The organism is Providencia sp. PROV032, assembly GCF_028484875.1.
GTDB lineage: Bacteria > Pseudomonadota > Gammaproteobacteria > Enterobacterales > Enterobacteriaceae > Providencia > Providencia rettgeri_E.
In genome coordinates this window covers 57672-113903 of the sequence record NZ_JAMPSX010000020.1, presented here as the reverse complement: position 1 = coordinate 113903, position 56232 = coordinate 57672, and the positions used below count along the sequence as shown (strand labels likewise).

At 40.8% G+C, this 56232-nt stretch carries 51 protein-coding genes and 1 pseudogene; 19 read left to right on the top strand and 33 right to left on the bottom strand.

Annotated features, from left to right (window positions below; translation table 11 throughout):
- Window positions 1–360 precede the first annotated feature (360 nt).
- The 11 genes from pstS to hemN all read left to right on the top strand — a co-directional run bounded on the left by pstS (window position 361) and on the right by hemN (window position 11819).
- Complete coding sequence (gene pstS / locus PSF42_RS14465; RefSeq protein WP_125891755.1) at window positions 361–1404, top strand: phosphate ABC transporter substrate-binding protein PstS; 1044 nt, start codon at window positions 361–363, stop codon at window positions 1402–1404.
- 131 nt (window positions 1405–1535) lie between these two features.
- Window positions 1536–2492: a phosphate ABC transporter permease PstC gene (gene pstC / locus PSF42_RS14460; protein ID WP_004262847.1), complete on the top strand. Its 957-nt coding sequence runs from the start codon at window positions 1536–1538 to the stop codon at window positions 2490–2492.
- 1 nt (window position 2493) lies between these two features.
- A complete protein-coding gene (gene pstA / locus PSF42_RS14455) occupies window positions 2494–3375 on the top strand; it encodes a phosphate ABC transporter permease PstA (protein ID WP_125891754.1) in 882 nt (293 codons plus the stop codon).
- Between the two features lie 38 nt (window positions 3376–3413).
- Entirely contained in the window at window positions 3414–4190 is a 777-nt protein-coding gene (pstB, locus tag PSF42_RS14450) for a phosphate ABC transporter ATP-binding protein PstB (protein WP_004262838.1), read from the top strand.
- A gap of 13 nt (window positions 4191–4203) precedes the next feature.
- Complete coding sequence (gene phoU / locus PSF42_RS14445) at window positions 4204–4917, top strand: phosphate signaling complex protein PhoU (protein ID WP_036958602.1); 714 nt, start codon at window positions 4204–4206, stop codon at window positions 4915–4917.
- 482 nt (window positions 4918–5399) lie between these two features.
- Window positions 5400–6239: an ABC transporter substrate-binding protein gene (locus tag PSF42_RS14440; protein WP_125891753.1), complete on the top strand. Its 840-nt coding sequence runs from the start codon at window positions 5400–5402 to the stop codon at window positions 6237–6239.
- Window positions 6240–6349: 110 nt separating this feature from the next.
- A complete protein-coding gene (locus PSF42_RS14435; RefSeq protein ID WP_125891752.1) occupies window positions 6350–7102 on the top strand; it encodes an amino acid ABC transporter permease in 753 nt (250 codons plus the stop codon).
- A 1-nt stretch (window position 7103) separates the two neighbouring features.
- Window positions 7104–7856, top strand: a complete 753-nt coding sequence (locus PSF42_RS14430) for an amino acid ABC transporter permease (protein ID WP_125891751.1) — start codon at window positions 7104–7106, stop codon at window positions 7854–7856.
- 185 nt (window positions 7857–8041) lie between these two features.
- Window positions 8042–9376 (top strand): NCS2 family permease, encoded by a 1335-nt coding sequence (locus PSF42_RS14425; RefSeq protein ID WP_125891750.1) that lies wholly within the window; start codon window positions 8042–8044, stop codon window positions 9374–9376.
- A gap of 347 nt (window positions 9377–9723) precedes the next feature.
- Window positions 9724–10239, top strand: coding sequence for a Der GTPase-activating protein YihI (gene yihI, locus PSF42_RS14420; RefSeq protein ID WP_125891749.1), 516 nt, complete (start codon window positions 9724–9726; stop codon window positions 10237–10239).
- A 206-nt stretch (window positions 10240–10445) separates the two neighbouring features.
- Window positions 10446–11819, top strand: a complete 1374-nt coding sequence (hemN, locus tag PSF42_RS14415; protein WP_125891748.1) for an oxygen-independent coproporphyrinogen III oxidase — start codon at window positions 10446–10448, stop codon at window positions 11817–11819.
- 213 nt (window positions 11820–12032) lie between these two features.
- On the opposite strand, the gene ampC is transcribed toward hemN, so the two are convergent.
- Window positions 12033–13175, bottom strand: coding sequence for a class C beta-lactamase (gene ampC / locus PSF42_RS14410; RefSeq protein ID WP_125891747.1), 1143 nt, complete (start codon window positions 13173–13175; stop codon window positions 12033–12035).
- 183 nt (window positions 13176–13358) lie between these two features.
- Between ampC and PSF42_RS14405 the strand changes: the two genes are divergently transcribed.
- The gene (locus PSF42_RS14405; RefSeq protein ID WP_125891746.1) at window positions 13359–14243 is read left to right on the top strand and encodes a LysR family transcriptional regulator; all 885 of its coding nucleotides are present in this window, start codon (window positions 13359–13361) and stop codon (window positions 14241–14243) included.
- A gap of 75 nt (window positions 14244–14318) precedes the next feature.
- On the opposite strand, the gene PSF42_RS14400 is transcribed toward PSF42_RS14405, so the two are convergent.
- The 22 genes and pseudogenes from PSF42_RS14400 to PSF42_RS14295 form a co-directional block, all read right to left on the bottom strand.
- Window positions 14319–14606, bottom strand: a complete 288-nt coding sequence (locus PSF42_RS14400) for a helix-turn-helix domain-containing protein (protein WP_125891745.1) — start codon at window positions 14604–14606, stop codon at window positions 14319–14321.
- 100 nt (window positions 14607–14706) lie between these two features.
- Window positions 14707–14928 carry a helix-turn-helix domain-containing protein gene (locus PSF42_RS14395; protein WP_125891744.1) on the bottom strand — a complete coding sequence of 74 codons (222 nt, stop codon included), beginning with the start codon at window positions 14926–14928 and terminating at the stop codon, window positions 14707–14709.
- A gap of 190 nt (window positions 14929–15118) precedes the next feature.
- Window positions 15119–16105 carry a fimbrial protein gene (locus tag PSF42_RS14390; protein WP_272680264.1) on the bottom strand — a complete coding sequence of 329 codons (987 nt, stop codon included), beginning with the start codon at window positions 16103–16105 and terminating at the stop codon, window positions 15119–15121.
- A complete protein-coding gene (locus PSF42_RS14385) occupies window positions 16102–16398 on the bottom strand; it encodes a helix-turn-helix domain-containing protein (RefSeq protein ID WP_125891742.1) in 297 nt (98 codons plus the stop codon). Before PSF42_RS14385 ends, PSF42_RS14390 begins: the two co-directional genes overlap by 4 nt.
- Window positions 16399–16438: 40 nt before the next feature.
- A complete protein-coding gene (locus tag PSF42_RS14380) occupies window positions 16439–16936 on the bottom strand; it encodes a fimbrial protein (protein ID WP_272680263.1) in 498 nt (165 codons plus the stop codon).
- 13 nt (window positions 16937–16949) lie between these two features.
- The gene (locus tag PSF42_RS14375; protein ID WP_125891741.1) at window positions 16950–17465 is read right to left on the bottom strand and encodes a fimbrial protein; all 516 of its coding nucleotides are present in this window, start codon (window positions 17463–17465) and stop codon (window positions 16950–16952) included.
- Between the two features lie 9 nt (window positions 17466–17474).
- Entirely contained in the window at window positions 17475–18356 is an 882-nt protein-coding gene (locus PSF42_RS14370) for a fimbrial protein (protein ID WP_272680262.1), read from the bottom strand.
- 91 nt (window positions 18357–18447) lie between these two features.
- Window positions 18448–20958 carry a fimbria/pilus outer membrane usher protein gene (locus PSF42_RS14365; protein WP_272680261.1) on the bottom strand — a complete coding sequence of 837 codons (2511 nt, stop codon included), beginning with the start codon at window positions 20956–20958 and terminating at the stop codon, window positions 18448–18450.
- A gap of 26 nt (window positions 20959–20984) precedes the next feature.
- Window positions 20985–21652: pseudogene (locus PSF42_RS14360) on the bottom strand (fimbrial biogenesis chaperone).
- Window positions 21653–21711: 59 nt separating this feature from the next.
- Entirely contained in the window at window positions 21712–22236 is a 525-nt protein-coding gene (locus tag PSF42_RS14355; protein ID WP_125891737.1) for a fimbrial protein, read from the bottom strand.
- 556 nt (window positions 22237–22792) lie between these two features.
- Window positions 22793–23128, bottom strand: a complete 336-nt coding sequence (locus PSF42_RS14350; protein ID WP_248467408.1) for a helix-turn-helix domain-containing protein — start codon at window positions 23126–23128, stop codon at window positions 22793–22795.
- Between the two features lie 31 nt (window positions 23129–23159).
- On the bottom strand, window positions 23160–23438 hold the full coding sequence (locus PSF42_RS14345; RefSeq protein WP_213913541.1) for a helix-turn-helix domain-containing protein: 279 nt from the start codon (window positions 23436–23438) through the stop codon (window positions 23160–23162).
- 161 nt (window positions 23439–23599) lie between these two features.
- Complete coding sequence (locus tag PSF42_RS14340; RefSeq protein WP_272680260.1) at window positions 23600–24097, bottom strand: fimbrial protein; 498 nt, start codon at window positions 24095–24097, stop codon at window positions 23600–23602.
- Window positions 24098–24112: 15 nt separating this feature from the next.
- The gene (locus PSF42_RS14335; RefSeq protein WP_272680259.1) at window positions 24113–24628 is read right to left on the bottom strand and encodes a fimbrial protein; all 516 of its coding nucleotides are present in this window, start codon (window positions 24626–24628) and stop codon (window positions 24113–24115) included.
- A 9-nt stretch (window positions 24629–24637) separates the two neighbouring features.
- Entirely contained in the window at window positions 24638–25624 is a 987-nt protein-coding gene (locus PSF42_RS14330; RefSeq protein ID WP_272680258.1) for a fimbrial protein, read from the bottom strand.
- Window positions 25624–28161: a fimbria/pilus outer membrane usher protein gene (locus PSF42_RS14325; protein ID WP_272680257.1), complete on the bottom strand. Its 2538-nt coding sequence runs from the start codon at window positions 28159–28161 to the stop codon at window positions 25624–25626. The genes PSF42_RS14330 and PSF42_RS14325 overlap by 1 nt, the downstream gene beginning before the upstream one ends.
- 25 nt (window positions 28162–28186) lie before the next feature.
- Complete coding sequence (locus tag PSF42_RS14320) at window positions 28187–28855, bottom strand: fimbrial biogenesis chaperone (RefSeq protein ID WP_272680256.1); 669 nt, start codon at window positions 28853–28855, stop codon at window positions 28187–28189.
- A 57-nt stretch (window positions 28856–28912) separates the two neighbouring features.
- On the bottom strand, window positions 28913–29437 hold the full coding sequence (locus PSF42_RS14315; protein WP_125891730.1) for a fimbrial protein: 525 nt from the start codon (window positions 29435–29437) through the stop codon (window positions 28913–28915).
- A gap of 552 nt (window positions 29438–29989) precedes the next feature.
- Window positions 29990–31462 carry a nitrogen regulation protein NR(I) gene (glnG, locus tag PSF42_RS14310; protein ID WP_272680255.1) on the bottom strand — a complete coding sequence of 491 codons (1473 nt, stop codon included), beginning with the start codon at window positions 31460–31462 and terminating at the stop codon, window positions 29990–29992.
- Between the two features lie 9 nt (window positions 31463–31471).
- On the bottom strand, window positions 31472–32521 hold the full coding sequence (glnL, locus tag PSF42_RS14305) for a nitrogen regulation protein NR(II) (protein ID WP_213913546.1): 1050 nt from the start codon (window positions 32519–32521) through the stop codon (window positions 31472–31474).
- A gap of 156 nt (window positions 32522–32677) precedes the next feature.
- The gene (gene glnA / locus PSF42_RS14300) at window positions 32678–34087 is read right to left on the bottom strand and encodes a glutamate--ammonia ligase (protein WP_125891728.1); all 1410 of its coding nucleotides are present in this window, start codon (window positions 34085–34087) and stop codon (window positions 32678–32680) included.
- A 378-nt stretch (window positions 34088–34465) separates the two neighbouring features.
- Entirely contained in the window at window positions 34466–35290 is an 825-nt protein-coding gene (locus tag PSF42_RS14295) for a PadR family transcriptional regulator (RefSeq protein ID WP_272680254.1), read from the bottom strand.
- Between the two features lie 433 nt (window positions 35291–35723).
- On the opposite strand from PSF42_RS14295, the gene typA reads away from it, so the two are divergent.
- The gene (gene typA, locus PSF42_RS14290) at window positions 35724–37547 is read left to right on the top strand and encodes a ribosome-dependent GTPase TypA (protein ID WP_125891727.1); all 1824 of its coding nucleotides are present in this window, start codon (window positions 35724–35726) and stop codon (window positions 37545–37547) included.
- A gap of 82 nt (window positions 37548–37629) precedes the next feature.
- Here typA and PSF42_RS14285 read toward each other — a convergent pair whose 3' ends face one another.
- Window positions 37630–38232, bottom strand: a complete 603-nt coding sequence (locus PSF42_RS14285; RefSeq protein ID WP_272680253.1) for a hypothetical protein — start codon at window positions 38230–38232, stop codon at window positions 37630–37632.
- A 350-nt stretch (window positions 38233–38582) separates the two neighbouring features.
- On the opposite strand from PSF42_RS14285, the gene yihX reads away from it, so the two are divergent.
- The 3 genes from yihX (at window position 38583) to fabY (ending at window position 40634) form a co-directional block, all read left to right on the top strand.
- Entirely contained in the window at window positions 38583–39197 is a 615-nt protein-coding gene (gene yihX, locus PSF42_RS14280; RefSeq protein WP_125891725.1) for a glucose-1-phosphatase, read from the top strand.
- A gap of 61 nt (window positions 39198–39258) precedes the next feature.
- Window positions 39259–39696, top strand: a complete 438-nt coding sequence (gene dtd, locus PSF42_RS14275) for a D-aminoacyl-tRNA deacylase (RefSeq protein WP_125891724.1) — start codon at window positions 39259–39261, stop codon at window positions 39694–39696.
- A 23-nt stretch (window positions 39697–39719) separates the two neighbouring features.
- Window positions 39720–40634: a fatty acid biosynthesis protein FabY gene (gene fabY, locus PSF42_RS14270; protein ID WP_125891723.1), complete on the top strand. Its 915-nt coding sequence runs from the start codon at window positions 39720–39722 to the stop codon at window positions 40632–40634.
- Window positions 40635–40710: 76 nt separating this feature from the next.
- Here the strand turns inward: fabY and PSF42_RS14265 are convergent, their stop codons facing one another.
- Window positions 40711–42468 carry an AsmA family protein gene (locus PSF42_RS14265; protein ID WP_272680252.1) on the bottom strand — a complete coding sequence of 586 codons (1758 nt, stop codon included), beginning with the start codon at window positions 42466–42468 and terminating at the stop codon, window positions 40711–40713.
- Window positions 42469–42592: 124 nt separating this feature from the next.
- The gene (locus PSF42_RS14260) at window positions 42593–43981 is read right to left on the bottom strand and encodes a uracil-xanthine permease family protein (RefSeq protein ID WP_096863580.1); all 1389 of its coding nucleotides are present in this window, start codon (window positions 43979–43981) and stop codon (window positions 42593–42595) included.
- 235 nt (window positions 43982–44216) lie between these two features.
- On the opposite strand from PSF42_RS14260, the gene gltS reads away from it, so the two are divergent.
- A complete protein-coding gene (gene gltS, locus PSF42_RS14255) occupies window positions 44217–45431 on the top strand; it encodes a sodium/glutamate symporter (protein ID WP_125891721.1) in 1215 nt (404 codons plus the stop codon).
- 97 nt (window positions 45432–45528) lie between these two features.
- Here the strand turns inward: gltS and recG are convergent, their stop codons facing one another.
- Genes recG through gmk form a run of 5 tightly spaced genes read right to left on the bottom strand, consistent with a single transcriptional unit; the run spans window position 45529 to window position 51454 of the window.
- The gene (gene recG / locus PSF42_RS14250) at window positions 45529–47610 is read right to left on the bottom strand and encodes an ATP-dependent DNA helicase RecG (protein WP_125891720.1); all 2082 of its coding nucleotides are present in this window, start codon (window positions 47608–47610) and stop codon (window positions 45529–45531) included.
- A 15-nt stretch (window positions 47611–47625) separates the two neighbouring features.
- Window positions 47626–48339, bottom strand: coding sequence for a tRNA (guanosine(18)-2'-O)-methyltransferase TrmH (gene trmH, locus PSF42_RS14245; RefSeq protein ID WP_272680251.1), 714 nt, complete (start codon window positions 48337–48339; stop codon window positions 47626–47628).
- Window positions 48340–48361: 22 nt separating this feature from the next.
- Window positions 48362–50479 (bottom strand): bifunctional GTP diphosphokinase/guanosine-3',5'-bis pyrophosphate 3'-pyrophosphohydrolase, encoded by a 2118-nt coding sequence (gene spoT / locus PSF42_RS14240; RefSeq protein ID WP_125891718.1) that lies wholly within the window; start codon window positions 50477–50479, stop codon window positions 48362–48364.
- 19 nt (window positions 50480–50498) lie between these two features.
- Window positions 50499–50774, bottom strand: coding sequence for a DNA-directed RNA polymerase subunit omega (rpoZ, locus tag PSF42_RS14235; RefSeq protein WP_004262665.1), 276 nt, complete (start codon window positions 50772–50774; stop codon window positions 50499–50501).
- 56 nt (window positions 50775–50830) lie between these two features.
- Window positions 50831–51454 carry a guanylate kinase gene (gene gmk / locus PSF42_RS14230; protein ID WP_125891717.1) on the bottom strand — a complete coding sequence of 208 codons (624 nt, stop codon included), beginning with the start codon at window positions 51452–51454 and terminating at the stop codon, window positions 50831–50833.
- Between the two features lie 317 nt (window positions 51455–51771).
- Here gmk and ligB point away from each other — a divergent pair, with 317 nt between their 5' ends.
- A complete protein-coding gene (gene ligB / locus PSF42_RS14225; RefSeq protein WP_272680250.1) occupies window positions 51772–53496 on the top strand; it encodes an NAD-dependent DNA ligase LigB in 1725 nt (574 codons plus the stop codon).
- Window positions 53497–53523: 27 nt separating this feature from the next.
- On the opposite strand, the gene PSF42_RS14220 is transcribed toward ligB, so the two are convergent.
- On the bottom strand, window positions 53524–54138 hold the full coding sequence (locus PSF42_RS14220; protein WP_102138856.1) for a trimeric intracellular cation channel family protein: 615 nt from the start codon (window positions 54136–54138) through the stop codon (window positions 53524–53526).
- Window positions 54139–54260: 122 nt separating this feature from the next.
- On the opposite strand from PSF42_RS14220, the gene PSF42_RS14215 reads away from it, so the two are divergent.
- A complete protein-coding gene (locus PSF42_RS14215) occupies window positions 54261–55598 on the top strand; it encodes a DUF3748 domain-containing protein (RefSeq protein ID WP_125891715.1) in 1338 nt (445 codons plus the stop codon).
- A gap of 299 nt (window positions 55599–55897) precedes the next feature.
- On the opposite strand, the gene PSF42_RS14210 is transcribed toward PSF42_RS14215, so the two are convergent.
- Complete coding sequence (locus tag PSF42_RS14210) at window positions 55898–56212, bottom strand: YceK/YidQ family lipoprotein (protein ID WP_125891714.1); 315 nt, start codon at window positions 56210–56212, stop codon at window positions 55898–55900.
- Window positions 56213–56232: the final 20 nt, after the last annotated feature.

Below are 56232 nucleotides of genomic sequence, written 5' to 3'. Positions count from 1 at the left end.
AGGTCATATACTTGTGTATGCTCCCCGAGCTATCCTCTCTGGCCGCCTAGCTGCGACACAAATTGTTTTGAGTATTGTTTTAGGGTTGCAGGATAAAAATATTTTTCGCTTTTATGACAGTCTGTCATTTTTCTTTTTGACATCAACTTTGAAATAATAATTTTTTAACCATTTGAATTGTATAGCATAAAATCTAATCCATCTTCGTTTTTGTTTCCTCGCCAGTGAAAAAATCAGCAATTGTCATAAAACTGTCATAAAAACGACATGTTGTCGTAACGAAATTGTCCTATTTTTCCTACCGTGACATACACCCAACAATTTTATACTTGATTGTTTCTATACATCCCCGGAGGGATTATGAAAATGACGCGTACCACCTTAGCAAGCGTAATGGCAGCAACTTTATCTCTGACTGCAATGTCTTCTTTTGCTGCTACCAGCCTGACCGGAGCTGGCGCGACCTTTCCTGCTCCTGTTTATGCGAAGTGGGCAGACTCTTATCAGAAAGAAACAGGTAATAAAGTAAACTATCAGGGGATTGGTTCTTCTGGTGGTGTCAAACAAATTAATGCAAAAACAGTTGATTTCGGTGCATCTGATGCCCCATTGACTGATGAAAAACTCAAAGAAGATGGCTTATTCCAGTTCCCAACCGTGATTGGTGGTGTTGTACTGGCAGTGAACGTGAAAGGCATCGAATCTGGCCAGTTAACGTTAGATGGCAACACGTTAGGTGACATCTATTTAGGCAAAATCACTAAATGGAATGACCCAGCAATCGCTAAATTAAACCCAAATGTTAACCTACCAGACCAAACAATTGCAGTTGTAAGACGTTCTGACGGTTCTGGAACTACATTCGTATTTACTAGCTACTTAGCAAAAGTCAGTGCAAGCTGGAAATCAGACGTTGGTGCGGGTTCAACCGTTAATTGGCCGAAAAATAGCGTAGGCGGTAAAGGAAATGATGGCGTTGCTGCTTTCGTACAGCGTTTACCGGGTTCTATCGGTTATGTTGAATATGCTTACGCAAAACAGAACAACCTTGCGTATACTAAATTAATCTCTGCCGATGGCGAAGCGGTTTCACCAACAGGTGAAAGTTTCAGCGCAGCAGCGAAGAAAGTTGACTGGTCTAAATCTTTTGCTCAAGATTTAACAAACCGTGATGGTGCGAATGCGTGGCCGATTACTTCAACCACATTCATCTTAGTTCACAAGCAGCAAGCGAATGCGGAAAAAGGCAAAGCGGTTCTCGATTTCTTCAACTGGGCTTATGACAAAGGTGGTAAACAAGCGGAAGCATTAGATTACGCAATTCTACCTCAAGAAGTCGTGGCTGCAGTACGTACTGCATGGAAAACAGAAGTTAAAGATAGCCAAGGTAAAGCATTATTCTAGGTGAACTTAGCTTTTTTAAGTGCACTTAGGGTTGGAAATGGCGGGTAAGTGCTGAGGAACAGGACTTACCCGTTCATCGTTGTAACGCAATCCTGTAGATAAAGAACAGGAATGAAATGAGAACAAAGCGCATGGCCGAGAAAACAACGGCATTTAGAGCTCCCAGCAAATCAGGTGATGTGATTTTTAGTGCACTGGTAAAGATTGCCGCGCTCATCACTTTGTTAATGCTCGGAGGCATTATTATTTCCCTTATTTTTGCATCTTGGCCAAGTATGCAAAAGTTTGGGTTTTCGTTTTTATGGACTAAAGAATGGGATGCTCCGGCGGAAGAATTCGGTGCCCTTGTGCCTATTTATGGCACTATCGTTACATCGTTAATTGCTCTGATTATCGCTGTTCCTGTTAGTTTTGGTATAGCGCTATTCCTAACAGAACTGGCTCCCAATTGGCTAAAACGTCCGCTTGGTATCGCGATTGAACTCCTTGCTGCTATCCCTAGTATCGTTTATGGGATGTGGGGGTTATTTGTCTTTGCACCCCTGTTTGCAGAATATTTCCAAGAACCAGTTGGTAATGTAATGTCGAGTGTACCGATTGTCGGTGAACTATTTTCAGGGCCTGCATTCGGGATCGGTATTTTAGCTGCGGGGATTATCCTCGCGATTATGATTATTCCCTACATTGCGTCCGTGATGCGCGATGTATTTGAACAAACGCCTGTGATGATGAAAGAGTCAGCTTACGGCATTGGTTGTACGACATGGGAAGTGATTTGGAATATCGTGCTGCCGTATACCCGCAATGGGGTTATTGGTGGTGTGATGTTAGGCCTTGGCCGTGCGCTGGGTGAAACCATGGCGGTGACTTTCGTGATTGGTAATACTTACCAACTTGATAGCGCATCACTGTTTATGCCTGGAAACAGTATCACCTCGGCACTGGCAAATGAGTTTGCGGAAGCAGAGAGTGGCTTGCATACCTCGGCCTTGATGGAACTTGGACTTATCCTGTTTGTTATCACTTTCATTGTGTTAGCAATTTCCAAGTTGATGGTCATGCGTCTTGCGAAGAATGAGGGCCGTTAATATGTCGATATCTCAACCTATTGCAGTGAATGAAAAAGAGCGAGCACGCCGTCAAGCGTGGCGTCGTCAAGTTAACAGAATGGCGCTATTTGTCTCAATGTTAACCATGGCTTTCGGTTTGTTCTGGTTAGTGTGGATTTTATTTTCTACAGTCACTAAAGGGATTGATGGCATGTCTCTCAATCTATTTACTGAAATGACTCCACCACCGAATACGGAAGGTGGTGGGTTGGCAAATGCCATCGTAGGAAGTGGTTTATTAATCTTATGGGCGACGGTTATTGGTACGCCTTTAGGGATTTTAGCGGGAATTTATTTAGCAGAGTATGGCCGTAAGTCATGGTTAGCTTCAGTTACCCGATTTATTAATGACGTTTTATTATCAGCTCCATCAATCGTTGTAGGGTTGTTTGTGTACACCATTGTGGTTGCACAAATGCAGCACTTCTCGGGTTGGGCTGGGGTCGTGGCGCTTGCATTGCTGCAAATTCCAATTGTTATCCGAACTACTGAAAACATGTTGAAATTAGTTCCAGATAGCTTGCGTGAAGCTGCTTATGCACTTGGCACACCAAAATGGAAAATGATTTTATCTATTACGCTAAAAGCGTCTGTGTCAGGAATTATCACTGGGATCTTGCTAGCGATTGCGCGTATAGCGGGGGAAACCGCACCGCTGCTGTTTACTTCACTGTCGAATCAGTTCTGGAGTACAGACATGAGCGAACCCATTGCTAACTTACCGGTGACAATCTTCAAATTTGCAATGAGCCCATTCTCTGAATGGCAAGAGCTTGCATGGGCAGGGGTTCTTTTAATTACCCTATGTGTCCTGCTCATTAACATCATTGCACGTGTTGTTTTCGCACAGAAAAAACACTAAGCGCCAGATAAATAAAGATTTAGAGAGAAAAGCAAACCATGATTAATGCAAACGATATTGCAAATAGTAAAATTAAAGTCCGTGACCTCAACTTCTATTATGGCAAGTTTCACGCACTGAAAAATATCTCTTTAGACATTGAAAAAAATAAAGTAACTGCATTTATCGGCCCATCAGGCTGTGGTAAATCGACGTTATTACGCACCTTCAATAAAATGTATGAATTGTATGGCGAGCAGCGCGCAGAAGGTGAAATTTTACTGGATGGCCAAAACATCCTGACTGATAAACAAGATATCGCACTGCTACGTGCAAAAGTCGGCATGGTATTCCAGAAACCAACCCCATTCCCGATGTCAATCTACGATAATATTGCATTTGGTGTGCGTTTATTTGAAAAGTTATCTCGTGTGGAAATGGATGAACGCGTGCAGTGGGCGCTAACAAAGGCTGCGTTATGGAATGAAACCAAAGATAAGTTACACCAAAGTGGTTATAGCTTGTCGGGTGGACAGCAGCAGCGTCTTTGTATTGCTCGTGGTATTGCTATTCGCCCAGAGGTTCTATTATTGGATGAACCTTGTTCTGCTCTTGACCCTATTTCAACGGGTCGAATTGAAGAACTGATTAGTGAATTAAAATCAGAATACACCGTGGTGATTGTTACCCACAATATGCAACAAGCTGCACGCTGTTCTGACTATACGGCTTTCATGTATCTAGGGGAGTTAGTTGAGTTTAACCATACTGACAAAATGTTTACTACCCCAGAGATGAAGCAAACTGAAGATTATATTACTGGCCGCTACGGTTGATATGGAGCCGACGATGGATACGCTGAATCACAACAAACATATATCGGGGCAGTTCAATGCTGAACTGGAACATATCCATACTGAATTAATGACAATGGGAGGGCTGGTCGAAGAACAGCTCACCAAAGCCATTACGGCCATGCATAATCAGGATGAAGCTCTGGCGCGTGAAGTTATCGAAAATGACCATAAAGTCAATATGATGGAAGTGGCCATTGATGAAGAATGCGTTAAGATCATTGCGAAGCGCCAACCAACAGCGAGTGACTTGCGTCTGATTATGGCGATTTCGAAAACCATTGCTGAGCTAGAAAGAATCGGTGATGTTGCGGACAAAATTTGCCAAACTGCATTGGAGAAATTCTCTCATCAACATCAGCCCCTGTTAGTGAGCTTAGAATCATTAGGCCGCCACACAGTACAAATGCTACATGATGTATTAGATGCATTCGCACGAATGGATCTCGAGGAAGCTATTCGTATCTACCGTGAAGATGAGAAAGTTGACCAAGAGTATGAAGGTATCGTGCGCCAATTGATGACTTATATGATGGAAGACCCGAGAACGATCCCGAGCGTATTAACAGCACTATTCTGCGCTCGTTCAATTGAACGTATCGGTGACCGTTGCCAAAATATCTGTGAGTTTATTTTCTACTATGTGAAGGGGCAGGATTTCCGTCATGTGGGGGGAGATAGTCTTGAAAAGATGCTAACGAACAAATAAATGCTCGTCATATTTCGTACTGTGGCGGTGTTGGCTTCGCTCGGCTACTCGGGTCACATACTGGTGTATGCTCCCCGAGATATCCTTGCTTGCCGCCTAGCCACAATACGAACTATTTAGAGCATAAACGCTGGTCATATTTCGTGCTGTGGCGGTGTTGGCTTCGCTCGGTGATTCGGGGCACATACTGATGTATGCTCCCCGAAATATCCTAGCTTGGTGCCTAGCCGCAACACGAACATGGGGTTACTTCAAATTGTGGTGGTACTGCACCACAAACTACCGACTTTCTTCTTGCTCAATAAGAGTCTATTGATGGTTTAACCATGTTTGGGGCGCTTTGTTATCAAGGCGGCCCTTTTTTGTTTATTTGTATATGTCATTTTGGCATAAATATATTATTTAATATTATTTCAAGTGCTAAGCAATAATTGATAGCGTGTGATGGTCGATTTACAAAAATTTACCGTCAGGGGTATTCAATGAAAGCTCGTATTCTAACAACTGTTTTACTTACAGGTTTAGCGCTGACAGCGAATGTCGCTAGCGCAGATAAATTGGATGATATCAAACAAGCGGGTGTGATCCGTATTTCGGTATTTGATAGCAACCCACCATTTGGTTTTATTGATCCAAAAACTAAAAAGTTAGCGGGTTATGATGTTGATATAGCACAAGAAATAGCAGATAGTCTAGGGGTTAAGCTTGAGCTTCGTCCTACTAACCCAGCAAACCGTATTCCACTCCTGACTTCAGGTAAAGTTGACCTAATCGGTGCCAACTTTACCATTACAGATGAACGCGCAAAACAGGTTGATTTTTCTATCCCTGATTTTGCGACAGGCCAAAAATTTATTGCTCGCAAAGGTGTATTAAAAACACCTGACGACATCAAACCACTACGCATTGGTGCAGATAAAGGCACCGTGCAGGAAGTCACTTTACGTGAACGTTTCCCTGACACAAAAGTGATTTCTTATGACGATACCCCGCAAGCGTTCGCGGCACTGCGCAATGGTAACGTCCAAGCTATCACTCAAGATGATGCAAAACTGGTGGGCTTATTAGGTAATTTACCTGAAAAAGTGAAGGCAGATTTTGAAATTTCTCCATTTAGCCTAACGAAAGAGTACCAAGCATTGGCAGCAAGCAAAGGCGAAACGCGTTTGGTTGAAAACGTCAACGAAACACTGTTGAAACTGGAAAAAGAGGGTAAAGCTGAGGTGATCTATAACCGTTGGTTTGGGCCAGATACCAAAGCCGCACAGCCACGCGGAGACTTTAAATTCGCACCTCTGAGTGAGCAACAGCCACAGTCTTAATGGGGAACGGTAAGTACTCAGTGATTTCAAGCCCCGCACTCTGTGTGGGGTTCTTGGTTATAAGGGATGAGTTTTTAATCACAAGCTGTGAAAGCAATAGGTCGTGAGCCATGTTTGAAAAATTTTTAAATGGTGATTTTTGGTCTGCTCATTTATTGGCACCGCAATATCTAGAGTGGTTTGGCTACGGCTTTTTGATCACCGTTTGGATCTCGATTTGTACTATTATTGCAGCGACGGCATTGGGCTTTATCGTTGCATCAGCAAAGGATAGCCAAATTGCACCTGTACGTTGGGCCGTGAATATCTATATCTCTATTTTCAGAAATACGCCTTTGTTGGTGCAGCTATTTTTTTGGTATTTCGCTTCCGGTGAAATTTTACCGTCTGTTGTGATGGAGTGGCTTAATACCCCCCATGAGATCCATTTACTTGGAATAACTGTGGGTTGGCCGTCATTTGAATTTTTAGCGGGTTTTATTGGTTTGACCCTGTATACCGTGCCGTTTATAGCTGAAGAAATTCGTGCTGGGATCCGCGGCGTTCGTCAGGGGCAAAAATATGCGGCATTTGCTTTAGGACTAACTTCATGGCAAGCGATGAGGTTAGTAGTGCTTCCTCAAGCAGTAAAAATCGCCATGCCTCCGCTATTGGGCCAATATATGAATGTGGTGAAAAACTCATCATTAACAATGGCGATAGGTGTTGCTGAATTGTCTTATGTTTCTCGCCAAGTAGATAGCCAAACATTACAAACTTTCGCAGCCTTTGGCGTGGCAACCGTTTTGTATATCGCCATTATTGCAGTGATGGAAGGTTGGGGCCAGTGGCGTCAGCAGCGTAATTTGGCTCAGGGGGTATAAGATGGATTTTTCGATTATTGAGCAGAACTGGCAATATTTGTTATTTGGCACTTTCCCGGATGGCCCATTAGAAGGCGCAGCACTGACGTTAGTTATTAGCTTGCTTGCAGGTGCAGCTTCTATTGTATTAGGCACATTGGGTGGGATTGCATTAGCTATGCTGAGTGGTTTCTGGGTTAACCTATTCGCTGCAGTATTAGGTTTCTTTCGTGCAATTCCCGTCATTATGCTGATTTTTTGGACCTATTTCTTGTTGCCGATGTTATTGGGCACGGAAATTCCTGGGATAGCGACAGTGGTATGTGCATTGGCATTGATTACCTCTGCATATTTGGCTCATGCCGTGAAAGCGGGTATTTTAGCGATAGGTAAAGGGCAGTGGCAAGCAGGGATGTCCTTGGGGTTCAGCCGCTGGCAGGTATTGTGGAATATCGTATTACCACAGGCTTTACGTATGATGGTGCCATCATTTATTAACCAGTGGGTGGCATTAATTAAAGATACCTCATTGGCTTATATTGTTGGGGTCGCTGAACTGTCCTTTTTGGCGACACAAGTGAATAACCGTGAAATGGTTTATCCTCTTGAAGTTTTCTTATTCGTCGCATTTATTTATTTTGTGATGTGTTTTGCGGTAGAAATTATTGCAAATAGGGTAGCGAAAAAGCTGAGTGCACAACATCAACCTCAGAAACTGGCGGCAAAACATCGCTTATTATTTTGGCGTCGACAAAAGCTATTAGCACTTTCTTAAATTAAAAATGGCGGTTAAATAGCCGCCACTTCTTCTATTCGTTACCATCAATTCTTTTATTATTTCACCCTAGTGTATCAGTTAGTTAGGACGTTTTTACCCATAACAGCTTACGCAATCGTTTTCTTTTGTGATTTTTAATTGTAGTATAGGGCGAAAAAAACTTTTTTTGGGCGCGATATCTAATGAGTAATCAATCTTCTAGCTCGGCACAACCGCAGGGCTTGTTTCAGCGTGTTTTTAAATTACAAGAACATGGCACCACAGCACGGACAGAAGTTGTTGCAGGCTTCACCACCTTCCTGACGATGGTATATATCGTTTTTGTTAACCCTCAAATTCTCTCAGTTGCAGGCATGGATATCAAAGCGGTGTTTGTCACCACCTGTTTGATTGCCGCTATTGGTAGTATTTTGATGGGGCTGTTGGCAAATTTACCGATAGCAGTAGCACCTGCTATGGGGCTGAATGCTTTTTTTGCTTTCGTTGTAGTTGGCGCGATGGGCTATTCATGGCAAGTTGCAATGGGGGCCGTATTTTGGGGAGCAGTCGGGTTATTTATTCTGACACTATTTCGTATCCGTTATTGGATTATTGCCAATATCCCGCTTAGTCTTCGCGTCGGGATCACGAGTGGTATCGGCTTATTTATTGCGATGATGGGGCTGAAAAACTCCGGCATTATTGTTGCGAACCCGGACACGTTAGTCTCTATCGGCAATTTGACTCACCATAATGTTTGGCTGGGAGCCCTAGGTTTCTTTATTATCGCTATTCTTGCTGCACGCAATATTCATGCCGCTGTATTAGTGTCTATTGCAGTGACAACACTGATTGGTCTTGCTCTGGGGGATGTGAAATATTCTGGGATCTTCTCAATGCCGCCAAGTATTACAAGTGTGGTGGGTCAGGTTGATTTTTCTGGCTCTTTAGATTTAGCGTTATCTGGGGTGATTTTTGCCTTTATGTTAGTCAATCTGTTTGACTCATCAGGTACCATGATTGGTGTGACTGACAAAGCGGGTATTACGAATGAACGCGGGACTTTCCCTCGAATGAAACAAGCGTTATATGTGGACAGCTTGAGCTCTGTCGCAGGTTCAGCAATGGGGACATCTTCTGTCACTGCATATATCGAAAGTTCTTCTGGTGTTTCTGTTGGGGGGCGTACAGGTTTAACTGCGATTGTCGTTGGTATTTTATTCCTATTGACCATGTTTATCTCTCCTCTTGCAGGTATGGTTCCAGCTTATGCCACTGCGGGTGCCTTGATTTACGTGGGCGTGCTGATGACTTCAAGCTTAACTCGCGTGAAATGGGATGACTTAACGGAGTCTGTACCCGCTTTTATTACGGCAGTGATGATGCCATTTAGTTTCTCAATCACAGAAGGTATTGCACTAGGCTTTATTGCGTATTGTGCAATGAAAATTGGTACCGGACGTTGGCGTGATCTGGGGCTATGCGTGATTTTAGTTGCGGCGATGTTCCTACTAAAAATGGTGCTCGTCGACGCCTAATATTCGTCATACTTCAAGCTGTGGCGTCGTTGTCTTTACTCGGCTACTCGGTTTACATACTTATGTATGCTCCCCGAGATAACCTCGATTGACGCCTAGCCACAACTTGAATTATTTAGAATATTGCTCAAAACGTAAATCTCTATTCTTAGTACAAGCCTCTTCAACCAGCTTCCCTTTTTGTTGCTTGCATGCAACTCCAATTATTTAAGGTATAATCAATAAAGTACTATTGCGAAGGCAGGGTGGGATAAAAAATCCACTGAAATTGCAAACTAGTGCTTTCCCCCTTTATGGGATCCTGCTAGATTTCGCAGCAGAAACTGACTTTATCAAGGTATCAGACCATGAATGCACCAAAAAAACCGGCTGCTAAGCCAAAGAAAAAATACCGTAAAACGAAAGAAGAGATAAATGCGGAAGGCCGTGAGCGTAAGCGCGAGAAAAAACATCGTGGTCATAAATCCGGTAGCCGTAACCAAGAATCTGTGTCTAACAGTGTGAAAGGTGGGGAGTCTACCACTAAGGATCCACGCATTGGTAGCAAAAAACCGATCCCATTAGTTGTGGAAGATAACAAACCGACAGCACGTCCAGTGGTGAAAGAAAAGCCAGCCACTAAAGAAAAACTGACACCAGAAAAAGAGCTGGAAATGCTAGAAAGCGACGATCGTTTAGATAGCATTTTGGCGCGTCTGGAAGATGGCGAAACTATCACAGCACAAGAACAACAGTATGTTGATACGTGTTTAGATCGTATTGATGAATTGATGAATATTCTCGGTATTGAGTTTAGTGAAGAAGAAGAGGAAGAAGACGAAGAAAAACTTGATGACATTATGCGCATCTTAAAAAGTAAATAATTTCGTTTAAAAGATCCCTCGTGCTAGCGGGGGATTTAGCTATTTTTTCTGCTAACTCACTTTTCTTTGATGTTATATCAAATCTCTTTTCGCTAACATACTTTATAATATTATTTAAGTTGTGAAACTTTCACACTCACCAAATAACAATTAAATAAGGTGCAATCCATTGTATGGTTTGAGCTTTTGGTCAATTGAGGAATGTTATGTCAGAGCAAAATATTGTTTGGGATCTTTCTCTCATTCAAAAATACAATTATTCAGGTCCACGGTATACCTCATATCCCACTGCCTTGGAGTTTAACCAAGAGTACGATGAGAATGCGTTTGTTCAAGCAACACAGCGTTATCCTGACCGGCCTTTATCGCTCTATGTTCATATCCCTTTTTGCCATAAGCTTTGTTATTTCTGTGGCTGTAATAAATTAGTGACGCGGCAAAAACATAAAGCCGATGAATATCTTCAAGTAATTGAAAAAGAAATTATTCAACGAGCTTCGTTATTAAAAGGTCGTTTGGTAAGCCAGATGCACTGGGGTGGGGGCACTCCAACTTATCTCGATAAAACTCAAGTCAGCCATTTGGTTGGTTTATTGAAAACACACTTTAATTTTGCGGATGATGTGGAGATGTCGATTGAAATCGACCCGCGTGAAATTGAATTGGATATGATAGACCATCTGCGCCATGAAGGGTTTAACCGTTTAAGCATGGGAGTACAGGATTTTAATAAAGAAGTTCAGGTGTTGGTTAACCGTGAACAGGACGAAGAATTTATTTTTTCCCTAATTAAACGTGCCAAAGAAACGGGTTTTACCTCAACGAGTATTGATTTGATTTATGGTTTACCTAAGCAAACCCCTGAAAGCTTTGCGTTTACCCTAAAAAAAGTAGCTGAGTTATCACCAGATCGCTTAAGTGTGTTCAATTACGCGCATTTACCTAATTTATTTGCGGCACAGCGTAAAATTAAAGATGCAGATTTACCGAGTGCAGAACAAAAACTCGATATTCTGCAAGATACCATCGCGACTCTCACCAGAGATGGCTATCAATTTATAGGCATGGATCATTTTGCTCGTCCTGAAGATGAACTTGCCGTGGCACAACGGGAAGGGGTTTTACACCGTAACTTCCAAGGATATACGACTCAAGGCGATTGTGATTTACTGGGGCTAGGCGTTTCTGCGATCAGTATGTTAGGCGACAACTACGCACAAAATCAGAAAGATTTGAAAACCTATTATGCACAAGTTGAAGAGCAGGGCCATGCGCTGTGGCGCGGCCTCGTTTTAACTGATGATGATTGCCTGCGTCGTGATGTGATTAAAATCTTAATCTGTAATTTTCAATTGGATTTCGCACAAATCGAAGAACTATATCCTATTGATTTTAAATCTTATTTTAAGGAAGATTTAGAGTTACTGAAACCGATGGTTGAAGATGGGCTGGTTGAAATGAGTGAAATGGGGATTAAAGTGACGCCTCAGGGACGTTTACTTATTCGGAATATTTGCATGTGTTTTGATGTTTATTTGAGAAATCAGATGAGGCAGCGGCAGTTTTCCCGTGTCATCTAAATACTCTTCATAATTCGTGCTGTCGCGTTGTTGTCTTTAATACTCTTCATATTTCGCGCAATAGCTGCGTTGGCCTTATTCGGCTACTCGGGTCATATACTTTTGTATACTCCCCGAGATAGCCGAATTTTGCCGCCTTGCTCTAGCACGAACTATTTTGAGTATTACTGGTTCGTTATCTGATTATTTAGAACATTGGATGTTCTGCGGGGGCTAGTATTTCGCTTTTTCGATTAGCTGATAAGCCGCATTGATGCGATCAGGGATGGGATACCATTTGTTGGACAAAATCACAACCGCAATTCGGTCTTCAGGAATAAATGCCGCATAGGTTGCAAAACCATTGGTTGAGCCGGTTTTGTTGTAGAAAGCTTGTGTTTCTGGCGGTAGTGCTGGTGTAATCGCTTCGACCTTTTGTGGCTGTAATGCCATTTCATCTCGGTTACCTTGCTGTAATTGAGAAATGGATACAGGCCATGAATAACTTTCCCACATCATATCTTGCACAAATGAATCGGTCATATAGAACCCAGCATGCGTGTTCTCTATGGCTTCCTGCCACGGTTTAGCGACTTTCTTTGTTTGCATATTAATATCTAAGAAGCGAATTAGATCTCTCGCATTAGATTTCAAACCATAAGATTCAGCATCTAAAATTTGTGGTGTTACACGAACGGGTTGGTTGTTCTTATTGTAACCTTGAGCATAATTTTTCTGTTGATTTTTAGGGATATGAATATAGGTATGTTTTAGCCCTAGCGCAGGCAGCATCAGTTTTTCCATCGCTTGTTCAAATGGCATTTTGAGTTGTTTAGCCGTAACGATACCGAGTAGTCCCACGCCAAGATTTGAATAAGAGCGATACTGTCCAATGGCTTTGGTAGGTTTCCACTGCTGATAATAATGGATTAACTCCGCTGAATTTGTAATGTTATCAGGCACAAATAACGATAAACCCGAAGTGTGAGTTGCCAAGTTCATGATTGTCACTTGGTCAAAAACAGACCCTTTTAATTCAGGAAGATAGTGGCTTACCTTTTGCGAGAAATCGAGTTTTCCTTGGTTTTGTGCGTAGGCTGCGAGTGTGGCAGTGAACGTTTTAGATAAAGACCCAATCTCAAATAAAGTCTTATCACTGACAGGGACTAAGTCTTGTTTAGATTGCACACCATAGTGATAAATATAGTGCTTTCCATCAACGGAAATTGCGACAGACATCCCTGGGATCTGTTTTTGTTCCATTAGAGGTTTAATTATATTATCGACATCCGTTTGCGTGAGAGCATGGGTGGATAGCGTTGTTAACGCCAAGCTGAGCGCGATAAAAATTCGCCCCTGACGAAAAAAAGTTTTCATAGAGTTATTCCAATAAATACAAGTTTAAGTTATTGCTAACAGGAACAGGAAAGCATTTCATTGTGAATTAAAAGTGCTTTAATATACGATTTTCAGCGGATAATCCGTGTTTGAAAAATAGTATGCATGCTCTCAAACATTATTTAAAACGATATAAAATTCGATGAGGTAAAAGAAAATCTTATGGCAGAAAATTATCGTCATCGGCTTCCTCTCAATGCGCTTAGGGCTTTTGAAGCTTCAGCACGGCATTTAAGTTTTACACGAGCAGGAATTGAATTGAATGTGACTCAGGCCGCTGTCAGCCAACAAGTTAGGCTATTAGAGGAACAATTGGGGCTAGAACTATTTATTCGTTTACCTCGAGGGCTTGCATTAACCGAAGAAGGTTTTGCATTATTGCCTGTTTTGAGTCGCTCTTTTGACCAAATTGAGTCACTGTTGCTGCAGTTTGAAGATGGCCATTATCGAGAAGCCTTAAGTATTTCAGTTGTTGGCACATTTGCAGTGGGCTGGTTATTACCAAGACTAACGCAATTTTCGGAGTTATACCCTTATATTGATTTACGCATTATGACTCATAACAATGTGGTGAATTTAGCAGCTGAAGGCGTAGATTTTGCGATCCGCTTTGGTGAAGGGCTATGGCCACTCGTAGAAAATACACCACTATTTTCAACTGCGCATACGGTGCTTTGTTCAGAGAAAGTTGCGAATCAGCTGAAACATCCATTAGATTTAAAATCCCATCCGTTAATGCGTTCATATCGTAAAGATGAATGGGAAAAATGGTTTTTAGCTGCGGAGATTGACCCTTGGCGTGTCAAAGGCCCAGTATTTGATTCATCGCGTTTGATGGTTGAGGCTGCCTTATTAACCAATAGTGTGGCATTGGTGCCGAGTTGTATGTTTAGCCATGAATTAAGCGCAGGGGAGTTAGTTCAACCTTTTGATATATCTGTAACATTAGGGGGTTACTGGCTTAGCCGCTTGAAGTCTAAGCCATATACACCTGCAATGATGATGTTTCGCAATTGGTTGGTGGAAGAATCTCAAAAAGAACAATAAGTCGGTGCTATATTATAAATAGAAATAGCACCGACATTTAATTTACTGGCATATTATAATGCTCATATTTAGAGGTTAGAATACCAAAGCTTCAGCAGAGAAATAATTCTTTTTATTAATAGGGAGATCTGTACTATTAATATCCGTAATAGTTTCAGTAAAGAAATAGGTCGGCGAAACATTAAATATTTTTGCCAACTGGTAAATGGTGTCGACATGAATATTAACCTCACCATTTTCATAGCGTGATTGGTGTTGTTGGCTAATACCTAATAACATGCTTAATTCTTTACCACTCATTCCGTGAATTTCTCTTAATGATCTTATTTTTAAACCGACGGATTTAGATATTTTTCGTTTCATGATTTTTTCTCTAATTTATTTTAAATATTACAATGTGAATATAATTAAATATTTTTAATGTAATTGGAACTTCTAGCAATATGTACTATTACTTAATTTATTAAAAATCATGGGACTGAAAGAAGGTTTGAATATCAATCTCAAAATACGTTGCATACTGGAACAACCTATCTAAAGTAATTCTATTTATTCCTCTTTCATATCGTGACTGTTGTTGTGGGCTGATGCCAATAACCTCGGATAATTCATTAACTGAAAGCCCATTCGTTTTCCGATAAAAAAGTATTTTCTTGCCGATTAGGTGAGATGTTGAATAAGTCATATATACTCCTATAATTATATTTTTTATTTCTAACTAAACACGATGAAAGATTACCTCTCTATCTTAACCATTTTAATAAAATAGTAAATTTGCTATTTATCAATTGTTCGATGATATTTTTCGATGTTAGCAATAAAAAACAAGTTATAAATAAATCAACATCTTTTTATGAATTAATATTGAATGTTATTTATTCATATCTTATGTTAACCGACGCTGTTGAGTTTGCTGTTCCCGCGGTTATGTTATTAGCAGTTTTAATATATCGAGCTTTCCAATTAAAAATATAATCGCCACCTGCAACATTGTTTTGCAAAGTGAACTTTGAGTTGAGTTTTATCGGGTTACTGTTTCTATCTAATAATTGAATGGCGACTCCGCTCGCTTGCCCTTGTCCAGACAATTTAATCTTCCCTGTATTGGTATCAACATACCCAGCGCTACTTGTGACTGTCACTTTTAGATTGGTGCCTGCAGCGCAGCTTAATGTAATGGGTATATTGACACTATTGCTAGTAGAGCCAATAGCTTTAAACTGAGTATCATACCAAGTCCCTAAGTTAACATTGTAACTTGTCGCTTTTGTTGAGCACTTTAATACATTAATTTTGATAGCACCTGCTGGAATATTCAACGATGTTAAATTCCACGTACTGTTATGTGGCGCAGGGTTACGCTGTGTTAATCTTCCCACATGCCCTGCCTTTAAATTTCCCCCCTGTGTGACTTGCCCTGTTTTTTTGATAGTGATAGTCCAATATGGGTTAGGGATCCCCCAAGCGGCTGGATTAGCTGCTGTTGGTGGTCCATAACGTGTATTTAAAAAACCGATATTGGTTGCTTTCACTTGAATGCTGATGCCCGGTATATTACTGGCTGCAATTTTATTGCCGTTTGGTACCCAACCATTGACATAGTCAGCATGTAAGTAGGCATTACCACATTGACCATTACTTCTTGGGCCTGAAAATGTATTGACTTGTGAGCCTTTAAAATTGACCTGAATCGTGGCTAAATCACGAGCCCCGGTATCATCATATTGCAGTGAGTAGGTTCTTGCAGGTACATTCACCACAACATTCCGTAAATTAGGGTTTTGAATACAGGCTGCTTGTGTATATGTAGAATAAGCAAAAACCGAGCCTATTATTACCCGTAAAATTTTCTTTTTAGTCATAAAATATCCTTAACATTTTCTTTTTTATTTAAATATTTTTCTTCTGCATATTCAATCTCATTAATCTCCCTCGAATTGAAAATAAAAAAATCCATAATATCAATTTTAAATATTCTGGCGTATTCATTAAGCCTGTCAATATTAATTCGATTAATTCCCCGTTCGTAGCGGGATTGTTGTTGTTCACTCACTCCAATGATTTTAGATAAATTGTCTAGTGTCATTCCTTTCATTTTTCGATAATAGGTGATTTTATTTCCAATTATTCTTGATATAGGATAGTAATTAGGCATACCGCTTTCCCCTATTCGAATTGATACAACAAAAAATTAATTACTGATAGGTAAATGTAAATTCTAAATGGCTTTTAAATGAACCTGCAACCATACCACTGCCATAACCAGATACTCTTGCCGATAATGGAATTTCAACATTTCGCGTTTGAGTATTAACATTTGCGGTAATGGTATCGCCATTTTTTATTGTTGTTTTATTACCAGTATTTGCTAAATTTAATGCCACATTTTTCGCCGTACCATTATTAATAAAATGTTCAGTGACTATTGAGTCTGGCGTACCTGATATTTTCATTACAGCTTTGGTAGTGCCGACAGGGCAATTTTTTAACTTCACGGAAAAATCAACCCACGGAGATTTTTGCGTATCTTTGATATTCCAAATATTAATTTTTTTCAAATCAATTAAATAGTTATTTTTTTCGACTTCACAAGGTGCAGCAATAACGACGCCATGCACTTTAATATTTGCAGTTAGCCCAAATGCAGTTAAAGAACAGCTCATTAGTGTTAGTAATAGAATAAAATGTCTCATGTTATTTTCTCTTTTATAAATAGGTAATTGTTGCCGTAATGTTGGCGGAAATAGTTCCCGGAGTGGCATTACCTAATGAGCTAAAAGCACGTGTGCGTAATGGAATATTAATATTCGCTTGCCCATTTGTCGGAACTTGTAATACTTTTTGGTTACCTAAAGCGGTTGTTCCATTACCATTTTGTAGTTGAACGGCTAGGTTTTTAGCCGTACCTTGGTTTTTGTATAAGCTTGCAGTATCCGCAGTATCTGCGGTTCCTGTAAACGTCAGTTTTACCTGGTTAATAAAAGATGAACAATTATTTAGGCTAATATTAAATGTGTTCCAATTAGAACCTGAACTCGCATTACGAAATACATCAGCAGAAATATTTTTCAGGTCAATATCAATATTATTCCCACCGGTAATATTGCAAGTTGCGGCTCGAATATTTCCGGTAAAGTTCAATGTCACTGTGCTAGCAGCAAATAAATTTCCGCTGAATATTAAGCTACTAAGTAAAAGTAAATTTTTAGATATATTTTTCATTTTTTATTCCTACTCATAGCGAATATTTACAGTCGCGGAGGCATTCGCTGTACCCGGCGTGATGTTATCGGCCGTTTTGATATAGCGAGCTTTCCAATTAAACATATAATCACCAGCCGGTACATTATTTTGCAGGCTATTTAACGTGTTCAACTTGATCGGGTTATTATTTTTATCCAGCAATTGTATTGCCACGCCAGTGGCAGTATTAGTACCCGTTAGCCCTAATTTTCCTGTAGCGGTATCTTCATATTTAGAACTTGTGACCGTCGCTTTGATATTAGTACCCGCCATACAGCTTAATGTTATGGGAATATTGATATTTGTACTGGTACTGCCAACAGAGGGAAATTGGGTATCATACCAATCCCCTAAGTTGATGGTAGGAACTGAATTTTTTAGTGAGCAACTGAGTACATTTATTCGATAGTTAGTGGAAAAAGAAACAGTTGAAATATAAAAATTGGTACCTGTCTTTCTATTCTGTTGATAAAATCTAGCGAGTTGCCGAGTTGAAATAATCCCACCAGAAGTAACGCGCCCCGTTTTTTCTATACGGATATCCCATGCTGGATTCGAGAATGTCCATGTAGTTGCCGTATATGGGCCATTGACAGGAAAGAAGGTATTTGATCCAAAGCTATTAATTCTCGCTTTGACACCAATACCATTAATTCCACTTACGGCCATACCATTACTGACTAGTGCTAGATAAATACCAACTTGATTTCCGCCACAATCTTGACCAACACCATTAGTCGGGTTATAAGTCCCCGTATAAATCGGTAAAGATATCGATTTTAATTGATAAGACCTAGTGTCATCATATTGTATGTTGATTGTTTCATTAGGTATTGTTTTTTGTATATTTCTCCATGTAGGATTTTGCACACATGCTGCATTAGCATATCCTGAGTATAAATAGATACAACTCACTGACAATATTGTTCTATAAATAAGATTTTTCATTATTTACCCCTTATTATCGGCAAACAGCAGTTGTTTTATATAACCCCATATAGTTCGATATGCCTGCTAAGTTATAATTTACTTGGCACTGTTGTTTCTCGTTATATTGAATAATAAAATTGCCATTTTCAGCTAAGCCAGATAAATAAATTTCACCATCATTGCCCACTATATTATTTAGCTGTGGGTTATCTTTAAATATCGCCTGAGCACCAAAAGGTACGGGGTTACCATCAGCAAAGGTTAATATCATGATGGCTCGGTACCCGACATTTGCCGCAAAGCTAGCTTTCACCAGAGCACCACGGCTTGGTGCAACACTTTGGCTGGTTAACTCCATTTCCGTATTTTCAGGTAGTTCAGAAGTGTCAATATCAATCACATTTTTACGATAAGCCGTGACATAAGGCACGAGTGCATAACCTTGGTTATTAGTAACAACCCCAGCTTGGTTTAAAATGGGAACATCACCTGCATCTGGGACTTCAACAATCGCCGCGGTTTCCCCTAATTGTTGGCCGAGTACAAGGCCGCCAGAGTGAGCCACTAAGCTACCATTCACACCGTAATAAAGGTTATAGTTGTCTTTGCTATAGCCAGTTCCGCCTGAAACTTCACCATATTGGCCTTTATAAGAGGCGTTCATATTGCCGCTCGTACCTTGTTCTTGAGTGGTGAAACCCTGCTGCATGCTCCAATTTAAGCGGTTATTGAGTTGTGAAGCGGAAAGCCCAATACTGCCTGTGCTTGGGCCGTTGCTGCTACTATTACTGTTAAAGTTGTAATAGAAGGTGTTATCAAACACGGTAAATGGCACACTGACCGAAAACGCTAATTGATGGTCATCTTCACTTTTCGTGCGGCTACCGGAAGTATATGAATAGCTATTAGTATTTTTGTTATAGGTATAATTCAAACTATAACTGATGCCTTGCCAACTGTTGTTGTAACCCACGGTAGCAGATTGTGTTTTACGGTCACTATTCCAGTAGTCTTCATTGATGTAGCCGATAGAGATTGAACCAAAGTTATCCCCTAAGTTTTGGCTGAGGGTGATTTCACCGCGATTACGGCGTCGTTCAATTTCTGGAGCATAGTTTGTATTTCTATAACCATCAAAGACTTCCGCTAAACTATAAAAACCTTTAGTGGAATAGCGGTAACCCGCTAATGCGATATTCGTACCAATATCGTTGATATTTTTGTTATAGCGGAAGCGGTATGATTGACCTTTCTCCTTAACATCATTACTTAGCGTTGAATTTGCATGAGTAACGTCAATGGATAATGCACCAAATCGCCCAAGGTTTTGGCCTGCACCGATGGAGTAAGATTGGTAATGCTCACTCACTTGGCTACCACCATAAGCGGTAATACCATATGGTAGACCATAGATTAAGGTAAATTGGCCAAATTTTGTTTTATCAATGCTACTGTCATAAGCGCGGTATTCCCCGCCCGTTACGCTATAAGAAAAATATCCTTCACGCTGCAATACGGGTAATGAAGCAAAAGGAACGATTTGATATTGCTCGCTACCGTTGGATTCTTTGATGGTGACATGCAAATCACCGCTTCCCCCTGTTGGGTATAAGTCATTGATTTCAAAAGGGCCTGCAGCCACCTCGGTTTGGTAGATAATGTAACCATTTTGGCGGATCGTCACCTGTGCGTTGCTACGAGCAATCCCACGTACAACGGGCGCATAGCCGCGTAAACTCTCAGGGGACATATCATCATCTGTCGCAAGTTGGGCACCCCGAAATGGTACGCTATCAAAAACCATCGAAGGTGAGACACTATCCCCCAAGGTCAACTGACTTTTGATGCGATTAATACCGCGTGATGCGTAGGTATAGATGGTATCCCATTTACCGGATTGGTCGGTACTACTTGACCATGTGGTGTAATTGCGTAACCGCCATGCTCCAATATTTAAGCCAGGTCTTAAATTTACATAATGGGATGTGTTATCCGAGCCACTACTTTTACGATCGTAATTCTTAGAGCCGTTATAGCTATAATTTAATAGCAGTGCGTTGATCCCATTATCGATATTGGCTAAGTCAACGTAACCCCTTGGGTTTCTATCCAATGCGATTTGGGGGATGCTTAAATATAAACGTTGAGAATCAAACTCAAAATTACTTGTGGCATCAGGGATCGCGGCAAGGTTTACACAGTGGCTTCCTGCGGTTTGTAATTCAGGGTATTCGGCTGTTTTGATACCAAACTCTTTAATATCAGCCAGTGATAAACACGGAACTAATTGGTTACGGCTATTTTTTTCAAATTTAAGATTTTTAGCACCAATTAAGTTGGTGTTGACATAAATATCAACATAGTAATCACCTGCTAATTGTTCATTATTCTCGAACTGTGACAAATCAACCGAATCTTTATTCGGTAGCTCTAAAAAGTCAGGATCAAAGTAGACATTATTTTCTATTTTTTCTTCAGCATATAGCGATGCGGTATAGCCTAAATATAATAGCAGGCCTAGAGATATTTTATTTATTTTCATGATAAAGCCCAACTTATTTTATGGTTTTATATTTTCTTTTCGAGTGCTTCTGGCGCTGCACCATAATCATTAATAACTTCCCATTTTATTGTCCCATTACTATTTGAGTTATTAACCTCGAAAGTCGCACTTGAGAAAGGTGCCGCATAAGAAACATCATTAGCCTTTGTTCCATTAAAGCTGATGCTCTGGAAATTCATAAAATATGGCGTTGGGTTTTTAACCGTAATTTTATTTCCAGATTTTGACCACACTAATTTTTTTTGCTCTTCAATAAAATCAACATCTTTTAATCCCTTTGGGCGATAAATTAATTTCATTTGCGTTTTAAAGGCAATTTGTAATGAGTTTTCTGTTCTTTCTGTTGCTGGAATAGTTTTTATATTTAGCCAGAACAATGACTCTCTATCATTAGGTAATTTATTTTCTGTTAAAAATATTCTTAACGCATTAGTTCTATCTGCATTTAGTCTAAATAATGGTGGTGTGATAGAAAAATCAGACTGTTTTTTTCATCTATATTATCTATCCAAGATTGAATCAAATAAGGGATTTTATCTGGATTTTCCACACTGATGCTGACATCTTTGTTTCCCTCGTTATAAATAACACGGGTTCCACCAATAATAACACCAGCATTTGCAGTGTTTATTAGTGTCAATAAGGAAATAAAAATATAGATAATAGATTTCATAATACCACCATTGATTATTATTAGATAAGGCTTAAGTCCTTTTAAACCTTATTTATTACTTAGTTATAATTGATTGTGAAAGTTGCTGTCGCATTTGCAGGACCAGGGGTCACTGTGTCAGACTTAGCAATATAACGCGCTCTGAAATCTAAATTATTTTCCACATTTTGTTGTAATGGATATGCTTTAGAGGCAGTAAATAATGGAACAATTTTATTCGTATCATCAGTAATTTGAATACCAACGCCAGTTGCAACACCCGTTTCTTCTTTTAATTTAATAACTTCATCATCACCAATATAAGAATCAGCATCAAATTTTACTGAAGCCGCTGTTACTGTAGCAGGGCAATTAATTAATTTAATTGTAAATTTAGTTGCAGCCGCTGTACTTCCTGCATTTGGCAATGCTTTTTTAGACACTTGTCCTAAGTTTACTTTTAGTGCATCAGAGCCAGCTGCTAATTCGCATGCTTGGTCGATGATTTCACCTGTAAAATCGATAGTCCCATCTGCTGCTAATGCATTATTAACAGCAACGATTGAGGTTGCAGCAATTAATGATGCAAGTAAGTTCTTTTTCATTTGTTTTTCTCCAAAAGATAATTATTTATTTTTCATTGAGTATATAAAAACAATAATTACTCAACTGAAGAGTATTTTGAGACTGTTTTTTAAAATAAACAAGTTTTGTTAAAATTGGAAATATATAATTAAATATTAAAGTATTTAATTTTTTTAATTGAGTTAACACATTATGAGAGAGGGGTTGATATACTATATTGAACTAAGTTAAATATAATTTTTAATGATTATTTGACTAAAGTTAAATAACGATATAAAGCTAAGAATAATTACAAGGAGGGATATAAATTTAATTTATCTCTCATATAGAGATTATTTGGAATTATCAGTCTTTGGCACGTTAGGTAAAATGTAGTGAGTGTTTTATTTGTATTGTCGAAAAACGAAAGTATAGTGTAATTGTCGGTTTTGGTAGGTCTAAATGTGCTCTGTCTTGTTTTTTAATTAAGTACCACTAGAGATGTAGTCTTAATTTTAGATGGTTTAACTAAGACTACATAAGCGAAGGTTGCTCTTATTTTGATAATAAAGAGCAACAACCTAAAAATATGCAACATTATTTTTTGTTGATGCTATTTGTACAAATTGAAATTTTTTCTGGCGATAATAGGCTTTCCGCTTGGAGTATTTTTCTTCTATTCTGTTGATTGTTTATTGTGCTAACTGGTGCTGGAATGGCAAAATCAATAATTAATTCTTGAATATCAAGGTCGAGTATTTCAGAAATAAAATATAAAGTATCAACGTGAATTCGTATTTCCCCTAGTTCATGTCGAGATTGATGCTGCTGACTTATCCCGAGTAATGTGCTGAGTTGCTGAATACTCATATTATGGTCTTTTCTTAGTGTGCGGATCCGTGCTCCGATAATTCTAGATGTGTTTTTTTTCATACTGATAACCAATAATGATTAAGTAAAAATACTATAAAGAAAATGATTTTTTAATTTCATAACCATTTTTAATTTTTGTTTTTTCATCTTCACTAAACGAAAAAAAGTAACTAATGTTAATATCAAAATAGTTGGAGTATTGTTTTAGCCTATCTACCGATATTCGGTTATTTCCTCGTTCATAACGTAATTGTTGTTGCTCACTAATTCCAACCGTTTTAGCGAGAGTAACAAGAGAGAGTCCTTTATTTTTACGCAATGACTTTATTTTATTACCAATGACCGCAGAGACAGGGTAATAATTGCTCATTATTTAACCTCATTGATTTTTTATTTTTAATAAGTAAAAAATGCCTTGTACCTTCAAGATACATCTATCAGGTACTATGGTTTCTATCTTGATTTAAATCATACGTATTCGAGCTATACAGTTTTCATTTGGGTATTAGTTACTATAATAGCCAGACCTTGTTAATGATAAACAAATGTAAAATCAAGGTGGCTATTAAATGAACCGCTTGTCATTCCTGATCCATAACCCGCCATTCTTGCGGATAGTGGGATGTCAATTGTGCGGGTTTGTTCATTGACCAGCGCTGCAATTTTTTCACCATTTTTTATCGTGGCTTTATTTGCATGGTGAGCTAAGTTTAATGCGACATTTTTAGCAGAGCCGGTGTTGATAAAATAGTCAGTTGTGCCTGTGTCAGGTGTGCCTTTAATCTCCATAATGGCCTCTTTAGTGCCAATAGGGCAATTTTTCAATTTAATTGAGAAATCAACCCACGGTGAAGTTTGTGTATCTCGAATATTCCAAGCATTCACTTTTTTTAGGTCAATGACATGATTGATGGTTTCTAATTCGCAAGGCATCACTGCGACATAGCCATGTACGTTGATATTAATTTGTGGGTCTGCTGCCAATAGGGGACTGGAAGCAAGACAGAATAACAGTATCATTTTCTTCATGTTATATGCTCCGGTTTATAAATAGGTGATGGTGGCGGTGATATTGGCTGAAATAGATCCAGGCACGACATTACCTGCTGCGCTAAATGCACGGGTACGTAATGGGATAGCAATATCAGATTGCCCATTTAAGGGCACTTGTAATATTTTTAGATTACCTAATGGTGTGGCACCATCACCACTTTGTAATTGCACAGCGATATTCTGTGCAGTACCGAGATTTTTATATAAGCTGTTTATGTCAGCAGCGTCTGCAGTGCCTGCAAATGTCAGTTTAATTTGGTTCACAAATGAGGAGCAGTTATTTAAATAAATATCAAAATTTTTCCAGTCGGATCCTGTCTGCGCGCTATTAAATATATCAATCGGTAAACGTTTTAAGTCAATATCAATATTGTTGCCGCCAGAGATATTACAGGTAGCGGCTTTGATATTGCCTGTGAAATTTAATATGACATTATCTTCAGCATATGTATAAAAGCTAGCGGTCAAACTATTTATTATCAATAAGGAGGGCATTAAATTTTTCATTATTTAATCCTATTCATAACGAATATTAACGGTGGCTGAGGCATTTGCAGAGCCCGGGGTGATTTTATCTGCTGTTTTAATGTAGCGCGCTTTCCATCCCAAAATATAGTCACCTTCAGGAACATTACTTTGTGAAATATTTTTTGTATTTAGCTTTATGGGGGTATTGTTTTTATCTAAGAGTTGAATTGCTACGCCAGTTGCTTTATTTGCACCGGATAAAGCGAGTTTCCCTGTATTTTGATCAATATAGCCTGAGGAACTGGTAACGGTAGTTTTAATATTTGTTCCCGGATTGCAGGTTAATGTAATTGGAACATCAATAACATCACTAGCATCTCCAATATTTGTAAACTGAGTATCTCGCCAGTCACCTAGCTCAATATTATAAACGGATTGGTTATTTTTCAGTGAACATTGGAGAATGTTGACTTTAATTTGGTCAGTAGGAAAATATAAACTCGCTAAGGTAAAGGTTGTTCTTGGGTAGGGGTTATATACGCGAGCATGACCAATAACACCCGATGATAATGCTCCTGATTGTGTTACCCGCCCCGTTTTTATAAATGTGACTTTCCACACGGGAGTATTAATTAGTATACGACGATGAGTATTATTATGAGGAATATAAAATGGTTCAGTGCCACTATTAAGATGAAATCTGTCGTGCATTATTTTTACGCCAATTCCGGGGATATTTGTATTGGCAATATAGTTAGCATTAGGTTTCCAACTATTTGCATAAGAGTATCGCCAATTCATATGTCCACATGTTCCAGGATCAGTTGTTATTGTGTAAGGACTTCCACTCGCATATCTGTGTTCAAAAACAGATAAGTCACGGACACTGTTATCATCATAAGGTATATTAAATGTACGTGGTGTCACGGTTGTTATAATATTATTTAATGCGGGATTTTGTACACAGATTGCATTGGCATACCCGGAATATAAACATCCCACCGCTAATACAGAGTTGACTATTAATTTTTTCATTATCGATTTCCCTCTTCTCGGCATACCGCAGTAGTTTTATATAACCCCATATAATCCGAAACATCGGCTAAGTTATAATTTACTTGGCACTGCTGTTTATCGTTATATTGGATAATAAATTGGCCATTTTCTGCTAAGCCGGATAAATAAATTTCACCGTCGTTACCGACCATGTTATTTAATTGATTGTTATCTTTAAATATCGCTTGTGCGCCAAATGGCACAGGCTTCCCATCTGCAAAATTCAATACCATAATGGCGCGATAACCGACATTAGCGGTGAAACTGGATTTCACTAGCGCCCCACGGCTTGGGGAGACTGACTGGCTGGTGAGTTCCATTTCTGTGTTGTTAGGTAACGCCGAAGTATCAATATCGATGGAATTTTTACGGTAGGCCGTCACGTATGGCACTAGCGCGTAACCTTGGTTATTGGTTACTACACCCGCTTGGTTTAGTACTGGCACATCTCCTGCATCTGGTATTTCCACCAGTGCGGCTGTCTCACCTAATTGTTGTCCTAACACTAACCCGCCCGCGTGGGCGACAAGGCTACCGTTAGTTCCGTAGTACAGGTTATAGCTATCTTTGCTATAGCTCGCACCACCAGAAACTTCACCATACCTGCCTTTATAGGTGGAGTTCGCATTACCAGAACTGCCTTGCCCCTGATCGGTTAAACTCTGTTGCATACTCCAATTTAAACGGTTGTTAAGGTGAGAGGCAGAAACACCGATGTTACTTGAGCTAGAGTCACGGCTACTGTGGTTACTGGTAAAGTTAATGTAGGCGGTATCTTCAAACAAACTGAACGGAATATTGACCGAAAAAGTAAATAAATGGTCTTCATCACTGTATTTTTTTGCCCCAGCACTCTGCGAATAGCTGCTGGTATTTTTGTTATAGGTGTAATTCAGCCCGTAACTGACCCCTTGCCAGCTATTGTTATAGCCAAGGGTTGCTGACTGTGTTTTGCGGTCACTATTCCAATAATCTTCATTAACATAACCCATTGAAATAGAACCGCAAGTATCCCCTAGGTTTTGGCTGAGGGTGATTTCACCGCGATTACGGCGGCGCTCGATTTCAGGGCTATAGGTGGTATCACGGAAGGTATCAAACACCTCGGATAAACTGTAATACCCTTGGGTCGAATAGCGGTAACCCGCCAATGCAATGTTGGTGCCGATATCATTAAGGTTTTTGTTATACCTAAAGCGGTAAGACTGCCCACGTTCTTTGCTGTCATCACGCATTTTGGCGTGAGATTGGGTCACATCAATAGAAAGCGCGCCAAAACGTCCCATGTTTTGCCCAGCACCTATCGAATAAGATTGATATTTTTCACTGAGTTGGCTACCAGCGTATGCGGTGATCCCGTATGGCAATCCGTATACCAAGGTGAACTGGCCAAATTTGGTTTTATCTACATGACTATCATAGGAGCGATATTCCCCCGCGGTGGTGCTGTAGGATAAATAACCTTCTCGCTGCAATACAGGGAGTGAGGCAAACGGCACAATTTGCACCTGTTCGCTACCGTTCGATTCTTTTATCGTCACATGTAAGTCACCACTGCTGCCCGTTGGGTAGAGGTCAGTGATTTCAAAGGGGCCAGCTGCTACATCGGTTTGGTAGATGGTGTAACCGTTTTGGCGAATGGTGACCTGTGCGTTGCTGCGGGCTATCCCACGCACGACTGGCGCATAGCCACGGAGACTTTCAGGGTACATATCATCATCGGTGGCGAGCTGCGCCCCACGAAATGGCACACTGTCAAACACCTCTGATGGAGAAACGCTGTCTCCCAAGGTTAATTGGCTTTTTATGCGGTTGATCCCACGGGAGGCGTAAGTATAAACAGTATCCCATTTATTGGGCTGCCCTGTGCTGTTGGACCACGTGGTATAGTTGCGCAGACGCCATGCCCCAATATTTAAGCCGGGGCGTAAATTGACGTAGTTCGAGGTGGTGTCTTCTCCACCGCTACGATTGGTATTTTTAGAACCACTATAGCTGTAATTCAGTAATAGGGCAGTAATACCGTTATCGATATCCGCAAGGTCAACATAACCCCTCGGGTTTTTCGCCAGCGCGATTTGCGGAATACTGAGGTATAATCGCTGTGAATCAAATTCAAACTGACTTGTTGCATCAGGAATGATTGCTAAGTTAACACAGCCTGTTTGGCTATTTTGTAGCTCAGGATAATCTGCAATTTTAATATCGAAGCTTTTTAAATCATCCAGAGTTAAGCAAGGAACCAATTTATTATCGGTGCCTTTATCAAACTTTAAATTTTTCGCCCCGATTAAGTTAGTGTTGACATAAATATCAACGTAATAATTACCGGCCAATTGTTGGTTATTTTCAAATTGGCTTAAATCAACAGAGTCTTTATTTGGTAGCTCTAAGAAATCAGGGTCAAAATAGATATTTCCCTCTGTCGTATTATTGTCGATGGCATTTTCAGCGTATAAAGGTACCGTATAGCCTAAATAAATAAGTAGGCTAAAGCATATTTTATTTATTCTCATTTTAACAACCTAAATCAATATTGGGCTATATTTTCGCTTCACTCACTTCAGATGCAGAACCATAATCATTAATGACTTCCCATTTCACAATGCCGTGACTTGCAGTATCGTTAATCTCAAAAGAAGTGCTAGAAAATGGTGCGGCATAAGAGACGTCATTGGCTTTTTTACCGTTAAAGGTAACACTTTGGAAATTCATAAAATACGGCGTCGGGTTTTTTACCGTAATCCTATTTCCTGTTTTTGACCAAGTTAATTTCTTTTTCTCTTCAATAAAATCAACATTTTTAATTGCAGAAGGGCGATAAATTAATTTCATTTGTGTTTTAAAGGCAATTTGTAATGAATTTTCTGTTCGCTCTGTTGCTGGGATCGTTTTTATATTCAGCCAAAATAATGATTCTTTATCTGTCGGTAAGGTATTCTCGGTTAAAAATATTCTTAACGCATTGGTTTTATCTGCGTTTAATCTAAATAGTGGTGGTGTAATGGTAAATGCAGATTGTTTTTTTTCATCAATACTGTCAATCCACGATTGAATTAAATAAGGGATTTTATCAGGGTTTTCGACACTAATACTGACGTCTTTATTTCCCTCATTATAAATAACACGAGTCCCGCCAATAATAACGCCTGCATGGGCTAAATTAATCAATAAGAATGAAGAAATAAAAAAATAAACTAAGCGTTTCATATTAGTACCATTGAATAGGGGAGTAGGGTTTAAATCCATTTAAACCCTAAAAGCCAATTAGTTATAATTAATAGTGAAGGTTGCATTACCATTTGCCGGGCCAACGGTTACTGCGTCGGATTTTGCAATGTAATGGGCTTTAAAGTCTAAGTTATTTACAACGCCATCTTTTAATGGATAAGCTTTAGAGGCCGTATATAATGGGACAACAGCATTAGCGTCATCAGTAATTTGGATGCCGACACCTGTAGCAACACCGGGTTCATCTTTTAATTTGATAACTTGGCTATCATTTAAATAGGAATCGGCATCAAATTTCACTGAAGCCGTTGTTACGGCTTTAGGGCAGTTGATTAATTTGATCGTAAATCTCGTTGCAGCCGCTGTATCTCCCGCACCTGATAATGCCGTTTTTGATACTTTTCCTAAATTCACTTTTAGTGCATCAGAACCTGCGGATAATTCACAAGCTTGGTCGGTAATTTCACCGGTAAAATCAATAGTTCCATCAGCAGCTAATGCATTATTAATGGCAAAAACAGACGATGCCGCAATTAAATAGGCAAAGACATTCTTTTTCATTTATTACTCTCCAAGAGGATATTTATATGATGAGATTGAGTTAGTGAAAATATTCAGTTACTCAACTGGTGTATATTTTGGCTTTTATTTTAAAAATAAACAATATGAGAGTAATTTGGGCTTAATCTCCTTTTTTGATGTGGTTTTTATATATTATGTTTGATATTCACACTATGGGTTGTAGGTTTTTTATGGATATATTAAGAAATGTTATTTTTTTGATTTTAGGTTTTTTGTTGAAGATCAAAATAAAAATTAAATAATTAAATTGGATTTACCGTGGTGTTTTTTGTTATTGTTTCACGCATCATGTGTCGTGGTAGTGTTTAATATATTTGGCGCTTTTTTAATTGTTCGTTTTGAAACAATAAATAGTCTTAAATGTATTGTAATAAAGGGAATATCTGAACCCAATTATCACTAATAGTTATTTTCTTGGCGTTTAGATGTCTTTTTTTGATGTGGGTCAATATGGAATTGTTGAATATTAAGACAAGCATGAAATAATAAATTAAGTCACGCTTATCTTAATAGGATAGTCAATTTTTGTAGTTATTCAATCCCAAGCTCTTTTAATTTCCGAGTTAACGTATTTCTTCCCCATCCTAATAAACGGGCGGCTTCTTGTTTGTGACCATTTGTATATTTCAACGCACAATTTAACATGGTGCGTTCAAGTAATGGCATCGTTTGGGCGAAAAGATTTTCCTTTCCATCCATTAAGGCGCTATCAGTCCACTCTTCAAGTAATTCAAACCACTGGGCGTTAGAAATAGGATCTTGCGATGACAACGATGGTGTTGGCATGAGATTGGCTTGGGATGATTTTACTACGGTATTTGGTTGGGGATGCTCTTCAAGCAAATCATCGGGTAAGTCTTGCGGTAAGATTTCTTGGCTTGCTGCCATCACGGTTAACCAACGGCAGACATTCTCCAATTGGCGAACGTTACCCGACCAGTAATAGCGTTGAAGAATTTTTTCGCTATCAGGGTGCAGTACCTTACTTTCTACTCCTAACTCTTTGGCGGTATTTTGCAAAAAGTAGTGGGCAAGTCGAGGAATATCTTCAACGCGCTCACGTAATGGGGGTAATTGCACTCGGATCACGTTTAGCCTGTGAAATAAATCCTCACGAAATAGCCCTTCTTTAACCCGTTTTTCGAGATCTTGGTGGGTCGCTGCAATAATCCGCACATCCACATTAACTGGGGTATAACCGCCAATACGATAGAATTGGCCTTCCGCCAGAACACGTAATAAGCGAGTTTGTACATCAAGAGGCATATCACCGATTTCATCTAAAAATAGAGAGCCATGGTTAGCTTGCTCAAATCGCCCCTGACGTACTTGAGTCGCACCCGTAAATGCCCCTTTTTCGTGACCGAATAACTCAGATTCAATTAAATCTTTGGGAATAGCGGCCATATTTAATGCAATAAAAGGGGCATCGGCACGGGGGCTGTGCTGATGTAGCGCATGGGCAACTAACTCTTTCCCTGTACCTGACTCGCCATTGATAAGCACACTAATTGATGAACGCGATAAACGGCCAATAATACGATAAACCTCTTGCATAGCCGGTGCTTCACCGATCATGGTCGAAGAGACAACAGGAGCGGCTTGTTTAGCTTCACGGCCAGTATGGTTTTGTTCGCGGCTATGATTCAGAGCGCGCTCGACTAATGCGACAGTTTCATCAATATCGAAAGGTTTTGGTAAGTAATCAAAGGCACCTGATTGGTAGGCATTTACGGCAGCATCAAGGTCAGAGTGTGCTGTCATGATAATAATTGGTAAAAGAGGGTGCGATTGTTTGATGGTATTCAGAAGCTCAATACCATTTGTGCCTGGCATACGGATATCAGATAACAACACATCAGGGAGTGAATTTTCTAATGCGGCGAGTACAGCATCTGCACTGTCAAAGGAGGTGCAAGCGAATTTTGCATTATCGAATGCACGCTCAAGTACCCAACGGATGGAGCTATCGTCATCGACCACCCAAATTTTTCCCTGCGTCATGGTTATCCCCTATTTCTTAATTGGTAGATAAATAGAAAACTCAGTGTGGCCCGGCCAACTGGTAAATTCGATTTTTCCTGCATGTTGGTCGACTAAACTGCGAGCAATCGATAGGCCAAGTCCGGTGCCATCTGGTCGTCCACTTACCATGGGATAAAATAATGTATCCTGAATTGCCAAGGGAATACCGGGGCCGTTATCTTCAATATCAATACGTGCAGCCAATCGATAACGCTCACCTTGTAGTGTGACTTGAAATGCCGTTCGTGTACGTAAGGTAATATAACCCCCCGTTTCAGCGAGAGCTTGCAATGCATTTCGAGTGATATTAAGAAGCACTTGCTCGATTTGGTCGGGGTAATATTCTAATTCAGGCAGACTCGGGTCATAGTCTCGAATTAGTGCCACGTTATCGGGTTTTTCTAATGACACCAATCGCGTTACATTTTCCATAATATGATGGATACTTTGCTGTGTTTTCGGCCCCGGATATTGTGGGCCAAGTAGCCTATCAACAAGCGCTCGCAGGCGGTCGGCCTGCTCGATAATCACTTGAGTATATTCATTTAGTTGTGGGTCAGGGAGCGCTTTAGATAGTAATTGCGCAGCGCCTCGCAAACCCCCGAGTGGATTTTTGATTTCGTGAGCAAGCCCTCGGATTAATTCGCGTGCGGCAAGTTGTTGGGCATTTTGCGCGAGTTCTTGGCTCAAACGCCGTTGGCTATCTAATTGTGAAAGCTCAACTAAAATAAATTGCTCTGAAAAAGGCTGTGCGCTGAACGACATCACATGGGAATGGTTATTAAAGACCAAGGTAACTTCATTTTCGGTAAAACTGTGACCGTCTTTTAAACTATTAAGCATGAGTTCATCATTGAGCGAACAATAGCTGAATAGTAGAGGTAGTGGTGTACCGTATAGCTTGCGCTGGCTTTGGGTTAAGATCTGGAGTGCAGCATGGTTGGCATAATGGATAACCAAGTCGTAATCCAAAATTAGCACGCTATTAATGAGAGAGTCGAGAATGTGTTCCGGTGCTGGCAAATGTTCGGTTTTCATGTAATGTTGCTCCTGCACTATTTTGGTGCATTATACCTGATAGACCAAACAACCGATATTTGATTTTTGTTGCGTAAATACGTTAGAGATAAAAGGCCCCATCAAAAGATGGGGCAAGTGCTTCACGGCAACAAAGACTAACAGTGGAACGGCGTGTTACACACTGTAGTACATTTCAAATTCGAGAGGGTGTGGTGCCATACGAACACGTTGGATGTCGGCACGGGTTAATTCAATATACGCATCAATAGCGTCATTCGTGAATACACCACCACGGGTTAAGAATTCACGGTCTTTATCTAATTCCGCTAACGCTTCGTCTAAAGAGCCTGAAACTGTTGGAATTTCTTTGGCTTCTTCTGGTGGTAAGTCATATAAATTTTTGTCCATCGCATCACCAGGGTGGATCTTATTGATGATGCCATCAAGACCGGCCATTAACTGGGCTGCAAACGCTAAATATGGGTTAGCAGCTGGGTCTGGGAAGCGAACTTCAATACGGCGTGCTTTGGTACTCGCGACGACTGGAATACGAATCGAAGCAGAACGGTTACGTGCAGAATATGCCAACATGACTGGTGCTTCAAAGCCAGGAACTAAGCGTTTGTATGAGTTAGTCGTTGGGTTTGTAAATGCGTTCAGCGCACGTGCATGCTTAATAATACCGCCAATGTAATACAGCGCCATTTCGGATAAACCGCCGTATTTGTCACCTGCGAACAGGTTAACGCCACCTTTAGATAAAGACATATGGCAGTGCATACCAGAGCCATTATCGCCCACTAAAGGTTTAGGCATAAAGGTCGCTGTTTTGCCGTAGGCATGGGCAACATTGTGAACAACATATTTATAAATTTGGGTTTCATCCGCTTTTTTGGTCATGGTATTAAAGCGGGTCGCCACTTCGTTCTGTCCAGCTGTTGCCACTTCATGGTGGTGAGCCTCAACCACTAAGCCCATCTCTTCCATTGTGGTACACATGGCTGAACGCAAGTCTTGTGATGAATCAACCGGTGGAACTGGGAAGTAACCGCCTTTTACTGCAGGGCGATGGCCTTTATTACCACCTTCGTACTTGGTGCCTGTATTCCATGCCGCTTCGATATCATCAATATGGTAGTAACTACCATGCATGTTGTTGCCAAAACGAATGTCATCAAAAACGAAAAACTCTGGTTCTGGCCCAAAGAGAACGATATCGGCAATGCCACTTGAGCGCAGGAAATCTTCCGCACGTTTTGAAATTGAACGTGGGTCTCTGTCATAACCTTGCATCGTGCCCGGTTCTAAAATATCGCAGCGAATGATCAACGTGATATCTGCATAGAATGGGTCTAACATCGCCGTTGATGGGTCTGGCATTAATACCATGTCTGATTCATTGATGCCTTTCCAGCCACCAATAGATGAACCATCAAACATCTGGCCTTCTTCAAAGAAGTCTTCGTCAACTTGATGAGCAGGGATAGTGATGTGTTGCTCTTTACCTTTAGTGTCGGTAAAACGCAGATCAATAAATCTAACATTGTGCTCTTTAATTAACGATAAAACATGTTCAGCGGACATCTCGGCTCTCCTGGTCGGGTCTAATCAACAAATCACAAGCTATCGTTTGATAGTCGGTCTGTTGTTTGTCTGGCGTGTTAGTTATATAAAATTAGTTAGCACGCGCTCTATAAATAGATAAGCTAAAAGCGTGCCAACTTTTTTAATTATAGTAAATACTGATTGTTACGTGAGGAATAGATTTATTATTAAGCAAATATTGCATTTTGTGCACTGTTTTGGTGCGATCGGCTCTTTTGCGCGCACCAATTTGGTGCTTTGAGTGAATTTTGGGGCCATCGGTGGGATTTCAAATAAAAAATCAGCACTGTGCTCTGTTAAAGCGCAATGCCGATGAAATCTAAAAGAAATGAGGTTATTTAATCTCAAGCAGCGGCATTAATCTTCATCGCTATTGGTTAATAACGTATTTACTTCTTCAATTTGTTTTACTGCATCATTGATAATGGAAGCTATTTGGTGAGTCTGTTCTTCATTTAGCTGTTTTAAAACCATTTTGTGACGCAATAATGCTTTAAAGCGACTGACAGCCATTTCAATGTCTTCCGCTAAATTACCGCCTTGCTGCATATCACGCGCTTTTGCTAGTTTGCGAGCAATAACCGCTTCAATTTCTTTATTTTGAGCGAGATGGGCAGCTCCTTCTGGTGTGATCGTAAAACTTTTGCGATTGCGCTCAACAATCTGAGACTCTAGGAAGCCTTGCTCTTCTAACAGTGTTAGAGTCGGATAAATAACACCGGGACTAGGCACATATAAGCCATTTGAGGCTTCTTGAATATCTTTGATAATTTCATAGCCATAGCTTGGTTTTTTAGCGACTAACGAAAGTACCATTATATGAAGATCGCCATGGTCGAATAAACGACGCAGGCCTTTGCCTCTTCCGCGGCCTCTTTGGCGGCCTTCGCCGTGGCAGCGTTCACCGTGTCCGTGGCCATGACGGCCTTCGCCGTGGCAGCGTTCACCGTGTCCGTGACCATGACGGCCTTCGCCGTGACAGCGTTCACTGTGTCCATGGCCATGACGGCCTTCGCCGTGGCAGCGTTCACTGTGTCCGTGACCATGACGGCCTTCGCCGTGACAGCGTTCACTGTGTCCGTGACCATGACGGCCTTCATTGTGGCAACATCCACCGTGGTGGCCACGTTGATTTTCATCGTGGTGTGCATAATATACATGACGACAAGATTTAATTAGCATATAGTTACTCCTTAGCGTGTAACTTTAGATATATCGAATTTATTTTATGGGTTTACTATATTTAGATATATCTAATTAGTCAATTTAGATATATCTAAATAACGCAAAAAGATATTTAAACTGGCAGTTAAGAAAGAAAGTCTATTTTTTGTTCTTTTTTTGGGCTGCTAATATTAAGTTTTTAGCGTATTATTCTGTCACTTTGTGATTTCACAGTGCTGATAGGCCTATTTTTATTAGGTATTTTGGCTCAGTCTCGCAACTGAATGTTTTTTCGTTAAAAACTTTTTATACAGTGATGGGTTTCACATTTATTCCACTTGTGCGGAAAAACGTGTAAAATAACAGCAAATTAACGTAGAAAGTATGCTTTGGGCGTGAATAACGGCTCAAAAAGCATATTCCTTTCCTGTCAATTAAACGGTAAAAATCCTTGTCAATTCAAAATTTAAGAAACATCGCCATCATCGCTCACGTTGACCATGGCAAGACCACACTGGTTGGTAAATTACTGCAGCAATCAGGCACGTTCGGTGAACGTGAAACTGTTGATGAGCGTGTTATGGACTCCAATGACTTGGAGAAAGAGCGTGGTATTACTATCCTTGCTAAAAATACCGCTATCCAATGGAATGGTTATCACATTAATATCGTAGACACCCCAGGTCACGCCGATTTCGGTGGTGAGGTTGAGCGCGTTATGTCTATGGTTGACTGCGTACTGCTGGTTGTTGATGCGATGGACGGCCCAATGCCACAAACTCGCTTCGTAACGCAAAAAGCGTTCGACCACGGTTTACGTCCAATTGTTGTTATCAATAAAGTTGACCGCCCAGGCGCACGTCCTGATTGGGTTGTTGACCAAGTATTCGACTTATTCGTGAACTTAGGTGCAACGGATGAGCAACTCGATTTCCCTATCGTGTATGCTTCTGCATTAAACGGTATTGCTGGCCTTGACCACGAAAACATGGCTGAAGACATGACTCCACTGTACGAAGCGATTGTGGAACATGTTGCGCCTCCGGCAGTCGACATTGACGGCCCATTCCAAATGCAAGTTTCGCAATTGGATTACAACAGCTATTTAGGGGTTATCGGTATCGGTCGTATTAAGCGCGGTGTTGTTAAGCCTAACCAACAAGTAACGATTATCGATAGCGAAGGTAAGACTCGCAACGGTAAAATTGGTAAAGTTCTGACTCACTTAGGTTTAGAGCGTATTGACTCACAACAAGCGGAAGCGGGTGATATCGTTGCTCTGACAGGTTTAGGTGAACTGAACATTTCTGACACCATTTGCCAAGTCGGTAGCGTTGAAGCATTGCCTGCGTTAGCGGTTGATGAGCCAACAGTTAGCATGTTCTATTGTGTTAATACCTCACCATTCTGCGGTAAAGAAGGTAAGTTCGTGACTTCACGTCAGATCCTTGACCGCTTGAATAAAGAATTGGTTCACAACGTTGCACTGCGTGTTGAAGAAACTCAAGATCCAGACGCATTCCGCGTTTCTGGTCGTGGTGAGCTTCACTTATCTGTTCTGATTGAAAACATGCGTCGTGAAGGTTTTGAATTAGCCGTATCTCGTCCAAAAGTTATCATTCGTGAAATCGATGGCCGTAAACAAGAGCCATTTGAACAAGTGACTTTAGACGTTGAAGAACAGCACCAAGGCGACATCATGAAAGCTTTAGGTGAACGTAAAGGTGACCTGCGCGACATGATGCCAGACGGTAAAGGCCGCGTACGTCTTGACTACGTGATCCCAAGCCGTGGTCTGATTGGCTTCCGTACTGAATTCATGACAATGACATCAGGTACGGGTTTACTGTATTCAACATTCAGTCATTACGACGATGTTCGCCCAGGCGAAATCGGCGGCCGCCAAAATGGTGTTTTGATCTCCAATGGTCAAGGTAAAGCAGTTGCTTATGCGCTATACAGCCTGCAAGACCGCGGTAAGCTGTTCTTAGGTCACGGTGCTGAAGTGTATGAAGGTCAAATCATCGGTATTCACTCACGTTCTAACGACTTAACTGTTAACTGCTTAACGGGTAAAAAACTGACTAACATGCGTGCGTCAGGTACTGATGAAGCAACAACACTGTCACCACCAATTAAAATGACTCTGGAACAAGCACTTGAGTTTATTGATGATGACGAGCTAGTTGAAGTGACTCCGCAGTCTATCCGTCTGCGTAAACGCCACTTGACTGAGAACGATCGCCGTCGTGCAAACCGTTCTAAAGAAGACTAATTATCGTTACGTGATATTGTTTATTACATTATTGTCGTGATGTGTGTAAGGCGCCTTTCGGCGCCTTATTTATTGATAAGGTTTATAACGACTTGTCTTTCTTCATAAAATACAGTGATGAAATAAATAGTCCGATAATTAAAGGAATTTCGTACAATTCTTCAATAAAGCTTTGTAGCTCAGCATGATGTAGAAAAATGGAACTCAGGAACCGATGGTGTTCAACACTATCTGAAATCAAAAAAGCACAAAGGGTCAGTAGTAGGCTCCAAAGTGGAATCGCTGTATTTTTTAGGTGAAAAACAATACTTTTTCTTAATGGAGAAGCGAATAGCATCAAAACTAAACTGCCAATCAAGACGACAGAAACGAGTCTAAAATAGATGTGATCTAAATTAGGGAAAAATTCGCGTCCCCAATTGATTCCTCTACCAAATAATGTTATCCACCAGATAGTTGCCCATAACCAAAATAATTTCATTCCCTGGATTTTTTGCTGTAATGGTTTCATATAAAACCAAGTGAAAAAGGCACAAAAAATTAGAGTAATAGATTGAAAATATTCAATAGTTTTTGTTGCTAGGTCGATATTTAAATTCTGGGAGAGATTATTAAATAATGGAATTAAAAATAAGCTTCCCCATAGAATAACAATCGGCCAAGAGATTGTTTTATCTACTTTCATAGTATGACTTTTATATTTTAAGATTTATTGATTACTGATAATGCATGGATATCAGCTGACATTGCTTATGTGTAACTTGCTACGTGTAAGTCATTATGCAAAAAGCCTATGGTGGGACTTAACATTTAGTATCAAAAGCCGATAGTGTGGTGTGAAATAGCACCTTTAGGATAAAAAATATTTTCTCTTTAATGGAACAAATTGCCCAGTTTGCTGCTCGTTAATTGAGCTAAGTGCGGGTTGCTTAATCGATAAATTGACAAAATAACGTGAATTATCACTAATTAGGGCTGTTCAGTTGCATGAATAATGATTAAAGTAAATTTAGTGAATAACAATGAGGAAAATTTATGCTGTATATCTTCGATATGGGTAATGTGATTATTGATATCGACTTTAATCGTGTATTTGATAAATGGTCTGAGCTCAGTGGCACACCAAGTGAAGAAATCAAATCACGTTTTACTTTTGGTAATATCTTTCAATTACATGAGTGTGGAAAAATTTCAGACATCGAGTTTGCTGAACTGCTTTGTGAAGAAATAGGCATAACACTAAGCTTTGAAGATTTTGCTGAAGGCTGGCACGCTATTTTTATTTCATTACGACCTGAAGTCATTGATATTATGGAGCGCCTTCGTGAACAAGGGCACCGAGTGGTCGTTTTATCGAATACCAACCGTCTACATCTAGACTACTGGCCAGCACACTACCCAGAAATTGCAGCTTCCTCTGATTTTTTATATCTCTCCCAAGATTTAGGCATGCGTAAGCCTGATCCTGAAATTTACAAATATGTGCTGCAATCAGAAGATTTTGATGCAGCAGATGCTATTTTCTTTGATGATGTCGAGGAAAATATAAAAGCTGCAGAAGCTCTTGGTATTCGCAGTATTCATGTCGTGAATAAAGACACCATTCCTGAATATTTCCGCACTTACGATTTTAGTGCTGAAGTTGAATAACATCCTGATTTTATCGTGGGGCAACGGCGAACGTTGCTCCATCTTTTTGTAAAGAGTCATCATGATTGCATTAATCCAGAGAGTCACTCAAGCGAGTGTGGTTGTTGATCAGAAAATAGTAGGGCAAATAAATACTGGGTTGTTGGTTTTACTTGGTGTTGAAAAAGATGATGATGAGCAGAAAGCCAAGCGTTTGTGTGAAAAAGTATTAGGCTACCGTATTTTTAGCGATGAACAAGGGAAAATGAATCTCAACGTTCAGCAAGCGGGAGGTAGTCTATTGGTGGTTTCTCAATTTACTTTAGCTGCTGACACCAAAAAAGGTATGCGGCCAAGTTTTTCAGGGGGAGCCGAACCTGAAAAAGCAGATACCTTGTATCAATACTTCGTTGAACAAAGCCGGCTACAAGGGATTGAAACACAAACGGGGGAATTTGCTGCCGATATGCAAGTAAATTTAACCAATGATGGCCCTGTTACCTTCTGGCTACAAGTGTGAAGCCATTTTTAAAGGGGGAAGCGATGTACCATTTACGTACACCGAAAGATGATATTGAATTCGCAACTTATTACCATTTTCGCTGGGAAATGTTGCGAAAACCGTTTAATCAGCCCCTTGGTTCAGAAAAAGATGGATATGATTTAACCGCACACCATCAAATGGTTGTGGATGATAAAAACCGTATCCTTGCCATTGGCCGCTTATATATCAATGCAGATAATGAGGGGGCTATCCGTTTTTTAGCCGTTAACCCTGCCATGCAAGGTAAAGGACTCGGCAAATTAATTATCATGGCTCTCGAATCCGTTGCGCGGCAAGAAGGCGTAAAACGCATTGTGTCGAGCGTTCGTGAAGAAGCCGTCCCCTTTTTCGACAAAATGGGTTTTGAGAACCGTGGCCAAGTCGCTGGGCAGTTAAAAACGCCTGTACGCCACTATTTGATGATTAAACCCATTGAGACGCTAGACCAAATTCTACATCGTCCCGATTGGTGTGGTGAGCTACAACAAGCGTGGTATAAGTACATTCCATTGAGTGAGAAAATGGGGGTTCGAGTTGACCAATACACAGGAACTCGTTTTATTACCACCATGCCGGAAGCGGGCAACCAAAATCCTCATGAAACGATATTTGCAGGAAGCCAATTTTCATTAGCTACCTTGACGGGATGGGGGCTGATTTGGCTGTTAATGCAAGAACACCAGCTTGGTGGCGATATTGTGTTGGTCGATGCCAGTATTCGTTATGGTAAGCCCGTGAGCGGCAGGCCGACAGCGACAGCGGACTTAGCAAATATGAGCGGTGACCTTGACCGTTTAGCGCGCGGCAGTAAAGCGCGGGTAAAGCTGAAAGTCGAGGTTAGTAACCCTGATGGCAAGGTGGGCGCAGTATTCAGTGGTGTCTATATGGTGCTACCTGTAGCGCCAGTAAAGTAATGTTGTTCATTGAAAATTAAAAGATAAAGGCAGGTATGATTGACCTGCCTTTTGTATTTCTATGGATTAGTAGTTTTTATGGATTACTAAGTGCGGGGAGCGGCTCTACTAATGAAGGCTCGGTAGGCTGTAAATCGGCTTCGGACTCTACTGAAGAAGTGACAACCCCATTAACAACGGTACGGAATAGGCGTTTGCCTTGCAATGGGACTGCCATCAACTCCCCATTCAAACTTTTTTCTACTGATGGGGCGAGTAAATCCCCTTGTAATGTCGCATCAAAATCACCAATAACTTGAGCGGGAAAGCCTGCCCAGCCCCATTGGTTTAAATCAACGAGATCAATATTCGAACCCGATGCTCTCAGTAAGAAGGGGACTTTTTTTGGTTCTTGTTTTACCAGCAAGCCAACCTTACTGATGCCTTTATCGGTACTGACTGTTAAGCTCGCAGCGGCTGAGGACTTACCACTTTGACGCACTTCAATAAACGGGCGGCGTACAAGAACTTGGTTAATTGTGCCGCTATCTGCAGTGAATGTCGCTTTACCGCTCCAAATTCCCCACTGCTTTTGTTTTATTAAATCGATATTTTCAATATTGCCGCTGAGCGCGGTCAGCTCAAAGGGAAACTGTGGTTGGATATTCATCAAAAGTGATTGAGAAAGGGTGAATTTTTTGATGCTTAAACCAGATAACCAAGGCGGTGTAGGCTCTGCAAAGAATGATAGCCAATTTTCAGGCAAAGTATATAAGATACCCGCTAGTTTGCCTTCGTCGATAGTCAGTATTCGGTCATTGCGCTGCCAAGAACCACTGAGGTTAAAGACGCCTTTATTATAGTAACCGGATAACTTATTGATATTCAGGCTGTCACCGTTAATTTTCAGATCACCAATTAAGGTACTGAGTTGCTGGTCTTTTACGACAAATTGGTCAACATTAAAACGAATGTTGCTTTCGGAACTAGTCCAGCTCCCTCTCACGAAGCTGAGTTGGTCAATTTCGGTGCTTAGGCCAGAGAGTGCCCAATCCTTCCCTTGAATATCAATGTTGGTTAACTCTACTTTTTTGATCTGCAATGATTTTTCACTCGTTATTGCATCAAATAGTGAATCGAAATCAACTTTATTTTCCCAACCGACTTTATTCATGGTGAGGGAATCTACCGCGATAGCGCCATCCTTAAGTACCTTCCCAGCCCCCGCAATATAGCCATTATTTAGGTAGGCACTTGCTTGACTTATTTCTGTTCCTTGCTGCTGCAATTTACCGGTAATGGCAACATTCTTGAATGAAAGGTCATTAAATTTTAATTGGTTAGCGGTAAATCGAAAATCACCGTAACCAAAAGGGGAGTTTTCATCGGGTTTCCAAGGGGTAACTCCCCCCGTGAAGCCAGTGACTTGCACAGTATCATTGTCTTTTTTAAGCGTGATTTGGCTATTTTCAAATTGCAAAATATTCGCGGAAATAGGTAGCAGTATCGTATCAGGTGTGACAGTTGTCGATAATGTTCCTTGAGTAATAACCAAACGTTTGATTGCCGTACCGCTAAATAGATTTCGCCAATTAACATCAAGCACGATTTGCCGTGAGTCTAAAGAGAGGTCACTGTTTTTATTCGCTAATTTGACATCTTGGAAAATGAATTCACCGGGGTTAGAAAATTCATGTCCCATAATTCCCACATCAATATCATAGTCAGTGAACTTACTTAAAAATTGACTGGAGTAGGATGCACCCCAACGGGTTTGCAGCCCGATATAAGTAAAAATAAACAATAGCAGCAGTAACAGAAGTGCATAGGTAGTAAGTTTGATTAACCATTTCACAGTTTACTGCTCCTTTGGTTTGTTGACGAATAGAACAGGAAGAGACTGCCTAATATAGCGACAATTTAAGGATAGGATACAGAAAAACCGCCAGAGTGTTCAACACTGGCGGCTAGAATGAAGGTTATTTTTCGAGAGGGAAGACTAAATTCAGAACAATTGCAGTTAAACCACCCGCAGCAATACCAGAAGAAAACAATGTTTTTAGCCAGTCAGGTGCGAATTGCAAAATCAAAGGTTGCTGTGAAACGCCCATACCCACTGCGAGGGAAAGCGCAATAATCATGATAGCCCGGCGATTGAGCGGTTCACGAGATACAATGCGTACACCTGAAGCGGCAATGGTACCAAACATTACAATGGTTGCTCCGCCCAGCACAGGTTCTGGAATTTGTTGCACGAAGCCTGCAACCGCAGGGAACAGCCCCAATAGCACTAACATTAAAGCGACAATGTAGCCGACATAGCGACTTGCCACCCCAGTTAACTGGATAACACCGTTGTTTTGCCCAAAGCAAGAGTTAGGGAAAGTATTAAATACCGCAGAAACCATCGAGTTCAAACCATTAGCAAGTACGCCACCTTTGATACGTTTCATGTACAAAGGGCCGCGAACCGGTTGCTCAGATACATCAGAAGTGGCGGTAATATCACCTATCGTTTCTAAGGAAGTCACCATAAAAATAAGAATTAATGGGATCAACAGGTTCCAGTCGAAGGATAAGCCATAATAAAAGGGCTCAGGGACAGTAATAATTGGCTGGTTGGCTTCCATTGGTTGCGCATTTGGCAACATGTCCATCCACCAAGCTGCAATATAACCAACAGCCATAGCAATGACTAAAGATGCGACACGTAAGTAAGGGTTTTTCTGCCGATTAAGTAAAATAATAACCGCTAAAACAACCCCAGCTAAAATCAAATAATCAGGGGAACCAAAAGTGTTGTCACTAATTGCACCATAGCCACCGCCAATGGATGTTAACCCGACTTGAATCAAGGATAGGCCGATAATCATGACAACAACACCTGAAACCAGTGGTGTAATGACTCGACGGGCTAGATGTAAGAAGCGAGAAAGAATCACTTCGGTGAGTGCTGCAACTAGCAATGTGCCGAATAAGGCTGCCATCATCGACGGGATATCAGCGCCACCTTGCTTAAGTGCAACACCCCCCATGATTAAAGGTGCAACAAAGTTAAAACTGGTTCCTTGAATCGAAAGCAGGCCTGAGCCAATAGGGCCCCATGCACGGATCTGAATTAAGGAAGCAATACCGGAGGCAAATAAAGACATACTAATGATGCGCTGGGTATCGTGAGCTGGTAGTCCTAATGCCTGACAAATCAGCATCGCAGGGGTAATCACCGCAACAAACATCGCCAGAAGATGTTGCCCAGCGGCAAACAAGGCTTGGGGCAGTGGTGGGCGGTCTTCTAATTTATAGATGAGTTCGCTTTGCGTTTGTATGGTCGCTTCAGTAGTTTGTTTTTCAGACGTCGCAGTATTCATTGCCTTCATTTCTCACCAACAAAAAACGCATTGTAATGTGTCGAAATTAAAAAGCAATCGTTTGCGCGTAAAAAATATTGATCAATGTTAAATAAGGCTGTCACATTTTTATATCTTTTAACTTGTATTTATAACAGTTTTTTTTTCTAATCCTATAACCTGCTTTTGGCGTTTTAAGGAAGAAATTAACGTCTTACTAGTTTTTGATAATTTTAACAACAGACGAGGTACGTGAATGTATCATCTCGATGTCTACGGTACACTGGTAGCAGCTACCTTAGTACTATTACTTGGGCGTAAACTGGTCAAATCAGTTCCTTTCCTTGAAAAATATACAATCCCTGAACCTGTTGCGGGTGGGTTGTTAGTAGCTTTTAGTCTTTTATTGCTTAAACAATTATTTGACTGGAGCCTTTCTTTTGACTTATCACTGCAAGAACCTATGATGCTGGCATTTTTTGCCACAATTGGTCTTAATGCCAACCTTGCTAGTTTGAAGGCTGGTGGTAAGGCATTGTTTATCTTCATTTTTGTGGTTGTTGGTTTATTGCTTGTCCAAAATACGGTAGGGATTGCTCTTGCTGAATTATTGGGATTAGACCCTCTCATGGGGCTATTAGCTGGTTCAGTTACCTTATCGGGTGGTCATGGAACTGGTGCGGCATGGGGAAAAATTTTCACTGAAAGCTATGGTTTCCAAAGTGCAACAGAAGTTGCAATGGCGTGTGCTACATTTGGACTTGTTCTCGGTGGTTTAATCGGTGGACCTGTTGCACGTTTTCTAACGCGTAATATTCCAACGCCAGGAACGGCTGATGATGATAAAGACGTTCCAACTGCATTTGAGAAACCACAATCTGGGCGCATGATCACTTCAATGGTTTTAATTGAAACTATTGCACTGATCGCTATTTGTCTATTGGTGGGAAGTTTTATTGCAGGCGAATTAGCCGATACTCCTTTCGCATTGCCTAAGTTTGTCTGTGTACTTTTTGTTGGTGTCATTTTAAGTAACAGCTTATCACTGCTTGGTTTTTACCGAGTATTCGACCGCGCTGTTTCTGTCATGGGTAACGTGAGCCTCTCATTATTCTTAGCAATGGCACTCATGAGCTTGAAGCTGTGGGAATTAGCATCACTTGCAATCCCAATGATTATCATTCTTGCTGTACAGGCTTGTGTGATGGCGGGATATGCTATTTTTGTGACTTTCCGCGTGATGGGCAAAAACTATGACGCTGCAATCTTAGCTGCAGGTCATTGTGGATTTGGTCTTGGTGCGACACCAACAGCGATTGCGAATATGCAAGCTGTTACGGATAGATTAGGTCCATCTCACTTAGCATTTTTGGTTGTACCAATGGTTGGGGCATTCTTCATTGATATTGTTAATGCGATAGTGATTAAACTGTATCTGATGCTGCCATTATTCCCAACGATTGCTGGTTAACTTTCATTTTATAATAAATCAAGTAAAGCAGGTATTGCCGTGAAAATATTCACGGCAATTTTCATTTTAGGGAACGAATAAAAAGAAGATATAAAACTTAAGCGTGGCTGTACTGCTCTCGCTCAGGTAACCAACGCTCAATAAGTTGTTGTGCATTTTCGGGGTGATTTTGTTGAATATGGCGAGCAAGGCGTTGCACTTCTGGCAACATGTATTGGTCACGCAACAAGTCTGCGACTTTAAATTCTGCATTTCCTGTTTGTCTAGTGCCTAATAATTCCCCTGGCCCGCGAATTTCGAGATCTTTTTGTGCGATAACAAAGCCATCATTGCTGTCCCGCAACACTTGTAGTCTTTGTTTAGCGGTATGGGTTAACGGTGTCTTGTACAATAAGACACAGTGAGACGCGATAGCTCCACGGCCGACCCGCCCTCTTAGTTGGTGTAACTGAGCCAAACCAAGACGTTCAGGGTTATCAATAATCATTAAACTTGCATTTGGCACATCCACACCGACTTCAATAACCGTCGTAGCAACCAGCAGCTGAATTTCATTCTGTTTAAAAGCCGCCATAATACTTTGCTTTTCAGCGGGTTTCATTCGACCATGAACTAAACCGACTTTCAATTCAGGTAATGCCAATGCGAGCTCTTCGCTGGTCACTTGAGCTGCTTGCGCTTCTAATAATTCAGAGTCTTCAATGAGTGTGCAGACCCAATAGGCTTGGCGGCCTTCTTCAATACAGGCTTGGCGAACACGCTCAATAATATCATTACGGCGAGTGTCCGGTATGGCGACAGTGGTGACGGGGGTTCGTCCTGGAGGTAGCTCGTCGATGACCGAGGTATCTAAGTCTGCATACGCTGTCATCGCCAGCGTCCGTGGGATTGGCGTAGCGGTCATGATTAATTGATGAGGGTGGTACCCTTGCTGCTCACCTTTTTCACGCAGAGCGAGCCGCTGATGAACGCCAAAGCGATGTTGTTCATCAATGATAACAAGCCCCAGAGCTTTAAAGCTCACTTGCTCTTGGAAAATAGCGTGTGTTCCAACAACCATCGAGACCTCTCCACTTGCGATGGCATCTTGCTGAGTCTGACGTGCCTTACCCTTTTGTTTACCCGCAAGCCAACCTACTTTGACACCTAAAGGTTCTAACCACTGTTTGAACGTATTGGCATGTTGCTCTGCAAGAATTTCCGTGGGAGCCATCAGCGCCACTTGTTTGCCATTCTCGATAGCGCAAACGGCCGCTAAGGCTGCAACGAGGGTTTTCCCTGACCCGACATCCCCTTGAATCAAACGCATCATAGGAGCGTTTTTAGCGAGGTCTGCTTCAACTTCACTAACAACACGGTTTTGTGCGTCTGTTGGTGAAAACGGTAATTGTGCAAGTAACTGAGATTTTAATTGACCACTTGCCACTAACGGTTCCGCATATAGGCGTTCATTACCTGCGCGGATAGCTAACATGCTTAGATGGTGAGCGAGTAGTTCTTCGAGGACTAGCCGCTTTTGTGCCGGATGATGGCCTTTTTCTAGCTCGCTCAGCGCAACATTCGGTGGTGGATTGTGTAATAAGCGAATGGCATCTGGTAAGCTTATCATTCCACGGCTAAGCTCTTCGGGAAGTAATTCTTTTATTTTCCCGCTATCCAGTAGCCCGAGCGCTTGTTCCATGACTTTGCGTAAAGTCGCTTGGCGAACACCTTCAGTGGTTGGATATACGGGTGTTAAATTCTCTTGCAAGCTGATATTGCTGGGGTCTTTAGACACTTTATATTCAGGGTGAATGATTTCCGGTCCTGTATTTCCTCTGCGAACTTCCCCATAGGCAGTAACCTGTCTTCCTTCTGCTAAGTTATTTTTCATTGCTGCTGAGAAATTGAAAAAACGTAAGGTGAGGTTGCCTGTTCCATCGGAAATTAAGCAAGTCATCATTCTTTTTCGGCCGAAGACGACTTTAGTTTGCAGGACTTCGCCCGTGATCGTTGCTGTCGTGCCGGGAAGAAGATCTTTTATTTGATATAAACGAGTATGGTCTTCATAGCGCAAAGGGAAATGAAGAAGAAGGTCTTGAACGGTGTTCAAACCGATTTTACGCATTTTTTCTGACTGACTTGCACCAACACCATGCAATGAGGTCAGTGAAATGGTATCAAGTAGCCCATTATTCATGTTATTTCCTTCTATTTAACCAAACTGCCGTCTTTTCATTTTTTCGGTTAATTGCATTTGTGCCCACCACGTCTCATCAGCTTCAATTTGCCCTTGGTTATTAATCAATGGCCGAGGAAGCCCCTTACGTTTAGCGACTTCAGCCAGTACAGGGTAACCGCCTTCAAATAACCAAGCTTGTTGTTCATCTGGTGAAAGTAAGCAATGTTCACGATCGTACATTCCCGCTTGTTGCCGCTGCCTTTGGGCTTCATACAGAATTAATGCAGAAGCGACGGAAACATTCAAAGATTGCACCATACCCGCTATTGGAATGATAATGTGTTTATCCGCCAGTGCGAGGGCTTGTTGTGAAATCCCTGTTTTCTCTTGTCCCATCATAATACAAGTTGGCAAAGTATAATCAATTTCACGAAAATCAACGGCATGTTCCGACAAGTTAGTTGCCAAAACCTGCATGTTTTGTGATTTTATTTGGGAAATGGCTTCTTCGGTCGATGCGTGTGAAATAATTTTAACCCAGCTATTACTCCCTGCAGCAGAAGAAACTGACAGTTTGACTTGTTGGTCAGGCCAAATAGCATGAATTTGATGGATCCCTACCGCATCCGCACTGCGTACAATAGCAGAAACATTGTGCGGTTTATGAATTTCTTCGAGGCAGAGAGTTAGGTCAGGCTGCCGCATCGCCATCATTTGGCAAATGCGGCGGTAGCGGCGTTCATTCATAGTGATTAATTAAGTATGGTCGTTAATTACGGTTTCGGCTAACACGTAGAACGTCAGGCATAATACGGATTTTTCGCATCACATTTGCCAATTGAACACGGTTTTTAGTCGTAAGGCGAATAAAGGCACAATATACACGGCCATCTTTTTCTTCTGTATTCATACTTTGAATACTTGAGTTAGCGTCATTAATAGCGGCGGTTAAATTCGCTAAAGCGCCTTGATGGTTAATCATATCCACTTTAATTTCAGCGATAAAGTCGGTGTCGGTGTCATTGTCCCATTCAACTGCCATAAATTTATCAGGTTCTTTCTGATACCCACGGATATTTCGGCAGGATTCATGGTGGATAACCAGACCTTTTCCTGGGCTAATATGTGCAACAATTGGGTCACCGGGAATAGGGCGACAACATTTTGCAAAGGTGATTAAAACGCCATCTGCACCTTTGATCGACAGTTTATTCCGGCTTTCAACTAACACTTGTTCTTCTGGTGCATTTTGTGGATTGTTTTGTAGATTACGTGCAACAACCACACTCATTGCATTACCCAACCCAATTTCAGCAAGCAAATCATCGATAGAGTGCAGCTTCATGCGTGCTAATTCTGCATCAATATTGGTTTGAGGGATATCAGTGAGTTTATTTCCTGCCCCTAGGGCATGGTTGAGTAAACGGCGACCTAAGTTAATAGAATCTTCGCGTTTTAAATTCTTTAATAATTGGCGTATTTTGGCGCGAGCTTTTGAGCTAACGACAAAATTTAGCCAAGCTGCGTTCGGCCTAGCGCCCGGTGCAGTGATAATTTCAACAGTTTGGCCACTCGTCAGGGATTGCGAAAGTGGGTAAGGCTGACGGTCAACACGAGCCCCCACGCAAGCATGGCCAATATCCGTGTGTACCGCATATGCAAAATCAACAGGTGTTGCACCAGTAGGTAATTCAACAATACGGCCTTCTGGAGTGAAAACGTAGATTTCATCTGGAAATAGATCCGATTTAACGCTTTCAATAAATTCAAACGAGCTACCTGCACTTTGTTGCAACTCAAGTAGGCTTTGCATCCAACGTTGAGCTCTAACTTGTGCCGTTGTACCTTGTTCACCTTGCTCTTTATAGGCCCAATGTGCAGCAACCCCCATTTCAGCCATTTGGTCCATGTCTTCTGTGCGAATTTGCACTTCGACAGGCACACCATGCGGCCCAATAAGTGAGGTATGTAGCGACTGATAGCCATTGGCTTTAGGGATGGCAATATAGTCTTTAATACGGCCCGGACGCGGCTTGTATAAACTATGCATCTGACCTAAAACACGGTAGCAAGTATCCACATCTTTCACTATTACCCTAAAAGCATAGATATCCATAATGGAATGGAAACGTTGCTCTTTTTGGTGCATTTTGCGATAGATGGAATAAAGATGTTTTTCTCTGCCACTGACGCGACAAGGAACACCCGCCTCAGTAAGCCTACCGTCAATTTCCGAGAGAATTTTTTGGATCATCTCTTTTCGGTTACCGCGAGCGGCTTTAACCACTTCTTTGATAACGCGATAACGGTTGGGATACAACGCCTCAAAACCAAGCTCTTCAAGCTCTGTTTTGATGTGGTGTATACCTAGCCTATGGGCTAACGGGCTATATATTTCAAGGGTTTCACGTGCAATGCGCCGACGCTTATCGGGCCTGAGTGACCCTAACGTGCGCATATTGTGAGTACGGTCTGCCAGTTTTATCAAAATGACACGGATGTCTTTTACCATCGCCATGATCATTTTGCGGAAGTTTTCTGCTTGAGCTTCTTTTTTGTCGCGAAAGTTGAGCTTATCTAGTTTGGAAACACCTTCAACGAGACCGGCGACGGTGGTACCAAACAATTCTTCTATGTCTTGAAATGTCGCTGGAGTATCTTCAATCACATCATGAAGTAGCGCAGCCATCAGTGTTTCATGGTCCAAACGCATTTCAGCAAGAATACAAGCAACAGCAACTGGGTGAGTAATATAAGGCTCACCACTCGAACGGGTCTGTCCTTCGTGGGCATCCCGTGCAACAACATAGGCTTTTCTTAGTAATTCAATTTGTTCTTTAGGAAGATACTTTTGAATGACTAAATTAAGGCTCTCAAACAGATACAAGGCAGACCCACCTTAGTGATTAGCGACGACCTTCAGCGATTGCAGAAACTGCTTGCATTTCAGCTGCTTCTTGCTCTTGCTGCTCTTGGCGCTCACGCACATCTAAAATGTGACCGTTGATTAAACCTTCTTCTACTTCACGCAATGCGATAACAGTATATTTATCATTTTCTTCAGGAACTAAAGGGTCTTTTCCACCCGTTTGTAACTGACGAGCTCTACGTGCCGCAACCAATACGAGGTCAAAACGGTTACCAATTTTTTCTACTGCGTCTTGAACAGTTACGCGTGCCATAAGTGTGCTACTCCAAAGAAATAAAAAAATGACCTGATATGATACTGAAACTATTCTCAGTCTGCTAGTAATTTGCTGATTAAAGCATCATGTCGCTGAATTTGACGCGCTAACTTTAAACGCTCAGTACGGATGATAGATTGTAAATCGCTTAGCGCGGTATTGAAATCATCATTAACAATAAGGTAATCATACTCGTTGAAATGTTCAATTTCACCTACCGCTTGTGACATACGCTTTTCTATAACTTCATCGCTGTCTTGCCCACGTCCACGTAGCCTACGATAAAGTTCATCTTTTGATGGTGGGAGAATAAAAATACTGCGTGCTTCTGGCATTTTATCCCTAATTTGTTGGGCTCCCTGCCAATCGATATCAAGAAAAACATCTACACCACTATTTAATACATCTTCAATGATGGGTTTGGACGTCCCATAATAATTTCCAAAAACGCAGGCATGCTCTAAGAACTCGCCTTTGTCGACCATTTGTAAAAAATCAGTTTCAGATACAAAGAAATAGTGCTCGCCATGGACTTCCCCTGGACGTGCGGCTCGAGTTGTATGAGAAACGGAAACCTGTGTGTCATACAATGGTTGTGTTTTTAATAAAGCCTGAATCAGACTTGATTTCCCTGCACCACTAGGGGCAGAAACAATATATAACGTGCCTTGTATCATGATGATTTCTTGAATAGTCGAGGATTAAACATAAAAGATGGTGATAAACCCGACATAGTATACACGTACTTGCATCAACATGCAGCGATATCAATAAATCATGAATTTTAATTAAATGAATTTGATTCATCGCTAAATTGTGAACAGGTTCGAGAAATTAACTTATTACTCATGAAAACAACATTCGTTTTGCGAAGCTTTTTGCAAATAATCTCTTTTGGAGATGAAGACAGAAAAAAGATATTTCATGCTTAGTGAATCGGAAAAATGCTTTGAAATATAGCATTACAATGGATTAGTAATAACAAGGAATAGTTATGGTTTATATTTTTTATGGTTATTGGTTAGCGTCATCTTATAGGTTGGGTGGGTTAATTTTGGGCGTCGTGGTGTGTATTAATTTTGCCCAAGCCGCGCAGCAAAGTGCTATTAATGAACAGTGTGAAGAACAAAATAGTCAAATAATTAAGCGGGAGAGTCACAGGTTAGGAAAACAATTACAGTTGTGGAACCAATCTTATCGTTTGGCTGGTAGCAGTCCTATTAGTGATGAAGCTTATGATCAGTTATTTAATTTATGGCGTTCTCTGCAACGCTGTCAGCAGCTTCCTGAAGAATTACCCGACGTGCAATTTCCCGAAAAATTACAGTTAATGAGGCATCCTATTCCTCATACAGGCTTGAAGAAACTCAATGAATTAGATGTTTATAGATGGATAGAAACACGTAAAAACATCTGGTTGCAACCTAAAATCGACGGTGTTGCGGTAACGTTGGTTTACAAGAATGGCAAGCTTATTTCCATGATCAGCCGGGGAAATAGCGTTGAAGGAATCGAGTGGCGAGCAAAAGCAGATTTCATTCCTGCAATACCCAAACAAATTAAATATTCAGGTACGCTTGTGCTCCAAGGGGAGTTATTTTGGCGTATGAATAAGCACATTCAAGCTAAAAGGGGGGGAGTAAACGCACGCAATAAGGTTGCAGGGTGGTTAATGCGAAAAAGTCCCCCAACTGCTCTTGAAGAAAATATTGGTATTTTTATCTGGGCGTGGCCTGCGGGAGATGCAAACCCAAAAACACAATTAACATTACTTTCTGAGATAGGTTTCCCGCTTGCTGAGCAATATAGCCATAAAATTGAAAGTAAAACCCAAGCTAAACAACTAAGGGAATTCTATTATCAAGGCCAATTACCATTTGCGACCGATGGCATAGTGCTTAAAAATTTTCCAGCGCCAGCGGCATCAGCTTGGCAATCAAAACAAAATAGCTGGGCGATTGCATGGAAATACCCATTGCGCAGTGTGCTATCAGAGGTAACTAAGCTCAAATTTAATGTTGGCAGGACAGGAAGAGTTAGTGTCGTTGCTGAAATCATCCCCATCAATATTGACTCAAAAACTATTTCAAAGGTAAATGCTGGATCATTATCATCATGGTCAAAGCGGAATTTACTTGTTGGAGATAAAATACTTGTCTCTCTTTCAGGTCTCGGAAGTCCAAAAATTGAAGACATTGTTTGGCGGCGAGAGAAACGTGAATACCCAGATACATCAAGCTTAACGCAGTTTCATGCGCTCAGTTGCCTGACTTATACGGAATCTTGCTCGCAGCAATTTGTAGCGAGGTTAACATGGTTAGGCAAACAACTCAGTATTCGAGGGATAAATGAAGCGACGTGGCGCCAGTGGGCTGAGAGCCATAACCTTACTCAACTAACAACTTGGTTGTCAGAGCAATGGCAAAACGATTTACCTAAAGGGAAAAAGCACCAACTGTTAGTAAAGCAACTGAAAATGGCAAAGGCTCAACCTATTTGGTTTTGGTTAAAAGGTTTGGCAATTCCACTGCCTAAGGTACAAGTAGGAAAAGTGACTGACATAGGTATGCTGTATGACCCCTCATGGGTTAATAGTATAAATTTGACAGAATTACAAAGGAAAAAACTGGCTAATTGGTTGGCAGAGCCGGAAATTCAATCTATTTTACGTATCTTGTCTGATATGAAAGCTATTCAGCCATCAATCGCAAACTATTAATGGCTGACGATCTTTTGCTGAACTAGGTTAATCTTGGTTTTCGTAATTGAAAATAGGTAGACCAAGACGATAACGAATGGCGATTAGCCTTGCGCTTAAACCAACAACGAGTGTGATAATTACCACGATGTCTTTAGGCAGAGGAGTTTGTAATAGGCCAATGTAGATCCAAGCGGCAGCGAAAGAGACGCCAGCATAGACCTCTTTTTGGAAAACTAAAGGGATTGTATTACATAGCATGTCTCTTAACACACCGCCAAAAACGCCAGTAATTACGGCTGCAATGGCAGCGATGATTGGGCTATAGTGCATATCGAGGGCAATTTGGGCACCCAGTATAGAAAACACAATTAGCCCGATAGCATCTAATATGAGGAACAATCGACGTAAATGTTTCATCATCGGAGCTATCCAAATTGTCACAATAGCAGCGCCGGCAACAGTCAGGATATACTCAGGGTGTTCCACCCAGCCTAAGGGGTAATGGCCAAGTAACATATCACGTACGGAACCACCGCCAATTGCTGTCGCAGACGCAATAATGATGACACCAAAGACATCCATTTTTCGCCTGCCAGCGGCAAGCGCACCCGTCATGGCTTCTGCGGTGATACCAATAATATAAAGTACACTTAATAACATGGTAGTTTTGTTCAAGACTAAGGTTGTTGCTAAAGGGTAATATTACTTGTGAAACTTCTCGACTGAGATTTTCTAGTGTTGGTTAAACTAGATTAGTTAAAGTAATCCGATAGCGATATTAAATGATGTCAAAGGATAACAGATTGAATAATAAATTGCCCTATAAAGAAACACGTTTAACGCATGATGAGCGAAGCCATCAACTAACGAACATTAATGTCTGGACTCCAGATAGCCAGTGGTTAGCGTACGATATACGGCCAAATGGTAGTTCTTTTACAGGTTTATCTATAGAAAAAATTCATGTAAAAACACGGCAAGTTGTTGAGGTTTATCGTGCAAGTCATGGGGCTCACGTGGGGGTGGTAACTGTAAGTCCTCAACCACCAATTCAATATGCGTTTATACATGGCCCTGAGTACCCAGATGATCAGTGGCAATATGATTTTCACCACCGGAGAGGGGTGTATGTTAAAGACGAGCAATTAAACGTCGCCCACTCCATTGATGCAATGTGTATTACTCCTCCTTATTTAGTGGGGGCGTTACGTGGGGGCACTCATGTTCACGTTTTCAGTCCAGACGGAAAGTGGCTGAGTTTTACATATAACGACCATGTTATGCACGAATTAGATGTGCAATTAGATCAACGGAATGTTGCGATTGCTGTACCTATCGGTCCTATCAATGTAAACCCCAAAAAACATGCTCGAGAATATAGTGGTGACTACTTTTGTTGTGTTGTGACCCAGACTACAACGCAGCCTAAAGCTAACAGTGATGAAATTAGCCGTGCATACGAAGAGGGTTGGGTAGGTCAAAAAGGCTATCAAAAACAGAGTGGGGAATGGCAGGAAAGAGCCTTGGTATTTATTGGTGATACTCATTCTACAAATGGTGAAATTATTCCTGAGATCTACATTGTTGATTTGCCTTCACAGCTTGAGGATTACATGATTGCAGGGGAATTTCCTATCCAAGGAACAGAATCGAGCATGCCTTCCCCTCCTAGGGGGATACTGCAAAGGCGCTTAACTTATACACAGGATAAAAAATTTCCTGGTTTAGCAAAACAACCACGACATTGGCTTAGAACTTCTCCAGATGGTAAATCAATCGCTTGTTTGATGAATGATGATGACGGTAATGCTCAATTATGGTTAGTTGATACGCTAACTGGAACACAAAGGCAAATAACACACGGTTCTTCGCCACTTCAGTCTGCTTTTAACTGGGATAGTAAAGGAGAGCACATCTGCTTTATTCGTGATAATAGCGTCATGTATTGTCATGTTGTGACTGGAACTATGCAAAAACTAACAGAATGGACGGAGCTTGCCCCTGTTGCCGATGCCGTTGTATTTTCACCTAATGATGAGTTGATCGCATTCATGCGTGATATTGATGGATTTAGACAGATTTATACCGTAGAAACGGGTTTAAAGCGGCAAATAAAATAATCAGATTACTATAATAACGGATAAAAAAGTTAGGATTGACTTTTTTATTCGTAATTGTTTTTATTATATTCCAATAAAAAACTCAATCATTTAATTGTTAATTATTTACATGTAGAACATGTAGATGCTTACAAATAGAATATTTAAAGTTAAGAAAAATTCTTGTCATAATAAATTAATAATTAAAGTAATATTACATAAATGATTTGCCAGAACTTAGTTAGGTTAAAAATAATGTATTAACAAATACATTTAGTACACAATCATATTTTAATTATAAACGTTCGATTACTTCTGGACTACTTTTTCGTTTTATCTTTATTTTCAAGTTCTTCTATACGTTTTTTGGGGGAGTCAGCTTTATCGTCATTATCTGATTTGGCGTAATCTAAAGGAATTAAAAGAGTATCCATAACAACAGAAAAAGGTAAATCAATAGCAAGTAAAGGTTTGATGACCCAACCCGTTTCATCATCTTTAATCATTTTAATACTATTTTTAGAACCAGGGTAATAACCTTCTGACGGGCCCGCATGAGTCATAATACTCGAGCAACCACTCAAAATAAGAGGTGCGATAAGGAAACAGAATCGTATTGAAATTAAACTCGGCATAGACGTCGTTAACCTGTATT

Coding starts and splice junctions, on each gene's coding strand:
- pstS (WP_125891755.1), top strand. CDS start 361: ATGAAAATGACGCGTACCACCTTAGCAAGCGTAATGGCAGCAACTTTA.
- pstC (WP_004262847.1), top strand. CDS start 1,536: ATGGCCGAGAAAACAACGGCATTTAGAGCTCCCAGCAAATCAGGTGAT.
- pstA (WP_125891754.1), top strand. CDS start 2,494: ATGTCGATATCTCAACCTATTGCAGTGAATGAAAAAGAGCGAGCACGC.
- pstB (WP_004262838.1), top strand. CDS start 3,414: ATGATTAATGCAAACGATATTGCAAATAGTAAAATTAAAGTCCGTGAC.
- phoU (WP_036958602.1), top strand. CDS start 4,204: ATGGATACGCTGAATCACAACAAACATATATCGGGGCAGTTCAATGCT.
- PSF42_RS14440 (WP_125891753.1), top strand. CDS start 5,400: ATGAAAGCTCGTATTCTAACAACTGTTTTACTTACAGGTTTAGCGCTG.
- PSF42_RS14435 (WP_125891752.1), top strand. CDS start 6,350: ATGTTTGAAAAATTTTTAAATGGTGATTTTTGGTCTGCTCATTTATTG.
- PSF42_RS14430 (WP_125891751.1), top strand. CDS start 7,104: ATGGATTTTTCGATTATTGAGCAGAACTGGCAATATTTGTTATTTGGC.
- PSF42_RS14425 (WP_125891750.1), top strand. CDS start 8,042: ATGAGTAATCAATCTTCTAGCTCGGCACAACCGCAGGGCTTGTTTCAG.
- yihI (WP_125891749.1), top strand. CDS start 9,724: ATGAATGCACCAAAAAAACCGGCTGCTAAGCCAAAGAAAAAATACCGT.
- hemN (WP_125891748.1), top strand. CDS start 10,446: ATGTCAGAGCAAAATATTGTTTGGGATCTTTCTCTCATTCAAAAATAC.
- ampC (WP_125891747.1), bottom strand. CDS start 13,175: ATGAAAACTTTTTTTCGTCAGGGGCGAATTTTTATCGCGCTCAGCTTG.
- PSF42_RS14405 (WP_125891746.1), top strand. CDS start 13,359: ATGGCAGAAAATTATCGTCATCGGCTTCCTCTCAATGCGCTTAGGGCT.
- PSF42_RS14400 (WP_125891745.1), bottom strand. CDS start 14,606: ATGAAACGAAAAATATCTAAATCCGTCGGTTTAAAAATAAGATCATTA.
- PSF42_RS14395 (WP_125891744.1), bottom strand. CDS start 14,928: ATGACTTATTCAACATCTCACCTAATCGGCAAGAAAATACTTTTTTAT.
- PSF42_RS14390 (WP_272680264.1), bottom strand. CDS start 16,105: ATGACTAAAAAGAAAATTTTACGGGTAATAATAGGCTCGGTTTTTGCT.
- PSF42_RS14385 (WP_125891742.1), bottom strand. CDS start 16,398: ATGCCTAATTACTATCCTATATCAAGAATAATTGGAAATAAAATCACC.
- PSF42_RS14380 (WP_272680263.1), bottom strand. CDS start 16,936: ATGAGACATTTTATTCTATTACTAACACTAATGAGCTGTTCTTTAACT.
- PSF42_RS14375 (WP_125891741.1), bottom strand. CDS start 17,465: ATGAAAAATATATCTAAAAATTTACTTTTACTTAGTAGCTTAATATTC.
- PSF42_RS14365 (WP_272680261.1), bottom strand. CDS start 20,958: ATGAAAATAAATAAAATATCTCTAGGCCTGCTATTATATTTAGGCTAT.
- PSF42_RS14355 (WP_125891737.1), bottom strand. CDS start 22,236: ATGAAAAAGAACTTACTTGCATCATTAATTGCTGCAACCTCAATCGTT.
- PSF42_RS14350 (WP_248467408.1), bottom strand. CDS start 23,128: ATGAAAAAAAACACATCTAGAATTATCGGAGCACGGATCCGCACACTA.
- PSF42_RS14345 (WP_213913541.1), bottom strand. CDS start 23,438: ATGAGCAATTATTACCCTGTCTCTGCGGTCATTGGTAATAAAATAAAG.
- PSF42_RS14340 (WP_272680260.1), bottom strand. CDS start 24,097: ATGAAGAAAATGATACTGTTATTCTGTCTTGCTTCCAGTCCCCTATTG.
- PSF42_RS14335 (WP_272680259.1), bottom strand. CDS start 24,628: ATGAAAAATTTAATGCCCTCCTTATTGATAATAAATAGTTTGACCGCT.
- PSF42_RS14330 (WP_272680258.1), bottom strand. CDS start 25,624: ATGAAAAAATTAATAGTCAACTCTGTATTAGCGGTGGGATGTTTATAT.
- PSF42_RS14325 (WP_272680257.1), bottom strand. CDS start 28,161: ATGAGAATAAATAAAATATGCTTTAGCCTACTTATTTATTTAGGCTAT.
- PSF42_RS14320 (WP_272680256.1), bottom strand. CDS start 28,855: ATGAAACGCTTAGTTTATTTTTTTATTTCTTCATTCTTATTGATTAAT.
- PSF42_RS14315 (WP_125891730.1), bottom strand. CDS start 29,437: ATGAAAAAGAATGTCTTTGCCTATTTAATTGCGGCATCGTCTGTTTTT.
- glnG (WP_272680255.1), bottom strand. CDS start 31,462: ATGACGCAGGGAAAAATTTGGGTGGTCGATGACGATAGCTCCATCCGT.
- glnL (WP_213913546.1), bottom strand. CDS start 32,521: ATGAAAACCGAACATTTGCCAGCACCGGAACACATTCTCGACTCTCTC.
- glnA (WP_125891728.1), bottom strand. CDS start 34,087: ATGTCCGCTGAACATGTTTTATCGTTAATTAAAGAGCACAATGTTAGA.
- PSF42_RS14295 (WP_272680254.1), bottom strand. CDS start 35,290: ATGCTAATTAAATCTTGTCGTCATGTATATTATGCACACCACGATGAA.
- PSF42_RS14285 (WP_272680253.1), bottom strand. CDS start 38,232: ATGAAAGTAGATAAAACAATCTCTTGGCCGATTGTTATTCTATGGGGA.
- yihX (WP_125891725.1), top strand. CDS start 38,583: ATGCTGTATATCTTCGATATGGGTAATGTGATTATTGATATCGACTTT.
- dtd (WP_125891724.1), top strand. CDS start 39,259: ATGATTGCATTAATCCAGAGAGTCACTCAAGCGAGTGTGGTTGTTGAT.
- fabY (WP_125891723.1), top strand. CDS start 39,720: ATGTACCATTTACGTACACCGAAAGATGATATTGAATTCGCAACTTAT.
- PSF42_RS14260 (WP_096863580.1), bottom strand. CDS start 43,981: ATGAATACTGCGACGTCTGAAAAACAAACTACTGAAGCGACCATACAA.
- gltS (WP_125891721.1), top strand. CDS start 44,217: ATGTATCATCTCGATGTCTACGGTACACTGGTAGCAGCTACCTTAGTA.
- recG (WP_125891720.1), bottom strand. CDS start 47,610: ATGAATAATGGGCTACTTGATACCATTTCACTGACCTCATTGCATGGT.
- trmH (WP_272680251.1), bottom strand. CDS start 48,339: ATGAATGAACGCCGCTACCGCCGCATTTGCCAAATGATGGCGATGCGG.
- rpoZ (WP_004262665.1), bottom strand. CDS start 50,774: ATGGCACGCGTAACTGTTCAAGACGCAGTAGAAAAAATTGGTAACCGT.
- gmk (WP_125891717.1), bottom strand. CDS start 51,454: ATGATACAAGGCACGTTATATATTGTTTCTGCCCCTAGTGGTGCAGGG.
- ligB (WP_272680250.1), top strand. CDS start 51,772: ATGGTTTATATTTTTTATGGTTATTGGTTAGCGTCATCTTATAGGTTG.
- PSF42_RS14220 (WP_102138856.1), bottom strand. CDS start 54,138: ATGTTATTAAGTGTACTTTATATTATTGGTATCACCGCAGAAGCCATG.
- PSF42_RS14215 (WP_125891715.1), top strand. CDS start 54,261: ATGATGTCAAAGGATAACAGATTGAATAATAAATTGCCCTATAAAGAA.
- PSF42_RS14210 (WP_125891714.1), bottom strand. CDS start 56,212: ATGCCGAGTTTAATTTCAATACGATTCTGTTTCCTTATCGCACCTCTT.